This is a genomic window from Mesorhizobium sp. M0960, assembly GCF_040319055.1.
Lineage (GTDB): Bacteria > Pseudomonadota > Alphaproteobacteria > Rhizobiales > Rhizobiaceae > Mesorhizobium.
Window position 1 is genome coordinate 56,227 of sequence record NZ_JAMYNN010000017.1, and the last position, 55,587, is coordinate 111,813.

General features: G+C 63.0%; 57 protein-coding genes (1 of these 57 only partly in view). 24 read left to right on the forward strand and 33 right to left on the reverse strand.

Annotation, left to right across the window (positions count from 1 at the left end):
* The first annotated feature begins 72 nt into the window (after positions 1–72).
* Together NKH63_RS24690 and NKH63_RS24695 are read left to right on the forward strand one after the other, a co-directional pair.
* A complete protein-coding gene (locus NKH63_RS24690) occupies positions 73–1,173 on the forward strand; it encodes a hypothetical protein (RefSeq protein WP_352919002.1) in 1,101 nt (366 codons plus the stop codon).
* A gap of 24 nt (positions 1,174–1,197) precedes the next feature.
* A complete protein-coding gene (locus tag NKH63_RS24695; RefSeq protein WP_023719250.1) occupies positions 1,198–1,446 on the forward strand; it encodes an antitoxin in 249 nt (82 codons plus the stop codon).
* 217 nt (positions 1,447–1,663) lie between these two features.
* Here NKH63_RS24695 and NKH63_RS24700 read toward each other — a convergent pair whose 3' ends face one another.
* Both NKH63_RS24700 and NKH63_RS24705 read right to left on the reverse strand, forming a co-directional pair.
* A complete protein-coding gene (locus NKH63_RS24700) occupies positions 1,664–2,593 on the reverse strand; it encodes a cation diffusion facilitator family transporter (protein ID WP_023719249.1) in 930 nt (309 codons plus the stop codon).
* A 32-nt stretch (positions 2,594–2,625) separates the two neighbouring features.
* Positions 2,626–4,815, reverse strand: a complete 2,190-nt coding sequence (locus NKH63_RS24705) for an anthranilate synthase (RefSeq protein WP_352482052.1) — start codon at positions 4,813–4,815, stop codon at positions 2,626–2,628.
* Positions 4,816–5,135: 320 nt separating this feature from the next.
* Between NKH63_RS24705 and NKH63_RS24710 the strand changes: the two genes are divergently transcribed.
* Positions 5,136–5,906 (forward strand): isocitrate lyase/PEP mutase family protein, encoded by a 771-nt coding sequence (locus NKH63_RS24710; RefSeq protein WP_352482053.1) that lies wholly within the window; start codon positions 5,136–5,138, stop codon positions 5,904–5,906.
* Between the two features lie 14 nt (positions 5,907–5,920).
* Here NKH63_RS24710 and NKH63_RS24715 read toward each other — a convergent pair whose 3' ends face one another.
* The 3 genes from NKH63_RS24715 to NKH63_RS24725 form a co-directional block, all read right to left on the reverse strand.
* Positions 5,921–6,970, reverse strand: coding sequence for a M14 family metallopeptidase (locus NKH63_RS24715; RefSeq protein ID WP_352482054.1), 1,050 nt, complete (start codon positions 6,968–6,970; stop codon positions 5,921–5,923).
* 140 nt (positions 6,971–7,110) lie between these two features.
* A complete protein-coding gene (locus tag NKH63_RS24720) occupies positions 7,111–8,487 on the reverse strand; it encodes an FAD-containing oxidoreductase (protein ID WP_352482056.1) in 1,377 nt (458 codons plus the stop codon).
* Positions 8,484–8,945 (reverse strand): DUF4126 domain-containing protein, encoded by a 462-nt coding sequence (locus NKH63_RS24725; protein WP_352482058.1) that lies wholly within the window; start codon positions 8,943–8,945, stop codon positions 8,484–8,486. The genes NKH63_RS24720 and NKH63_RS24725 overlap by 4 nt, the downstream gene beginning before the upstream one ends.
* A 146-nt stretch (positions 8,946–9,091) precedes the next feature.
* On the opposite strand from NKH63_RS24725, the gene NKH63_RS24730 reads away from it, so the two are divergent.
* Complete coding sequence (locus tag NKH63_RS24730) at positions 9,092–9,649, forward strand: sugar O-acetyltransferase (RefSeq protein WP_352482059.1); 558 nt, start codon at positions 9,092–9,094, stop codon at positions 9,647–9,649.
* Positions 9,650–9,655: 6 nt separating this feature from the next.
* Here NKH63_RS24730 and NKH63_RS24735 read toward each other — a convergent pair whose 3' ends face one another.
* Positions 9,656–10,642, reverse strand: a complete 987-nt coding sequence (locus tag NKH63_RS24735; RefSeq protein ID WP_352482060.1) for a helix-turn-helix domain-containing protein — start codon at positions 10,640–10,642, stop codon at positions 9,656–9,658.
* 128 nt (positions 10,643–10,770) lie between these two features.
* Between NKH63_RS24735 and NKH63_RS24740 the strand changes: the two genes are divergently transcribed.
* Positions 10,771–11,418, forward strand: coding sequence for a cysteine hydrolase family protein (locus NKH63_RS24740; protein ID WP_352482061.1), 648 nt, complete (start codon positions 10,771–10,773; stop codon positions 11,416–11,418).
* A gap of 71 nt (positions 11,419–11,489) precedes the next feature.
* Here NKH63_RS24740 and NKH63_RS24745 read toward each other — a convergent pair whose 3' ends face one another.
* From NKH63_RS24745 to NKH63_RS24790, 10 genes are all read right to left on the reverse strand, one after another.
* Positions 11,490–13,169, reverse strand: coding sequence for a formate--tetrahydrofolate ligase (locus NKH63_RS24745; RefSeq protein ID WP_023719240.1), 1,680 nt, complete (start codon positions 13,167–13,169; stop codon positions 11,490–11,492).
* A gap of 303 nt (positions 13,170–13,472) precedes the next feature.
* Positions 13,473–14,597, reverse strand: coding sequence for a DUF2333 family protein (locus NKH63_RS24750; protein ID WP_023719239.1), 1,125 nt, complete (start codon positions 14,595–14,597; stop codon positions 13,473–13,475).
* A gap of 15 nt (positions 14,598–14,612) precedes the next feature.
* On the reverse strand, positions 14,613–15,917 hold the full coding sequence (locus NKH63_RS24755) for a DUF6638 family protein (RefSeq protein WP_023719238.1): 1,305 nt from the start codon (positions 15,915–15,917) through the stop codon (positions 14,613–14,615).
* Between the two features lie 109 nt (positions 15,918–16,026).
* On the reverse strand, positions 16,027–16,443 hold the full coding sequence (locus tag NKH63_RS24760) for an endonuclease domain-containing protein (RefSeq protein WP_084642682.1): 417 nt from the start codon (positions 16,441–16,443) through the stop codon (positions 16,027–16,029).
* A 137-nt stretch (positions 16,444–16,580) separates the two neighbouring features.
* The gene (locus tag NKH63_RS24765) at positions 16,581–18,491 is read right to left on the reverse strand and encodes an AAA family ATPase (RefSeq protein ID WP_352482062.1); all 1,911 of its coding nucleotides are present in this window, start codon (positions 18,489–18,491) and stop codon (positions 16,581–16,583) included.
* A 40-nt stretch (positions 18,492–18,531) separates the two neighbouring features.
* Positions 18,532–18,939, reverse strand: a complete 408-nt coding sequence (locus NKH63_RS24770) for a hypothetical protein (RefSeq protein WP_352482064.1) — start codon at positions 18,937–18,939, stop codon at positions 18,532–18,534.
* Positions 18,932–20,077 (reverse strand): hypothetical protein, encoded by a 1,146-nt coding sequence (locus NKH63_RS24775; RefSeq protein WP_023719235.1) that lies wholly within the window; start codon positions 20,075–20,077, stop codon positions 18,932–18,934. The genes NKH63_RS24770 and NKH63_RS24775 overlap by 8 nt, the downstream gene beginning before the upstream one ends.
* 35 nt (positions 20,078–20,112) lie before the next feature.
* Positions 20,113–21,201, reverse strand: a complete 1,089-nt coding sequence (locus NKH63_RS24780) for a hypothetical protein (protein ID WP_352482066.1) — start codon at positions 21,199–21,201, stop codon at positions 20,113–20,115.
* A gap of 213 nt (positions 21,202–21,414) precedes the next feature.
* Positions 21,415–21,804 (reverse strand): c-type cytochrome, encoded by a 390-nt coding sequence (locus tag NKH63_RS24785; protein ID WP_352482068.1) that lies wholly within the window; start codon positions 21,802–21,804, stop codon positions 21,415–21,417.
* 120 nt (positions 21,805–21,924) lie between these two features.
* Positions 21,925–22,536: a thymidine kinase gene (locus tag NKH63_RS24790; RefSeq protein ID WP_023719232.1), complete on the reverse strand. Its 612-nt coding sequence runs from the start codon at positions 22,534–22,536 to the stop codon at positions 21,925–21,927.
* A gap of 93 nt (positions 22,537–22,629) precedes the next feature.
* On the opposite strand from NKH63_RS24790, the gene NKH63_RS24795 reads away from it, so the two are divergent.
* The 4 genes from NKH63_RS24795 (at position 22,630) to choV (ending at position 25,860) form a co-directional block, all read left to right on the forward strand.
* A complete protein-coding gene (locus NKH63_RS24795; RefSeq protein WP_280940418.1) occupies positions 22,630–22,758 on the forward strand; it encodes a hypothetical protein in 129 nt (42 codons plus the stop codon).
* A gap of 15 nt (positions 22,759–22,773) precedes the next feature.
* The gene (gene choX, locus NKH63_RS24800; RefSeq protein WP_352591725.1) at positions 22,774–23,709 is read left to right on the forward strand and encodes a choline ABC transporter substrate-binding protein; all 936 of its coding nucleotides are present in this window, start codon (positions 22,774–22,776) and stop codon (positions 23,707–23,709) included.
* A 118-nt stretch (positions 23,710–23,827) separates the two neighbouring features.
* Positions 23,828–24,682: a choline ABC transporter permease subunit gene (gene choW / locus NKH63_RS24805; protein ID WP_023719230.1), complete on the forward strand. Its 855-nt coding sequence runs from the start codon at positions 23,828–23,830 to the stop codon at positions 24,680–24,682.
* The gene (choV, locus tag NKH63_RS24810) at positions 24,679–25,860 is read left to right on the forward strand and encodes a choline ABC transporter ATP-binding protein (RefSeq protein ID WP_352482071.1); all 1,182 of its coding nucleotides are present in this window, start codon (positions 24,679–24,681) and stop codon (positions 25,858–25,860) included. Before choW ends, choV begins: the two co-directional genes overlap by 4 nt.
* A gap of 236 nt (positions 25,861–26,096) precedes the next feature.
* Here the strand turns inward: choV and NKH63_RS24815 are convergent, their stop codons facing one another.
* Complete coding sequence (locus NKH63_RS24815) at positions 26,097–27,506, reverse strand: ATP-binding protein (protein ID WP_352482072.1); 1,410 nt, start codon at positions 27,504–27,506, stop codon at positions 26,097–26,099.
* Positions 27,503–28,219 carry a response regulator gene (locus NKH63_RS24820; protein WP_023719226.1) on the reverse strand — a complete coding sequence of 239 codons (717 nt, stop codon included), beginning with the start codon at positions 28,217–28,219 and terminating at the stop codon, positions 27,503–27,505. Before NKH63_RS24820 ends, NKH63_RS24815 begins: the two co-directional genes overlap by 4 nt.
* 237 nt (positions 28,220–28,456) lie before the next feature.
* Between NKH63_RS24820 and NKH63_RS24825 the strand changes: the two genes are divergently transcribed.
* The 3 genes from NKH63_RS24825 (at position 28,457) to clpS (ending at position 29,613) form a co-directional block, all read left to right on the forward strand.
* Positions 28,457–28,801, forward strand: coding sequence for a hypothetical protein (locus NKH63_RS24825; RefSeq protein WP_023719225.1), 345 nt, complete (start codon positions 28,457–28,459; stop codon positions 28,799–28,801).
* Positions 28,802–28,837: 36 nt separating this feature from the next.
* Complete coding sequence (locus NKH63_RS24830; RefSeq protein ID WP_023719224.1) at positions 28,838–29,053, forward strand: hypothetical protein; 216 nt, start codon at positions 28,838–28,840, stop codon at positions 29,051–29,053.
* 254 nt (positions 29,054–29,307) lie between these two features.
* Positions 29,308–29,613, forward strand: a complete 306-nt coding sequence (gene clpS / locus NKH63_RS24835) for an ATP-dependent Clp protease adapter ClpS (RefSeq protein ID WP_023719223.1) — start codon at positions 29,308–29,310, stop codon at positions 29,611–29,613.
* A gap of 40 nt (positions 29,614–29,653) precedes the next feature.
* Here clpS and NKH63_RS24840 read toward each other — a convergent pair whose 3' ends face one another.
* The 4 genes from NKH63_RS24840 to NKH63_RS24855 are packed head-to-tail and all read right to left on the reverse strand — an operon-like array spanning position 29,654 to position 36,482.
* A complete protein-coding gene (locus NKH63_RS24840; RefSeq protein ID WP_352482073.1) occupies positions 29,654–31,741 on the reverse strand; it encodes a hypothetical protein in 2,088 nt (695 codons plus the stop codon).
* A gap of 3 nt (positions 31,742–31,744) precedes the next feature.
* Positions 31,745–34,567 (reverse strand): DUF4159 domain-containing protein, encoded by a 2,823-nt coding sequence (locus tag NKH63_RS24845; RefSeq protein ID WP_352482075.1) that lies wholly within the window; start codon positions 34,565–34,567, stop codon positions 31,745–31,747.
* Entirely contained in the window at positions 34,564–35,478 is a 915-nt protein-coding gene (locus NKH63_RS24850) for a DUF58 domain-containing protein (RefSeq protein ID WP_352482076.1), read from the reverse strand. Before NKH63_RS24850 ends, NKH63_RS24845 begins: the two co-directional genes overlap by 4 nt.
* The gene (locus NKH63_RS24855; protein ID WP_023719219.1) at positions 35,478–36,482 is read right to left on the reverse strand and encodes an AAA family ATPase; all 1,005 of its coding nucleotides are present in this window, start codon (positions 36,480–36,482) and stop codon (positions 35,478–35,480) included. Before NKH63_RS24855 ends, NKH63_RS24850 begins: the two co-directional genes overlap by 1 nt.
* Positions 36,483–36,627: 145 nt before the next feature.
* On the opposite strand from NKH63_RS24855, the gene NKH63_RS24860 reads away from it, so the two are divergent.
* The 3 genes from NKH63_RS24860 to NKH63_RS24870 are packed head-to-tail and all read left to right on the forward strand — an operon-like array spanning position 36,628 to position 39,168.
* Positions 36,628–37,257 carry a DUF1285 domain-containing protein gene (locus NKH63_RS24860; RefSeq protein ID WP_023719218.1) on the forward strand — a complete coding sequence of 210 codons (630 nt, stop codon included), beginning with the start codon at positions 36,628–36,630 and terminating at the stop codon, positions 37,255–37,257.
* 13 nt (positions 37,258–37,270) lie between these two features.
* A complete protein-coding gene (locus NKH63_RS24865; RefSeq protein WP_023719217.1) occupies positions 37,271–37,903 on the forward strand; it encodes a CoA pyrophosphatase in 633 nt (210 codons plus the stop codon).
* The gene (locus NKH63_RS24870) at positions 37,900–39,168 is read left to right on the forward strand and encodes a CCA tRNA nucleotidyltransferase (RefSeq protein ID WP_352482077.1); all 1,269 of its coding nucleotides are present in this window, start codon (positions 37,900–37,902) and stop codon (positions 39,166–39,168) included. The genes NKH63_RS24865 and NKH63_RS24870 overlap by 4 nt, the downstream gene beginning before the upstream one ends.
* 3 nt (positions 39,169–39,171) lie before the next feature.
* Here the strand turns inward: NKH63_RS24870 and NKH63_RS24875 are convergent, their stop codons facing one another.
* The 3 genes from NKH63_RS24875 to hemF all read right to left on the reverse strand — a co-directional run bounded on the left by NKH63_RS24875 (position 39,172) and on the right by hemF (position 41,077).
* Positions 39,172–39,357 carry a DUF1059 domain-containing protein gene (locus NKH63_RS24875; RefSeq protein ID WP_023679490.1) on the reverse strand — a complete coding sequence of 62 codons (186 nt, stop codon included), beginning with the start codon at positions 39,355–39,357 and terminating at the stop codon, positions 39,172–39,174.
* Positions 39,358–39,643: 286 nt separating this feature from the next.
* Positions 39,644–39,904, reverse strand: a complete 261-nt coding sequence (locus NKH63_RS24880; protein ID WP_023679489.1) for a DUF1344 domain-containing protein — start codon at positions 39,902–39,904, stop codon at positions 39,644–39,646.
* A 258-nt stretch (positions 39,905–40,162) separates the two neighbouring features.
* Complete coding sequence (hemF, locus tag NKH63_RS24885) at positions 40,163–41,077, reverse strand: oxygen-dependent coproporphyrinogen oxidase (RefSeq protein WP_352919009.1); 915 nt, start codon at positions 41,075–41,077, stop codon at positions 40,163–40,165.
* Positions 41,078–41,182: 105 nt separating this feature from the next.
* On the opposite strand from hemF, the gene NKH63_RS24890 reads away from it, so the two are divergent.
* Entirely contained in the window at positions 41,183–41,440 is a 258-nt protein-coding gene (locus tag NKH63_RS24890; RefSeq protein WP_023679487.1) for a hypothetical protein, read from the forward strand.
* Here the strand turns inward: NKH63_RS24890 and soxR are convergent.
* Together soxR and NKH63_RS24900 are read right to left on the reverse strand one after the other, a co-directional pair.
* Positions 41,437–41,883 carry a redox-sensitive transcriptional activator SoxR gene (gene soxR, locus NKH63_RS24895; protein WP_023719213.1) on the reverse strand — a complete coding sequence of 149 codons (447 nt, stop codon included), beginning with the start codon at positions 41,881–41,883 and terminating at the stop codon, positions 41,437–41,439. The genes NKH63_RS24890 and soxR overlap by 4 nt on opposite strands.
* A gap of 170 nt (positions 41,884–42,053) precedes the next feature.
* Entirely contained in the window at positions 42,054–42,512 is a 459-nt protein-coding gene (locus NKH63_RS24900) for a tRNA (cytidine(34)-2'-O)-methyltransferase (RefSeq protein WP_023719212.1), read from the reverse strand.
* 283 nt (positions 42,513–42,795) lie between these two features.
* Between NKH63_RS24900 and NKH63_RS24905 the strand changes: the two genes are divergently transcribed.
* From NKH63_RS24905 to NKH63_RS24920, 4 genes are read left to right on the forward strand one after another with little or no spacing between them, the layout of a single operon-like run.
* On the forward strand, positions 42,796–43,338 hold the full coding sequence (locus NKH63_RS24905; RefSeq protein WP_352482080.1) for a hypothetical protein: 543 nt from the start codon (positions 42,796–42,798) through the stop codon (positions 43,336–43,338).
* Positions 43,339–43,364: 26 nt separating this feature from the next.
* Positions 43,365–45,254 (forward strand): ABC transporter ATP-binding protein, encoded by a 1,890-nt coding sequence (locus NKH63_RS24910; protein ID WP_352482081.1) that lies wholly within the window; start codon positions 43,365–43,367, stop codon positions 45,252–45,254.
* Positions 45,251–47,134, forward strand: a complete 1,884-nt coding sequence (locus NKH63_RS24915) for an ABC transporter ATP-binding protein (RefSeq protein ID WP_352482083.1) — start codon at positions 45,251–45,253, stop codon at positions 47,132–47,134. Before NKH63_RS24910 ends, NKH63_RS24915 begins: the two co-directional genes overlap by 4 nt.
* Before the next feature lie 23 nt (positions 47,135–47,157).
* Positions 47,158–47,472, forward strand: coding sequence for a DUF6665 family protein (locus NKH63_RS24920; RefSeq protein WP_023719208.1), 315 nt, complete (start codon positions 47,158–47,160; stop codon positions 47,470–47,472).
* A 27-nt stretch (positions 47,473–47,499) separates the two neighbouring features.
* Here the strand turns inward: NKH63_RS24920 and NKH63_RS24925 are convergent, their stop codons facing one another.
* Entirely contained in the window at positions 47,500–47,844 is a 345-nt protein-coding gene (locus tag NKH63_RS24925) for a cupin domain-containing protein (RefSeq protein ID WP_023719207.1), read from the reverse strand.
* A 280-nt stretch (positions 47,845–48,124) separates the two neighbouring features.
* Between NKH63_RS24925 and petA the strand changes: the two genes are divergently transcribed.
* The 4 genes from petA to NKH63_RS24945 all read left to right on the forward strand — a co-directional run bounded on the left by petA (position 48,125) and on the right by NKH63_RS24945 (position 51,724).
* Complete coding sequence (gene petA / locus NKH63_RS24930; protein WP_023719206.1) at positions 48,125–48,685, forward strand: ubiquinol-cytochrome c reductase iron-sulfur subunit; 561 nt, start codon at positions 48,125–48,127, stop codon at positions 48,683–48,685.
* A gap of 16 nt (positions 48,686–48,701) precedes the next feature.
* Positions 48,702–50,003: a cytochrome b gene (locus NKH63_RS24935; RefSeq protein WP_352482084.1), complete on the forward strand. Its 1,302-nt coding sequence runs from the start codon at positions 48,702–48,704 to the stop codon at positions 50,001–50,003.
* An 88-nt stretch (positions 50,004–50,091) separates the two neighbouring features.
* Entirely contained in the window at positions 50,092–50,964 is an 873-nt protein-coding gene (locus tag NKH63_RS24940; RefSeq protein WP_023719204.1) for a cytochrome c1, read from the forward strand.
* 214 nt (positions 50,965–51,178) lie between these two features.
* The gene (locus NKH63_RS24945) at positions 51,179–51,724 is read left to right on the forward strand and encodes an adenine phosphoribosyltransferase (protein WP_023719203.1); all 546 of its coding nucleotides are present in this window, start codon (positions 51,179–51,181) and stop codon (positions 51,722–51,724) included.
* 43 nt (positions 51,725–51,767) lie between these two features.
* On the opposite strand, the gene NKH63_RS24950 is transcribed toward NKH63_RS24945, so the two are convergent.
* From NKH63_RS24950 to NKH63_RS24970, 5 genes are all read right to left on the reverse strand, one after another.
* Positions 51,768–52,238, reverse strand: a complete 471-nt coding sequence (locus tag NKH63_RS24950; RefSeq protein WP_352482085.1) for a MaoC family dehydratase — start codon at positions 52,236–52,238, stop codon at positions 51,768–51,770.
* Entirely contained in the window at positions 52,235–52,696 is a 462-nt protein-coding gene (locus NKH63_RS24955; protein ID WP_352482086.1) for a MaoC family dehydratase, read from the reverse strand. Before NKH63_RS24955 ends, NKH63_RS24950 begins: the two co-directional genes overlap by 4 nt.
* Before the next feature lie 135 nt (positions 52,697–52,831).
* Positions 52,832–53,806 carry a magnesium/cobalt transporter CorA gene (gene corA, locus NKH63_RS24960; RefSeq protein ID WP_023719200.1) on the reverse strand — a complete coding sequence of 325 codons (975 nt, stop codon included), beginning with the start codon at positions 53,804–53,806 and terminating at the stop codon, positions 52,832–52,834.
* Positions 53,807–54,020: 214 nt separating this feature from the next.
* Positions 54,021–55,124: a redox-regulated ATPase YchF gene (ychF, locus tag NKH63_RS24965; protein WP_352919012.1), complete on the reverse strand. Its 1,104-nt coding sequence runs from the start codon at positions 55,122–55,124 to the stop codon at positions 54,021–54,023.
* A gap of 77 nt (positions 55,125–55,201) precedes the next feature.
* A protein-coding gene (locus tag NKH63_RS24970; protein ID WP_352482088.1) for a hypothetical protein crosses the window boundary here: on the reverse strand, positions 55,202–55,587 show its 3' portion. It continues 178 nt past the right edge of the window; 386 of the gene's 564 nt are visible here — the last part of the coding sequence; the start codon falls outside the window, past its right edge — the gene reads right to left on this strand; it ends in the stop codon at positions 55,202–55,204.

Here is a 55,587-nt window from a genome sequence, read left to right on the forward strand (position 1 = left end):
AAATTGCGTGGCCTCGGCCTCGATCCTAGCATAAATTGAAGCCACGTCTTGTCGGGGCAATGGAGGGGTAGCATGACGTCGAGGACCATAATGGGGACCATTGTGGGCGCCGGGCTTGGGGTTGCCTTGCTTGCCGCCGTCGCCGGCACTGCTTTCGCCGACGACACGCTCAAACTCACCGAGCTCAGCCCCGACGGCAAGGACGCCTGTTTCGGCCGCGTCTACGACGCCGCGCATCTCAAGTCGCATCCGCACCAGAAGGTGGCGCGCATCTTCTTCTATTACGGCCGCGATCCGGTCAGCCGGCCAAACGAGGAGCCAAGCACCGGCATCGATTCCTCCTACAATGGCTTCATGGCGACGACGGTACGCGGCGCCGAGGCGCCGGAATGGCTCGGCGGCTGGTGCAGTCATGAGTCGGAGGACGGCAAGACCGGCCCGATCCGCTGCGGCATGGACTGCGATCGCACCATGGCTTCGCTGAAGGTCGACGACAAGGGCCGGCTGATCGTCTCGGACGTGCAGCCCGACCTCTATCTCGACGCCGGATCGGAAGACGAGCTCGGCAAGGCGGAGTACGAACGGCAGGCGCTGGGCAAGGACGACAACGGCTTCAGGCTCGATCCGATGCCGGCCGCGACCTGCAAGGCGGAGTTCGCCCGCATCGACCCGATCGATCCGGCACTTGGCCCGCCATTGCGCGAGCGGCTGAAGCCGGACCAGGCCTTCTGCTACGGGCGTGACTATGATGCCGCGCATCTCGGCTCGCATCCCGATCAGCTGACCCAGACGATCCGGGTTTTCCGCGGACCGGTCGAGCTGGCATCCTTCGCCAAGGGCGGCGACCTCGCCAATTGGCCGAGCGGCGCAGACATCGCCGTTTCGGTTACCACGCGGCAGAAATCGGCCAAGGTCACGCAGGTCTATAACTGCCAGGGCGAGGGCGACCAGTGGCGCTGCGCGGCGAGCGCGAAGACGGGTGGTGTCTCCTGCGATATCGCGCAAAAGGAGATTTTCCTCCGCCGCGGCGCCAACGGCACGATGATGCTGGCCAACCCAAACAGCGGCCTGCCGATCGTCGATCTGTGCTCGAAGGCGGCGGAAGGCGACACCAGCTCCGACGACAAGGTCTACCGGCTGGAGCCGATGCCGCAGGCCGCCTGCGGGCCTTGATCATGTGACGAGGAGGTGGATGCCATGCGCAAGACAAGGGTGTTTTGGTCCGGCCGCTCGCAGGCGGTGCGCTTGCCGAAGGAGTACCGTTTCGACACCAAAGAGGTTTTCATCAGCCGCCACGGCCAGAGCGTCATTATCGAGCCTCTTGCGCAGGATTGGGCTTGGCTGGACAGAGTGATCGGTCCGCTTGATGACGATTTCGCGGAGGCGGCTCTGGAAAGTCCGTCGGATCAGATCCTCGAATCCATGGCGCGCAGCGGCTCGGAATGAGGGCTACAGCGATCCTTCGCGCCCCCCTCTGTCCTGCCGGACATCTCCCCCACTTGGGGGGAGATCGGCAGCTTCCTCGCGTCACTCACTCCTGCGACTATGGCTATTGGCAAAAGCCGCGGTGACGGCCAATCTCCCCACTTGTGGGGGAGATGTCCGGCAGGACAGAGGGGGGCGCGAAGGATCACGACTGAGCGATTTTTCTGCGCGAATTGCTTCACGCGAACGGCACGGCCGTCGTGCCCTTGGGCAGTTTCGCTTCGTCGTCGGGCTCGACATGGATGATGACGCGAACCGAAGGAATCTCTGCCCGCAGCGCGTCCTCGATGCGGTCGCAGATGACGTGGCTGGCGCCGACCGACATGTCGGCGTCGACGACCAGATGGAACTCGATGAAGGTGGCGCGGCCGGCGATGCGCGTCTTCAGGTCGTGGACCTCGAGCGCGCCCTTGCAATTGGCAGAGATGATGTCGCGGATACGGATATGTTCCTGGGTGTCGACGGCGCGGTCCATCAGCCCGTTCATCGACGAGCCGATGACGTGCCAGCCCTGCCACAGGATGTTCAGCGCCACGATCACCGCAAGAGCCGGATCGAGAACCTGCCAGCCGGTCAGCACGGCGCCGACCAGGCCAATGAACACACCGACCGAGGTCGCTACGTCGGTCATGATATGCCTGCCGTCGGCAACCAGCGCCGGTGATTTTTCACTCCGTCCGGTGCGGATCAGCGTCAAGGCCCAGACGGCGTTGATGACGGTTGCGACGCCGTTGACGGCAAGGCCGGTCCATGGCTGTTCGAGCGGGGCCGGATGCTGCCACGACCACCAGACCTCGTTGAGGATGAGCAGGGCGGCAAGCACGATCAGCACGCCTTCCAGGACGGCCGAGAAATACTCGGCCTTGTGGTGGCCGAACGGATGGTCCTGGTCGGCTGGCTTGTAGCTGACCTGGATCGCCCAATAGGCGGCGGCCGAGGCAATGACGTTGACGATCGATTCCAGCGCGTCCGAATAAAGCGCAACCGAACCGGTGACGTACCAGGCCACCAGCTTGAGGCCGAGCACGACGAAGGCGACGACGATCGACCAGAAAGCGAGGCTGGCGACCTTCTGCCTGGCGGCTGCTTTGATTTCTGCCGCGGTCACTGGGGAAGAAATCCCAACACTGAGCCCTCGAATTAAGCGGCCTTTTCCTTGGCCTTGCGCGGCAGGTGCGCGACGATGTTCTCGATGATGCGCATGCCGGCATTGTGGCCGAGCGTCATGATCGATTCCGGGTGGAACTGCACAGCGGCGATCGGCTCCTTGCGGTGCTCGAAGGCCATGATGATGCCGTCCTCGGTCTCGGCGGTAACGACAAAACCATCGGGCAGCCGCACCGGATCGGCGAAGATAGAATGATAGCGGCCGACCGTCACCTCCTTGGGCAGGCCGGAGAAGATGATGCCCGGCTTCGACACGCGGATGCGCGACGGCTTGCCATGCATCGGGATGTGCAATTGCCGCAGCTCGCCGCCATAGGCCTCGGCCAGCGCCTGCAGCCCGAGGCAGACGCCGAAGATCGGCAGGTCGCGCGCACGGGCTCGCTTGATGGTGGCGGCGCAGTCGAAGTCCTTCGGCGTGCCGGGGCCGGGCGACAGCACGACCAGGTTTGGCTTCAGCCGGTCGAAGACCTCGTCCGGCACCGGCGTGCGCACCGTCGAGACATTGGCGCCGGTCTGGCGGAAATAGTTGGCCAGCGTATGGACGAAGGAGTCCTCGTGGTCGACCAGCAGGATGTTGACGCCATCGCCGACGCGCGCGGTGCTGCGTTCGGTGCTGGCGGCATTGCCTGACTTGGCGTCGCGGATGGCGGAGATCATGGCGGATGCCTTCAGTTCGGTTTCGGCTTCTTCTTCCTCGGGTATGCTGTCGAAGAGCAGCGTGGCGCCGGCGCGCACCTCGGCAATGCCGTCCTTGATGCGGATGGTGCGAAGCGTCAGGCCGGTGTTCATGTCACCGTTGAAATTGACCATGCCGATCGCCCCGCCATACCAGGCGCGCGGGCTCTTCTCGTTCTGCTCGATGAAGCGCATGGCCCATAATTTCGGCGCGCCGGTGACGGTCACGGCCCAGGCATGCGACAGGAAGGCGTCGAAGGCGTCCATGCCTTCGCGCAGTCGTCCCTCAATGTGGTCGACGGTGTGGATCAGGCGCGAATACATCTCGATCTGGCGACGGCCGATGACGCGCACCGAGCCCGGCTCGCAGACCCTCGACTTGTCATTGCGGTCGACATCCGAGCACATGGTGAGTTCGGACTCGTCCTTCTTGGAATTGAGCAGCTTGAGGATCTGCTCGCTATCGGAAATGGCATCGTCGCCGCGCTTGATAGTGCCGGAGATCGGGCAGGTCTCGACGCGGCGGCCGTTGACGCGAACGAACATTTCCGGCGAGGCGCCGATCAGATATTCGCCCTCGCCGAGATTGATGAAGAAGGAATAGGGCGAGGGATTGATGCTCTTCAGCTTGCGGGAAATCTCGGAGGGCTGGGTTTCGCAGCGTTCGTAGAACATCTGCCCCGGCACCACTTCGAACAGGTCGCCGCGCTCAAAGCTCGTCATCGCCTTGCGCACCAGCTTGGCATATTCGCCGGGCTCGTGGTCACCGCGCGGCGGGATGCGGTCGGCGGTCCTGAACGGCTCGACGATTTCGTCGCGCGGCAGGCCTTCGGTCGAAAAGCCGTCGCCGGAATAGTCGTAGCGGTCGGTCCAGGCCTTGGTCGAATAATGGTCGACGACGAGGATCTCGTCGGGCAGGAACAGCACGAGATCGCGCTGGCTTGGCTTGCGCTCGAGCTTGTAGTCGACCGGATCGAACTGGAAGGCGAGGTCGTAGCCGAAGGCGCCATAGAGGCCGAGATTGGCGTCTTCCTCGGTTTTGAACAAAGCGGTGATGGCGCGCAGCACGGTGAACACGGAGGGAACGCGGCTGCGTTCCTCTTCGGTGAAGACACGGCCGGGCTTGGCGACCTCGAGGCGGATGAGTTTGTTCGACGTCTCGGCGATCGTGACGTCGTCAAGGCCGGCAAGCACCGTACCGATCACCGGCAAAAGCACCTCGCCACGGCGGTTCAGTGCCTCGATGCGCATGGCGCGGCCGCGTGCCGAGATCACCAGCGGCGGATCGATGATGGCGGTATCCCAGCGCGTATAGCGGCCGGGATATTCGTAATTCGAGGAGAACACGGCGCCGCGGCGCGAATTCAGGCCATCGACATAGCCGTCGATCGCGCCCTCGTAAGGCCGGTCATGGCGCTGGCGGGTAATCGCCACGCCACCCGCGGTGACGAAGCGCTCGGCGCCATTCTCCAGAATTTTCGTCGTCATTGCCGTCTCCATCAGCGTCTTTGGGGCAACGGACCCGGGAATGGCTTGAAAAAAACAAATGGCCGCCCGGACATTCCGCTGCGGCCACCTTCTATTGTCACGCGAACGCGTTCGAACAGGCCGCTGTCAGCGAGCCCACCACCAAATGGTCTTGATCGAACGCATATTCATGGCGAAATCCATAGCCGCGAAAAGCGGTATGCGCAACAGGTTTGAAAATCTGTGGGGTGGCTGCTGCTTTCGCAACCCATGGCACATGGCCAAGACCGGCAGTCCTGCCTAGACTCTGCATTAAACAGCAGGAAGACGGGAAAACATCGATGACCGAGCAGATCGACCGCGCACGGACGTTCCATTCCCTCCATGTCAAGGGAAACCCGATTGTCCTCTACAATGCCTGGGACCCGGGCTCCGCCAAGATCATCGAGCAAGCAGGGGCCAAGGCCATCGCCACCGGAAGCTGGCCGGTCGCGGCCGCTTTCGGATTCGCCGATGGCGAGAAAATCCCGTTGGAACTGGCGCTCGAAAACATCAAACGCATCGTTGCGGCGGTGGATCTGCCGGTAACCATGGACCTCGAGGGCGGTTACGGGGTCGCTCCGGAGGTTGTCGCCCGCAGCGTGGCGCTCGCCGTGCAGGCTGGAGCCGTCGGCTTTAATTTCGAGGATCAGATTGTCGGCGGCAGTGGGCTGCACGACATCGCCATACAGGTGAGGCGGATCGAAGCCGCCGCAGCGGCCGTGAAGACCTCGGGTATTCCGGCCTTCATCAACGCCCGAACCGACATTTTCCTGAAGGCGAAACCGGGTGCGCACGACAAGGCTCTCCTCGATCAGGCGATCGAGCGGGCGCACGCCTACGAAAGGGCCGGAGCGCATGGCTTCTTTGCGCCGGGGCTTGCCGATGAAGGCCTGATCGAGGCGCTCTGCCAGGCAACGGCATTGCCGGTCAACATCATTGCACTGGCGCATGTGCCGCCGCGCCAGAGGCTGGCCGAACTCGGCGTCGCCCGCGTGAGCCATGGTCCGGTGCCTTACCGGCAGATGGCCGAATGGCTGGAGACCAAGGCGCGACAGGCGATTTCGGGGTAGCCTGGCGGGTTGCATCAGTCCTCCAGCGTCCCCGACCTTGCATCGGCACTCTTCCTGTCGCCGACCAGCTTCAAGAGGTCTTCGCCGGCGCGGATGATGCGGCGGGAACGCCGTGTCAGGATGAGGCCGGCCTGAGGCGCCAACACTTCCGTGCGGCCGTCGGGCTCACCCGGCGCGTGGACGATGGTGGCAAGGCGCGCACCCTTGGTGACGCGGTCGCTCGGCTTCACGTGGTAGAGGATCGCGCCCGAACGGGGCGCCGGCATCATCTCGATATTTTCGATCGGCGCGACGAGTCCTCCGAAGCTGCCAGACGCGGGCAGCGCCTGATCCCGGATGACGCCGCGCGCCACCAGCAGCCGGTAAAGCCCTTCGGCGTCGGCGCTGGCGAGGGCGCCGTCGACGTCGAGTATGCCGCGATGTTCGACGGTGGTGGCGACGCGCCGATCGAGGCGCGCGACGTCGGCGGGAACGTTCTGATACGGCATGATCGAGGCGCCTTCGAAGGTGCCGTCGGGATCTTCGTGCCACAGCATCACCGCATCGACGCCCATAGCCGCCGCACAATCCGCCATGGCCGGCCACAGGCTGGTGTGGACGTAGAGGTAGGCGAGGCCTTCATCGTCGCAGTGCAGGTCGAGCACGATGTCGTGGCCGATGGAGAGCTGCAGCAGCCGCGTCTTCAGCCGCTGATCGACCGTGCCGTGCGCCGGCAGGAGCGTGAGGTCGGGCGCGGCGAGCCGCGGAAAGCCGCGATTGAAATTGGTGCGCGTCCCCAGATGGAAGCGGCCCTGATGGTCGCCATAGAGATATTGCGCGCGGCCGATCGGATTGGCCCAGGGCACGATGGTCATATTGCCGCTGATGCGGCCTTCGGCTTCCGCCCTGCTGAGCATCGGCATCAGCGCATCGATGGCAACGACGCCCGGCAATTCGCCGGCATGAAGTGCCGCCTGCAGATAGGCCGAAGGCGCTGTCTTGTCCGTTCCGGTGAAGCGGAAGACGGGGAATTCGTAGGAAACGCCCTCGCTGTCGCCGGCGATGCGTTCGATGGATTTCTGCATGGACTGTCTCCAGGAAACGAGACCGAACACATGCCCTTTCGCCAATACACTGTCGATTGGTCCAGCTTTTCGCGCTATGGGCGCACGGCTCTATCCGGGCCTGGCGCTCAAAGGATCGCGAGATAACGCCTGCGCCCGGCCTATGCCAGCGGCTTCAATTCCTGGGCGATGGTCGGCAGAAGCTCCGAGACGTTCGGGTGGATGTGCACCGCGCGCGCCAGCGTACTGACCGGCGCCTTGGCATACATCAGATCGAGCACGCAGTGCACTGCCTCGTCGCCACCCGGGCCGAGCACCGAACAGCCGAGGATTTCCTTGGTGTCGGCATCGACCAGGATCTTCATGAAGCCTTGCGTCTCACCTTTTTCGACGGCACGGCTGACGCGGGTCATTGGCCGCTGGCCGACAAGGGCGCGGCGGCCGGATTTCCTTACCGCGGCTTCGGTCATGCCGCAGCGGCCGAGTGGTGGGTCGATATAGAGCGCATAGGCCTCGATGCGGTCGCTGACCTTGCGCGGATCGTTGTCGAGCAGGTTGGCGGCGACAATCTCGTAGTCATTGTACGAGGTGTGGGTGAAGGCGCCCTTGCCGTTGCAGTCGCCCATCGCCCAGATGCCGGGCACGCTGGTGCGCAGCTGGTCGTCGACGACGATGAAGCCGCGTTTGTCGACCTCGACGCCGGCTTTGTCGAGGCCGAGATCGTCGGTGTTTGGCGTGCGGCCCAGGGCCAGCAGCACATGCGAGCCGACCGCAGCCGCCTTGCCTGGCGAGAAGGTCACGGCGATTTCGTTGCCTCGCCTGGCGAAGCGGATATCGTCGGCGCCGAGATGGACGGCAATGGCTTCGTTTTCGAGGATCGACAAAATGGCGTCCGAGACGTCATCGTCCTCGCGGCCGATCAGGCGCGGGCTCTTTTCGATGACCGTGACTTCGGAACCGAAGCGGCGGAACATCTGCGCGAATTCGAGCGAGACATAGCTGCCGCCGACGACGATGAGATGGCGCGGCAGCACGTCGAGATCCATCATCGACGAATTGGTCAGGTAAGAAATGCCGTCGATGCCGGGCAGGTCGGGCACCGAGGCGCGGCCGCCGGTGTTGAGGAAGATCTTTTCGGCGCTCAGCAGATCGTCGCCGACGCGCACCGTATTGGCGGTCACGAAGCGCGCATGGCCGCGATAGAGCGTGCATTTGTCCATGCCGGCAATCCAGTCTTCGAGATTGCCGCGGGCATCGTTCGAGACTTTGTCCTTGCGCGCCTTGATCGCCTTGTAGTTGACGCCGACGGGACCGGAGAGCGTCACACCGTAGTCCGCGGCGCAGCGGGCGAGATGCGCGGCATAGGCGCTTGCCACCATCGTTTTGGTCGGCGTGCAGCCGGTATTGACGCAAGTGCCGCCGACCAGCTTTCGCTCGATCAGCGCCACGCTCATGCCGGCCGCATTCAGCCGGCCGGCGAGCGGTGGGCCGGCCTGCCCGGCACCGACGATGATGGCGTCGAATGTCTTTGCCGTCATGCCACCGCCGCCACGATCAGAAGCCCGCCGACGATCGCCACCGCGTCCTCGATGAAGGCGGCGGGCGGGTCCTTGCCGAAGGCGGTGGCCAGGCGTTTACGCGCCTCGGCGCCGCCCAACGTGCCGATCACCGCGCCGACGGCGCCGGCGATCAGGCCGCCGATGGTGGCGCCGCCGGTGGCGCCGATCACCGCGCCGGTGAAAGCGCCCAAGACGATGCGCGTGCCGAATTGCTGCGGCACCTTGCGGCTCGGCGCCGATGGCAGCTGGTCGGTGACCAGTTCGGCGATGGCCAGGATGGTGAAGATGCCGACGGCGATCCAGTGACCCATGAAACTCGCCCAGGTGCCGGTGACCGGCAACCAGCCTAGCCAGGCGCCCCAGGCGACCGCGGCGGGCGCAGTCATGGCGCGAAGCCCGGCAACGATGCCAATCAGGAGTGCAAGAATGTACAGCATGATTGATCCCTCGATGGCCGGCTTGGGACAGGTCCGAGAGAGCAAGCTACCATAGGTCCGGTATTTGACCAGAGGTGGTGTCGCCGCCGGCGCTTCCGTATTTTCACCAGTTGTGCTTGGCAAAGATTGAGACTGGAGTTGCGGCCATGACGGGGAGCGAACGCACGAAAATGGCGGCGGGCGAGTGGTATTGCTGCCTCGACCCGGAACTGGAGGCGCTGCGGATCACGGCACGCGACGCGGTGTTCGAGCACAACAGCCTGCCACCACGACAGCGCGGCGATATCGGGCCTGCCTTGCGGGCGCTGCTCGGCGCTGCAGGCGAGGGCGCCCGGATCGAAGCGCCGTCCCACTGCGCTTATGGCTTCAACATCTTTCTCGGCGACCGCGTCTTCCTCAATGCCGGCTGCACTATTCTCGATACGGCGCCAGTGCGCATCGGCAAGGGAACGCTGCTCGGCCCGAATGTGCAGATCTATTGCGCCGAGCACCACAAGCAGGCTGCGGGGCGACGGGCAGGGCTGGAGATCGCCAGGCCGGTCGAGATCGGCGACAATGCCTGGATCGGCGGTGGTGCCATCATCCTCGGCGGGGTCAGGATCGGCGATGGCGCCATCGTCGGCGCCGGTGCCGTGGTGACGCGCGACGTGGCGGCGAACACCACGGTGGTCGGCAATCCGGCACGGGTAATCAGGAGCGGGTGAGCCGGATCAGCGTGAAGCGCCGCGTCTATCCAAATCGACACTCCTCGAGAATTCGCGCCGGTATTGCACGGGCGAGGTTCTGAGCCGCGCTGCGAAATGCTGGCGCAGCGAGGTGGCGCTGCCGAAGCCGGCCTCGAAGGCAACCGTATCCATCGATTTTTCCGTTGCTTCCAGCAGCCGCTGTGCGAGTTGCACACGCTGGTCGGTCAGCCAGTCGCCGAAACTGGTGCCGATCGTTTTCTGGAAACGGCGCGTGAACGTCCGGCGGGTGAGGCCGGCGAGACCGGCAACGCTGTCCAGACTGTGCGGATCACCCAGGGTTTTGCGCACCGTTTCGAGAGCCTGGGTGAAGCGGTCCGCATTGCCGGTTCTGGCGATGGGACGTTCGATGAATTGCGCCTGCCCGCCCTGCCGATGCGGAGAAAGCACAATCTGCCGGGCAAGGCGAAGCGCTGCCTCCGCGCCGTAACGAGCCCGTACGACGTGCAGGCAGCAGTCAAGCCCGGCGGCGACGCCGGCGGATGTCACGACATCGCCATCGTCGATGTAGAGCACTTCTGGTTCGACGAGAATGTCGGGATAGAGTTCCTGCAGCTGATCCGCGTAGGCCCAGTGCGTCGCGGCTCGCCGCCCCGAAAGCAATCCGGTCGCCGCGACAGCGAACGTTCCCAAGCACAGTCCGACAATCAGCGCGCCGCGCTCGTGCGCGCCAAGCAACGCCTCGATCAGTGTCGTCGGCGGTGAGATCCCGAGATTCTTCCAACTCGGCACGATGACGATGTCGGCATCATCGAGCGCTGAAAGCCCGTGCGGGACGCTGATGGTCAGCCCGGCATCAGTGCGGATCGGCCCGTTCTCAATCGCGCAGACCCGGAAGTCGAAGCGCGGCAGGCCGAGCGTCGTGCGATCCGCGCCGAACACGAGACACGGCACGGAGAGATGAAACGGGCTGATGCCATCGAAGGCGATGGCGGCAACGACAGGATCGGCCATGGGAGCTCCAGCAAAGGGTGACACCGATTGTCCCAATTCTTTCGAACAATGTCAATCGGGACACTTTTTGCGATCCGGCGCCGCGCTTATCGTCCACCCATCAATGCCAAACGGGAAAGGAAAACCCCATGTCGGACCCAGCCAAAGGCAAAGCTCCACGCCGCGCCCTCATCGTCATCGATGTTCAGAACGACTATGACGGCGGCAACCTCGCCATCCAGCATCCGCCGTTCCGCGAGAGCGTCGTCAATGTTGCGCGAGCGATGGACGCGGCCACCGAGGCAGGCGTCAAGGTGGTGGTCATCAAGCAGTTGGCACCGGAAACCTCATCGGTCTTCGCCAAGGGCAGCCATGGCGCCGAGTTGCACCCGGAAATCGCCAGGCGAAACCGCGACCACTACATCGAAAAGAACTTGCCCAGCGCCTTCACCGGCACGGATTTAGAGGAGTGGCTGCGCGCCAACTCTATCGATACGATCACGGTCATCGGCTACATGACGCATAATTGCGATCTGTCCACGGTCATCCATGCCGTGCATATGGGTTTTGAGGTCGAGTTCCTGTCGGACGCGACGGGGTCGTTGCCCTACGCCAACAGCGCCGGCTACGCTTCGGGCGAGGAAATCCATCGCGTCGTGACGATCGTATTGCAGTCGCGCTTCGCGGCCGTTCTCAAAACCGCCGAATGGATCGATTGCCTGAAGACCGGCGTGGTCCCCCAGCACGACACACCCTATGCCTCCAACCAGCGCGCGCTGGCGCGAAGCGCGGCGTAGGAGACTATTGCGAGCAGGCAGAAGGGCGCCGCAGCGTTGCGGCGCCCTTTGCCGTTCGAGCGTTGATATCCTTAGAACAGGCCCTCGATCTGGCCCATTTCGTTCAGGAAGATCTTTTCCGAGGATGGCGCTTTGGGCAGACCGGGCATGGTCATCACCTCGCCGCAGATGATGACGACGAAGCCGGCGCCGGCAGACAGCCTGACCTCGCGCACCGGCACGGTGTGGCCGGTCGGCGCGCCGCGCAGATTCGGATCGGTGGAGAAGGAATATTGCGTCTTGGCCATGCAGACCGGCAAATGACCGTAGCCGGCGTGCTCCCAGGCGTGGAGCTGGTCGCGCACCGATTTGTCGGCGATCGCTTCGGAACCGCGATAGATGCGCTGGACGATGGTGTTGATCTTCTCGAACAGCGGCATGGCGTCGGGATAGAGCGGGGCAAATTGCGACGCGCCGGATTCGGCCAACGCCACGACTCTTTTGGCCAGTTCCTCGATGCCGGCCGATCCCTGAGCCCAGTGCTTGCACAGGATCGCCTCTTCGCCCATCGAGGCGACATAATCCTTCATCGCCTGGATCTCTGCCTCGGTGTCGGAGTAGAAATGGTTGATGGCGACCACGGCCGGCACACCGAACTGGCGGATGTTCTCGATGTGGCGGCCGAGATTCGCACATCCCTTCTTGACCGCCTCGACGTTCTCCTTGCCGAGTTCCTCCTTCTTGACGCCGCCATTCATCTTCATGGCGCGAACCGTGGCGACGATGACCGCCGCTGCCGGCCTCAGGCCGGCCTTGCGGCATTTGATGTCGAAGAACTTTTCGGCACCGAGATCGGCGCCGAAACCGGCTTCGGTGACGACGTAATCGGCAAGCTTCAGCGCCGTCGTGGTGGCAACGACGGAGTTGCAGCCATGCGCGATGTTGGCGAAGGGGCCGCCATGGACGAAAGCCGGGTTGTTCTCCAGCGTCTGCACGAGATTGGGCTGCATGGCGTCCTTCAAGAGTACGGCCATCGCGCCGTCGGCCTTGAGGTCGCGTGCATAGACGGCCGACTTGTCGCGGCGATAGGCAACGATGATGTCGCCGAGGCGCTTTTCGAGGTCCTTCAGGTCGGTCGACAGGCACAGGATGGCCATGACTTCCGAGGCGACTGTGATGTCGAAACCGCCCTCGCGCGGGAAACCGTTGGCGACGCCGCCGAGCGAACAGATGATCTCGCGCAGCGACCGGTCGTTCATGTCCATGACGCGGCGCCAGACGACACGGCGGGTGTCGATGCCGAGCTCGTTGCCCCAATAGATATGGTTGTCGATCAGCGCCGACAGCAGATTATGGGCGGTGGTGATGGCATGGAAATCGCCCGTGAAGTGGAGGTTCATGTCCTCCATAGGCACGACCTGCGCGTAGCCGCCACCGGCGGCACCGCCCTTGACGCCGAAATTCGGTCCGAGCGAAGCCTCGCGGATGCAGACGATGGCCTTCTTGCCGATGCGGTTGAGGCCATCGCCCAAGCCCACCGTCGTCGTCGTCTTGCCTTCGCCGGCCGGTGTCGGGTTGATGGCGGTGACGAGGATCAGCTTGCCGTCCTTGTTGCCCTTCACCGACTTGATGAACTCGGCCGAGATCTTCGCCTTGTCGTGGCCGTAGGGCAGAAGATGTTCGCTCGGAATGCCGATCTTCTGGCCGATCTCCTGGATCTGCTTCTTCCTGGCGCCGCGCGCGATCTCGATGTCGGACTTCACTTCGGCCATGACGGCTTCCCTCTGAATTGAACGGATTCGATTACTGTGGTCGCAAGCCCGGCACTGCAGGCGCGGGCATGTTCTACCCCTGTCGCTGCCGCGGCGTCAACTTTCATGCAACTATGTTTCCTACGAAGAAAGTGCCTCTGCGGTCGGCTGCCCTGCTACAGGTTCTTTTTTCGCGCCGGTCGCCGCGCCGTATAGAAGCCAGAGCAGGCGCGGTTCCGCCGTCTCAAAACAGCCGCGTAATACGCGAAAAGCGACAGAAGCAACGGCGCAAATTCACCAGCGCCGGCTGCGCGGAACAATCCGCTACTGCGTCAGCACGTTGCTGATCTCGACCATGTTCGAGCGGACCCTGAGTATGTAAAACCCCATCGTCGTCAGATGTGTCGGCAACAGCCAGCCGTCCTCGCGGCCATTGGCGATGATGAAGGGCTGGATGCGCAGCGCCGAGACGAATTGCGCGTCCATCGTATCCCACAGGTTCTGCAGGTGCTTTTCCTTGATGACGTCCTCGAAGTCGGCCTGCGCGCCCTTCATCAGCCCGTAATAGGCATAAAGCTGGCCATAGGCGAACCAGAAGCGGTCGTCGGCACGGGTGTCGAACCAGCCATTGTTGTGGTTTTCGGCACGCTCCTTGAGGATCGCCGAGGTCGAGCCGATGTCGGACGAGATGCGGTCGATATACTGCTTGAGATTGTCGGCGCGGGCATCGAACGTGGCCTGGCAGGCTGCCAGACGGGCGTTGAAGGAACGCAGCTTGCGCACCGCGTCGCGATAATAGCTCGGCGTCGGCGTCTTGGGACCAAACGGGTTCAAGCCGAAGTACCAGGTTTCCTCATCGAACTGCAGATTGCCGCGGGCGTCCTGCAGGTCGGCGTCGATCTGCGAGGTGGTGCGGACGCGGCCGAGATTGTCGGCAAGCTCGGTCGCCGTGCGCCGCACCGCCTGGTTGATGCCGCGCTGGAACGAAGCCTTGTTGTCCATGAACGGCGTGTGGTCCCAGTCGATGCCGAACAGGCCGAGCTTGTAGAGGATCATCGACGACACCCAGGCATTCTGGTTGACGTTGAAGTCGGTCAGGTCGGCCGCAACCTGGGCAATGGCTGAATTTCCGCAGGTCTTGGCCGTGTCGGTGCCGGCGCCTGCAGAGACCTGTTCACCGGCGGAGCTGTTGCGCTTTTCGAACGTGTATTTGTCGACGTAATTCGGGTCGAAATTGTTCCACCACTGGGTGGCGTAGAAGAAATTAATGTAGAGGCCGATCAGCACGACGACAGCCAGGCCGAGCACCGCCTTCAGGATCCAGCCGCGTTGCGTGTACCAGCGCCCCGCCCACAGGAACGGCCACAGGATCGCGCCGATGAGCAAGCCGATGCCGCGGCCAATCCACTGGAAAATCCGGGTGAAGAAATTCACGATCGGATCAAGCATGGCGATGTCACCCCCTCAGTCAGTCAAGCCGTAGAGGCGTGTGCGAAACGCCACCTTGTCCTTCAAATATGTGGTTTTCAGAACGTCCACAACATGCGATCGCCAAGCGTCGCTGAAGCCGTCATAATCCCTGTAGAAGCCCGGCTTGTTGAAGACGTAACGCGAGACGAAGTCCTGCGGCACGAAGTCCGAGATCAGCTGGTTGGTCAGCCAGGCGTCTTGATGGTCCGGCTTGGCGCGGATCACCAGGAAGCGCTGCTGCGGGAACACATCCTCTATCTTGAGATGGCCAAGTTGGGCGATCTCGCGCTTGGCGGCGTTGAGGAAGGGAAAATTGCCGTCCCTGGTGATCAGATCGGCGTGGCCGTGGATCCAGGTCTGCAGCCAGACCTTATCGACGTCGGTCAGATTGCGGTCGGGCTCGGCGTCGCGGATCAGGGCGCGCACCACCATTTCGGCGCGATGCTCGAGATAGCCGGAGGTTTCGATCCATGAGGCGCGAGGCAGCTCGATGCGGCCGGTCGAAGCGAGGAACTTGAACACCTTGTCGGCGTCATGGATCGAGAGATAGCTCACCTGCCACGGCCGCGAGCGGCGGAAGCCGGGCGCTGCCGGGTCGCTGATCACCGTCGTCACGTCGGGATCGACGAACACATAGAGCCCGCCGAAATGGCTGGTCCAATAGGCGTTGTGGCGGAAGATCACCTGGTCCGGCACCAGCGCATTCTCGCGGATGTCGCCGCAGACCTTCGCCAGCTCGACCATGTGTGCAAGCATGGCATTGTCGCGCCAGGCATCCGGTTCCTGCTTCAGCCGGTCGACCAGCTTGCCGAGCTCGGCGGCCTTGCCCAGCACGTCCTCGGCCGACAGCACCTTGAACTCGACCTGATTGATCGACAGCAGATCCTCGATGTCGTCGACCTTGGGGACTGAATCCTCGATCTCGCCGTAGATGACGTCCTTGATTGTCAGCGCATCGATGGCGCGCTGGTTCTTCGACATGAACTCGTACATCAGCAGCGAGGTGTTGGAGAAAGCCGTGTGCACCACCGGCAGGTCGATCTGCGACGGCGTCAGGATGATGAAGCGGCGGTTGACCTCGTTCGGATCGAGGTAGCTGTAGTCGCCGCATTCCTCGGCGACCTGCGGCGAAAAGCCGGTACGGTCGATCTCGAAGCTTTTCAGCTTGGTCGGCTTCAGCCCGAAGGCGACCATCGCCTTGTTGTAGCGCTGGATCAGATGCGGCTCGTCGACCGTCAGCAGCCGGCCGTAGATCAGCTCGTTGTCGCGTAGCAGGTCGGGTTTCTTGGCAGGACTCATGCGCGTAGTCCCAACGGATCTTGCGCTGGATGACCGAGCTCCAACGCTGACGCCCCCCTCTCCCCGTTCTTCACGGGGAGAGGGTAAGGGTGAGGGGCAGCACAAACGGTCAAGGACATGTCTCTCCATAGCCTTTGGCGGCGACAAATCGAAGATCCCGCGTTTCGATATGGCGTTCGAGGCGCCCTTCGATCGCAGCCACCACTGTTTCAAGGACTGCTTCCCGCTCCTTCAATACGTCTACGTTCCAAAAGCGAAGGATAGACCAGCCATCGGAGACGATGAAGCGATCTCGGATTCGATCATATTGGCTGCCGACATGCTGACTGCCATCGACTTCGACGACGAGCTGGCAGTCTCTGCAGGCGAAATCGACGAAGTAAGAGCCTATCGGCAACTGCCGTACGAATTTATGGCCGTTCAGTCTGCGGTCGCGCAATTCCAGCCAGAGCGCGGTTTCTGCATCGTTGTCGGATTGACGCAGGCGCCTTGCGCGCTTGGTTGTGTCTATTTCTGGCCCACGCATGCGCTGCCCCTCACCCTTACCCTCTCCCCGTGAAGAACGGGGAGAGGGGGGCGTCAGCGTTTGAGCCACGTCTTTCAGCGTTGCTGTGGGAGCTTATGCATCGCACCGGAAACAGTGCTATCCGGTGAGAAGGAAGATCACGCATTCCACATTCCCTTCTTCTTCAACTCCTCGATCTCGCGGACGGCACGCTCCCGCAGACGGGTGTCGCGGATCATCTTGGTCACCGCCGCATCGTCCGACTTGTCGGAATAGCGGAATTCGGAATCCGCGTAGCGGTTGATCTCCTGCATGACCATGTCCATCGAGAACGGCCCGCGCAGTTCCTCGATCATCGCCTTCTTGTCGTCGTAGCTTTTGTGCATGAAGGCTTCCGGCTTTTCGAACCACTCGTCGGGCAATTCGATGTCCATGGCGCGCATCTTGATCGCGTCGGTGACGTTCTTGATGGCGCGGCCGGTGAAACGCGGCTCGGCATCCTTGATCAAGTGCAGATAGGTGCCGATATCGGCCATCGACTTCGGCGCGCCGTTCTCCTTCATGTAGCGCTCATAGACCTCCATCAGCCCGTCTTCCTGCGGCTTCTCATGCTCCTCGTAAGCCTCCATCACCGCGCGCTGGATTTCCTGAGCGGCATAGAGCTTGTGGTCGCCGAGCGGGATCTTGTGGTTCTTGCCGGCGAGCAGGACGAAGATGTCGATGTAGTCGTCGCGGCTCTGCGGGCCGTCGACCAGCCAGCGGGCGCCGGCGCGCTGGCGCAACGCGTCGTCGACGTTTTCGGGGTAGTTGGAAAACATGCCGAACGAGCAATTGCCGCGCACCACGGTTGCCGCACCGGCAAATGCGTCCATCAGCACACCGGTGATTTCCTGCTGGCCGGCCGAGGCGCGGTCGTCTGAGCGGCGTGCGGCGACCTGGTCGATATCGTCGATGGTGCCGAAGCCGATGACGCGCGGGTTCAGCACATTGTTGATGAACTGGCGGCAGTTCTGGCCGGACTTGCCCTGGTAGGAGGAGATCTGGTCGACGCCGAAATTTTCGTAGGCGAAGGGATAGCCGGCGACCTGGCAGTAACCGTTGACGAGGCCGGCGATCATCTGGATCAGCGTCGTCTTGCCGGTGCCGGGCGCGCCGTCGCCGATAAACGTGAACAGGAAGCCGCCAAGCTCGACGAACGGGTTCAGCTCGCGCTCGAAGTCGTACGCCATCAGCATCTTGGCGAGCTTTACCGACTGGTACTTGGCGATGTGGTTGCCGACGACCTCTTCCGGTTTCTTGAAGGTCATCACCAGCGGTTTTGCCCGCTTGCCAGGGGCGACGTCGAAACCATCGAGGGTAAAATCGTCGACGTCGATGCGGATATGGGCGTTCTCGAACGGGCCGATGCCGTCGAAGCGGCCCTTTCGCGCCAACAGCCCGTCGATGGCTACGCGGGCAAAGGCGCGGGCGCGGGTCATCAGGTCGGCGTCGTCCTTCGAACCTGCTATCGCCCTGTCGAGCCCGGCCACGATCGACTTCACCGCATCCTGCGGGGTGTCGAACAGAAAGTCCGGCTCGGGCGTGTCGTTCGGCGCCTCGCCGTCGCTGTCGATCAGCTGGAACAAATAGGAGGCGAGGCTGAAGGCGGAGATGTAGGCAGAGGCCGACAGCAGCTTCTTGAAGGTGGCAGCTTCGTCGCCTTCGAGCGGCGCGCGGGCGTTTTTCGCCTGCAGGCTTTCGAGGTCGGAGCCTTCGGCAAAGACGTCCGATATGGCCAACGCGATTGCCGCGCCGCGCCGGGTGCGAAACAGCAGCATGTGCTGCGCAATGCTCAGCAACTGGTCGTCGGGATGGACGGCGGCGACGGTCTTGGAAAGCTCGACCTCGCGCGTGCGCCTGACCGAGCCGACCGAGACGGTCGAGACGAAGCGGCGGTTGGTGCCGGCAAGAGCGGTACCGGATTCGCGCGAAGGGTCCTCCAGTACGACGATGCGGGTGAGGAAGCTCTGCGCCGTGGCGCGGTGCTTTTCAATTGCCGCTTCCGAAATCGTTGTCAGGCCGGTGTCCATGGGTACCTCATGTCAATCGCACTCCGCCTCGTGCCTTCTGCTATTTCCGTCCGAACAGGCTGGCCGCATACTCGATCGCGAAGATCAACAAAAACATCAATGCATAGAAGGAAGTAAAAGCAACGATAGCATCGAAAGCAGTCCCTATTCCGCCAACAGCTACACCAATTCGAAACCCTGTGAAGGGCACATACAAGGACAATATGAGGATCGTAGAGGCAACTCCGGCGAAGCCGGTGAGACTGGCATTTTTGAGGGAATTCGTTGATGCCAACGCGCCGCCAATTGCTCCGGATAAGACAGCTGCGCCAGCGATGGCGGTAGAGACTCGTTCTGGAACTAGATATTGCAACAAAGCGGCGATGAGCCACGCCGCCAAATTTACGATGACCACGGCAGTGCCGCGGTGTGATGTGGGTGCTGGTGCTGCCGTCTCGTTGTCAGACATCTGAGATGACCTGCCCTTTGGACAGGATGTGGACCTTGTAGCCCGAAAAGATCTTCTGCGCCTCGCCGGCGGCATAGAGCGCCTGATAGGCCTCGTGCGGGATCAGCGCATGGTTCTCATAGCTCGACACGCCCTGGCGCGCGGCCTCGAGATCGTCGGTATTGATGAAGAATTCCTGCGTCGTCTTTTCGCTCGAGAACAGCCCCTTGCGGCCTGGCTTCTCGGCCTTGGAAAAGACCTCCTGGATGGTCCAGGTCAGCAGCCAGGCGTTTTCCGGCTTGCGCACCTTGGCCAGCACTTCGCTTACCGTCGAATTGTTGTCGGTAATCCCTGCAGAATAGAACGGGCCGAGCACGACGCGACGCAGCTGCTTGGGATGCAGCGGTTCGAAATCCTTGTCGAGGTTGACCGCGATGGTCGCCGGCGACAGCGTGTAGGCGGAATTCTTCTCGGTGAAATCGTCGAAACGGTGGGCGAGCTCGGGATTGAGCAGGCCGTCGACCGGCAGCGGAATGTCGACCCTCTCATTAAGCTTGCCGCCGGAGTCGACCAGTTGCCGGATCATGTCATCCGAGGAATCCTCGACCGTCACCATATAGACCAGCGGCAGGTTGGCGCTGCCATCGAAGCAGGCCCAGTGGACCAGATAATAGGGCCGCAACGTCTTCGGATTGACCGAAACCTTGGCCGTCTGGGCCAGCGTGAACGGGCCAAAGGTGGTCTCGCTCTTGACGTCTTCGAGGTAGAGCCGCTCGGCCATCGATTTCTGCAGCGCTTCGGGAAATTCCTTGTGGCGCAGGATGAAGTCCGCCATTTCCTCGCGCAGCTCGCCGGCCAGCGGGAGGTTGGCGAGGCGCGCATCGGCCTGGAGGCGGTCGTTTTCCAGCTCGAGCAGGTTCTGAAAGACCGGAAAACCGCTTTCGGCGCGCGAGATGCGGAACGTCTCGGTGAAGCCCAGCCGGTTGCGCCAGCATGAGAACGACTTGTCGAGCCGCGCAATATATTCGGCGACGATCTTGGCGACGATGCCGTGCCGGTAGAGCGGCGAGCGATCGTCGCGCATGAACACTTCGAGGCCGCCAAGTGCCGCCGCGATCGCCGAGAAATAGCGCGCCGCCGCTTCGTTTTCGGGGGTCATGCTGCCAGCCCTTGGGAGCAGTGCACGTGCAGCAATTACGACTGCACGTAATTTGCCGAATTGTGCTTCTTCATCACGTCGTCGAAGCGGCGGGCGAAGGCATCGTCGGCGAGCTTCTTGCGGCGCTGGATGTCGGCGGTGGCGACCATGTTCTTCTCGTGCATTTCAAGCAGATCGCCAATGTGCTTCTGCGAGGCAGCACCAATGCCGGCCATGGTCTCTTCGGCGGTGTTGTCGACCTGGCTGCCCAGCGTGTTGATCTTGTGGGCGACATCCTGTTGGGCGGCGGTCTTCAGCGAATCTTCCAGCGCCTTGTACAGCACGATGCGCTGCTCGGTATCGATGGTCAGCTTGTTGATCAGCGTCGATTGCGCCGCGATCTGGTTGTTGAGCGAATCGACGAAGGTCTGGAACATCGAGGTGTAGCGCTCCAGCGTCTGGCTTTCGGCCAGCAATTCCTGCTCCTTGGCCTGCTTCTCGTTGTATTCCGTGGCCAGTTTCGAACGCTCGCCTTCAAGCTGCGTGCGCTCCTTCTGGCTGGTCGAGGCGGCGATCTTGTTCTCGATGTCGAGCAGCATCGGGTTGAGCTCCTCGATGCGCTTCTGCACGGTCTCGAGATTGGATATCGTGGTCTTGCGGCGCTCGATCACCTGCGACAGGCTGGCCTCGGAGGTTTTGTAGCGCGTGTCGAGAACCTGCTTCTGCGCCTTGAGGATGCCGACGATGGTGTCGGACTTCGCCAGCAGCTCCTGCAAATTGCCGGCCAGCGACATGTTGCGGACGCGGTCGGTGCGCATGCGCTGCTTGCGCTGGCTGGAGAAGACGCCGACGAAACTTTCCCAGCCGGTGTAGTTCTTCATGCTCTCGAATTCGGCGCCGAAGACGTTGGTGGCGTCCTCGAGGCCGATGATCAGGTCGGCGATATTGCCTTCCATCACCTTCTGCTGCTTCAGCACATCCTCGATGCGGGCATTCTCGATGTCGAAATTGGCGTCGCCGATCTTCTTGTCGGCGGTGGCGAGCGTGTCGAGCACGGCACCGGACTGCTCAATCTTGGTGCGCATGTCCTGCACGACCTGCTTGGTCTTGGCAATCTCGGCATCGAAATTCTGCAATGTCGCCATTGGGGCCTCCCGCTTCGGCATCGGTTTCGTTTCGCAAACCGCCGCGAATATATGTGCCGGGTTTGGCGAATGAAAGACGGAAGACATGGGATTACAGGAAAACAAAGAATTTCAGGAGGCGACTGCAGGATAATCAAGCCATGATTACGCTGTAACTGCCGGCCGGTCAGGCACCGCTTCGACCTCGGCTGGACTTTTGCTCGGGAGCGACGCTCAGGGCTTGGGATCGGCTTTGAGGTAGGCGATGACGTTGGCGATGTCATCGTCGCTGGTCAGGCCGGAGAAGGCCATTTTGTTACCGGGGACCTTCTGCCGGGGCGCGCGCAGGTATTCGGCAAGGTTTGTTTCGTCCCAGACCAAACCGGCGGCGCCGGCATCCTTCATCGCCTGCGAGTAACGGCTGAGATAACTGTCCGCGGTGCCGGCGGTGCGGCCGACGACACCAAGCAGATGCGGGCCGACCTTGTCGCGGTCGCTCGTTGCCTCGTGACAGACCATGCATCTGTTGAAGACCTTCTTGCCGAGAGCAGCATCGCCGTCGGCATGCGCGGCAACGATGCCGGCAATGAGGAAAGCAGTTGCAGACGAAATTACTCGAAGCATGGGAACTCCCGACGGCTCTGGCAGTGGATCAAAATAGGCAGCACGCTCAACAAAGGCCGCAATGGCGCGATTGCGGAACGAATGTCAGCCGGGAGGTCGGATGAAAGCAATAGCGCTGGTTTAGGCTTTGGTGAAGCCGATGAAATCGTCTGGGGCGGCGCGGCCCATTTCCTCTTCCCAATGGCGGCGGCAGAGCGAGACATAGACGTCCTTGCCGATCGCCACCTGTTCGCCCTGTTTGGCCACCTTGCCGTCGGCGCCGAGGCGCACCACCATCGTCGCCTTGCGGCCGCAGCGGCAGATGGTGCGCACCTCGCGCAGGTCGTCGGCGATCGCCAGCAGGGCGCGCGAGCCGGAAAACAGCTTGCCTTGGAAATCGGTGCGCAGGCCGTAGCACATGACCGGGATGTTCAGCCGGTCGGCGATGCGGGCGAGTTGCCAGACCTGCTCCTCTTCGAGGAACTGCGCCTCATCGATAAAGACACAATGGACCGTGGCGTGGTCATGATGCTCGGCGACCCGGGCGAATAGGTCGTCGCCGTCGCGGAACATCTCGGCTTCCGTCTCCAGGCCGATACGCGACGAGATCAGCCCGGTATCGCCCTTGCGATAGTGGCCGGCGATGAACAGCATCGTCGTCATGCCGCGCTCGCGGTAATTATACGAGGCCTGCAACAACATCGTCGTCTTGCCGGCATTCATCGTCGCATAGTGGAAGTACAGCTTGGCCATGCCGTCCTTTTAAGCCGAGTTGCAACAAAGCGGGGAGGGGGAGCGCCTACATTCCACCGGGAAAAGACGACTTCCATCCGGAAAGCGGCGGGCGTGTCGTTGATCGACCAGCCTGCGCCGTTGATCGTGGTTGCCTTAGTGCTTGAAACCGCAGCAGAATGGTGTTTGGCTGACGGAACAAAGGTGGAGATAAAACCGCCACTTCGCTTCACCGAGAACTGAAATGGGAGAATTTCTATGTCGCGCATGAATTCATTCGTCGCCGGTCTCGGCCTGGCGGCTTTTCTATCCACGACTGCGGCCTTCGCCGGCGATCCGGAAAGCTGCAAGGCGGTTCGTCTGTCGGATGTCGGCTGGACCGACATCCAGGCGACAACCGGTATAGCCTCGGTGCTGCTCACCGCGCTCGGCTACGAGCCGCAGGTAATCCAGCTTTCGGTGCCGGTGACGATGGCGTCGCTGAAGAACAAGGACCTCGATGTCTTCCTCGGCAACTGGATGCCGTCGATGACCAACGACATCAAGGACTACACCGCAGAAGGCTCCATCGAGACCGTGAGCGAGAATTTGAGCGGTGCCGGCTACGGCATCGTCGTGCCGACCTATGTCGCCGACGCCGGCGTCAAGACGCTGACCGATCTCGGCAAGTTCAAGGACAAGTTCGACGGCAAGATCTACGGCATCGAGGCCGGCAATGACGGCAATCGTATCATCCTCGACATGATCAAGAACCCGGCCGACAATCTCGAAGGCTTCGAGCTGGTCGAATCGTCCGAAGCCGGCATGCTCACCCAGGCCGAGCAGTCGATCAAAAACAATGAATGGATCGCCTTCCTCGGCTGGACGCCGCATCCGGTGATGGGCGCCATGAAGATCACCTATCTCGACGGCATGGGCGACACTGGCTTCGGCGCCGCCACCGTGCATACGATCGTGCGCAAGGGCTATACGACCGAGTGCCCGAACGCCGGCAAGTTCATCACCAACCTGAAGTTCAACCTGGACATGGAAGGCGAGATGATGGACGCGATCCTGAAGGGCGGCGACGCCAATACGGTCGCGACCGACTGGCTGAAGAAGCACCCGGACGCGGTTGCTCCCTGGATCGCCGGCGTCACCACCTTCGACGGCGGCGACGCGGCGGCAGCGGTGAAAACAGCGCTCGGAAGCTGACCCGACCATCTGGCATGACGAGACAAGGGGCAGCCACGGTAGAAATGGCTGCCCTTTTTCATATCCTGTGACAAGATGACCGTCCGGCAAAGGACGGCGCCGGCAGAAGAGGGGCTAGATGGATCCGATCTCCAAATTCCTGGTCAGCTACAAGATCCCCATAGGCGCGTGGGGGAAGGCGTTTTTCGGCTTTCTCACCGACAATTTCGACACCGTCTTCAGGGCTTTCTCCAACAGCCTCAACTTCCTGCTCGATGGCATCGTCGACGGGTTGCTGTTGCTGCCGCCGGTTCTGCTGATCGCCCTGATCGCTTTGCTCGCCTATTTCCTGCAGCGTTCGAAAGGCCTTGCTTTGGCGGTGTTCATCGGGTTGCTGTTCATCCTCAACCAGAACCTGTGGAAGCAGACAGTGGAGACGCTGGTGCTGGTCGTTGCCGCCGCCGCCGTCTCGATGGCCATTGGCGTGCCGCTCGGCATCTGGGCCGCGCACAAGCCGAAGATCTATCGCGTCATGCTGCCGGTGCTCGACCTGATGCAGACGCTGCCGACCTTCGTCTACCTGATCCCGGTGCTGACCCTGTTCGGCCTCGGCAACGCGCCCGGCCTGATCGTCACCATCATCTTCGTCATCCCGACCTCGGTTCGGCTCACCCATCTCGGCGTCACCTCGGTGCCGAAATCGATCGTCGAGGCGGGCGAAGCGTTCGGCGCCACCAAGCGCCAGCTGCTGTGGAAGGTCGAGCTGCCTTCGGCACTGCCGACCATCATGGCTGGGCTGACCCAATCGATCATGTTGTCGCTGTCGATGGTGGTGTTCGCCGCCCTGATCGGCGCCGGCGGCCTCGGCACAGAGATCAACCGGGCGCTCGGGTCGCGCCGGATCGACCTCGGGCTTGAGGCAGGTCTGGCCATCGTCGTGCTCGCCATCGTGCTTGATCGAATGACGCGCATCGGCGTGGGAGGCAAGAAATGACCGTCGCCGTCGATTTCAGGAATGTCGACATCGTCTTTGGCGCCGACCAGGCCGGTTCGCTGGCGCTGATCGACAGCGGCGCCACCCGTGCCGAGATCCTCGAACAGACCGGTAACGTGCTGGGCTGTGCCGGTGCCAGCCTCACCGTGCACGAGGGTGAGATTTCGGTGCTGATGGGCCTGTCCGGCTCCGGCAAGTCGACGCTGCTCAGGGCCGTCAACCGGCTGAACGTCGTCTCGCGCGGCCAGGTGCTGGTCAAGGACGGCGATGGTACGGTCGACGTCGTCACCTGCGACGAGGCGACGCTTCGGCGGTTGCGGCAAAAGCAGGTGGCAATGGTGTTCCAGCAGTTCGGCCTGCTGCCTTGGCGCACAGTGGAGGAAAATGTCGGCCTTGGCCTTGAGCTCGCCGGCGTACCGGAAGCCGAGCGCAAGGAGCGGGTGAGCAAACAGCTGAAGCTGGTTCATCTCGACCAGTGGTCGAAGAAATACGCGCATGAGCTTTCCGGCGGCATGCAGCAGCGCGTCGGCCTGGCGCGCGCCTTTGCCACCGAGGCGCCGATCCTACTGATGGACGAGCCGTTCTCGGCACTCGACCCGCTGATCCGGACCAAGCTGCAGGACGAGCTGTTGCAGCTTCAGGCCGAGCTGAAGAAGACCATCATCTTCGTCAGCCACGACCTCGAGGAGGCGCTGAAGATCGGCACCCACATCACCATCATGGAGGGCGGGCGCATCGTGCAGACCGGTGCGCCGGAAGACATCGTGCTGCGGCCCGCCAACGACTATGTCCGCGACTTCATCGCCAATGTGAACCCGCTCTCGGTGCTGACCGCCTGGAACGTCATGCGCGACCGCCGCGACCTCGAGCACGGCGAGAACGGCTGGGTGTGGCTCGACCGGCGCAAGACGACGCGCTTCAAGATCGACGAGCATGGGCTGGTGGCGGCGGCCGAGCGCGACGGCAAGCCGGCGGTATGGGTGTCCTGCGCCGATGTCGAAGCCCAGGCGGAAGAGACGGCGCAGGTGTTCTGGGCCAATCCCGGCACCTCGCTGAAGACCGTGATGCTGGCCATGCATCGCTCGCAGACTGCACCGGTGGCGCTGTTCGACGATCAGTCGCGCTTCGTCGGTGCCATCGGCGTCAGGGATGTGCTGAGCGCGGTGCTTCGAAGGTAGTTTTTCTCCTTGGGGAGAGAACCAAGACCAACGCCGAGTTCTGTCGCGCCCCCCTCTGTCCTGCCGGACATCTCCCCCACTTGGGGGAGATCGGCGGTTTCGCAGACGGCTCTCACACTCCAACGTTTGTAGTTGGCGAAATCGGCGACGACAGCCAATTTCCTCACCTGTGGAGGAGATGTCCGGCAGGACAGAGGGGGGCGCGAAGGAACGCCAGCTTAGCCCGATACCGCAAGCTAAACCGCCAGCGGCAGGCGCAGCTCCGTCAACAGGCCGCCATCGGGATGGTTGGACAGGCTGACTTCGCCGCCGGCGCCGCGGGCGATATTGCGGGCTATGGTCAGGCCGAGGCCGAGGCCGCCGGTCTGGCGGTTGCGCGACTGTTCCAGGCGCACGAACGAGCCGAACACGGCGTCGAGCTCGGCCTGCGGTATGCCCGGCCCCTCGTCGCGGATCGCCAGCGTGATGGTCCTGTCCGATTGGCGCAGGCTGAGATGCGCCTTCTTGCCGTACGTCACCGCATTCTGGACGAGGTTGGTGACGCAGCGCCGCAGCGCGACCGGCCGCGCTATGCAGATCAGGCCGCGCGAGCGCGCATCGTCATTGTCGAACGAAACCTCTTTGTAGCCGTCGGCGACCGATTCGACGAGCGACCAGAAATCGATCCTCTCGCTCTTCTCCTCGGTCACCTCGAAAGTGGCGAAGTCGATGACCGAGCTGGCAATGCCTTCGATGTCGGCGAGGTCGTGCCCCAGTGCGGCGCGAATGGTCGAATTCCTGAGCAGTTCGAGGCGCAGCCGCATCCTGGTCAGTGGCGTGCGCAGGTCGTGCGCGAGCGCCGCAGCGAGGTGCTCGCGGTCCTCGACATAGGCGCGCAGCCTTGCCTGCATGGCATTGACCGCCTTCGCCGCGGTACGCACCTCGCGGCTGCCGCTCTCGGCGATCGGCGGGCTCTTCAGGTCCTCGCCGATCCGCTTCACCGCGGTCTCCATCATCCGGTAGGGCGCCGTCAGCCGGCGCAGCGACCAGATCGAGGAAGCCACCACCAGCCCGGCGATCAAGGCATAGAGCGGCAGGCTATCGAAGCTCAGTATCGGCCCGGCCGGCGTGTTCGGTTCGGTGAAGTTCAGCCATTGGCCGTCGGCAAAGCGAAGCGAAGCGGTCAGCTTGTCGCTCTGGGCGAAATCGGCGGCCAGCACCAGCAGGTCGCGCTCGACCTGGCCAACATCGGGACCGGCGACCGTCCCACCGGGAGCGTCGGCTTCGTGCGTTGCCGGGTCGCGGCGGACCCGCGCGTCGGTGATGCCGAACTTCGATAGCCGACCGACCAATATGTCCTCCAATTCGGCCAGCTCGTCGTCGCCGGCTATCGACGAAGTGACGGCGGGCGTGCCGGAGACGGTGAGCGCGTAAGTGGCGTTGAACAGGCCGGAGGCCGTCGCCTTGCGCTGTTCCGGCGTAGCATCATGCATCAGCTGTACCAGCGAGAAGGCGCGGTCGTTGAGCCGGTAGAGATCGACGACTTCATTGGCGGCGGCACGGTCGCGCGAAACGATGTAGAGGGTCGCGATCTGGCTGATCAGCAGGCCGGCGATGACGATGAGCAGCACCCAGGCCGGCAGCGTTTGCGGCAGAATGCGTCTCATTCGGAGGTCGTCTCAGGCAGGAACTGATAGCCGCCGCTGCGCACCGTCAGGATCAGCTTCGGCGTTTTCGGGTCGTCCTCCATCTTGCGCCGCAGCCGGCTGACCAGAATGTCGACGCTGCGGTCGAAGCTGTAGCCGCTGTCGCCGCCGGACAGCTCGATGAGCTGCTCGCGGCTCAGTACGCGTTGCGCGCTCTTGACGAAGGTCTGCAGGAGATTGAATTCGGCCATCGTTAGCTCGATCCTGACGTCGCCGGGCGCCATCAACCGGCGGCGCGAACAGTCCATCGTCCAGCCGGCGAAATGGTAGATCTGCCGCGAAGCGGCACGTCGCGGTTCGGCGGTGCCATTACGCCTCAAGACGGCACGAATGCGTGCGAGCAGCTCGCGCGGATCGAAGGGTTTCGGCACGTAGTCGTCGGCGCCCATCTCCAGGCCGACGACGCGGTCGGTGGTCTCGGTGACCGCGGTCAGCATGATGATCGGTGTCGAATAATTGGCGCGCAACTCGCGGCAGAGCTCCAGGCCGCTCTTGCCGGGCAGCATGACGTCCAGAACGATCAGGTCGACCTGGGCGCGGCGCAGCACGGTCTCCATCTCGGTGCCGTCGGCGGCGACCGATGTATGCAGCCCTCGCTTCTGGAAAAATTCCTGAAGCAGGTCGCGAATGCCCTTGTCGTCGTCGACGATCAGTATGTGGGGGTCGGATTTCACAGGAAACCTGTCATTTGTGGATCGCCCAAGCGGTGCTTCGGCCGTCAGCCAGACGATAGAATTCAGGCCATAAGTTGGCCAGTGGAGATCGGCAGCTCGATCCGGGCCGCCCAGAAACAATCCAGAAACAAAATTCTACAATCCGGAAAAACTGCCGAAAAAAAACAAAGGCATAAGTGGTGCCGTGGCGGTCAGGTCATCGGCTGCGACACGCGTTACGGGATTACGGACAGACCAATGCAAAGGTTCTCGATCAGTCTGATGGGTGCGTTGCTTTCCATTTCGCTCGTCACGGCTGCGGTCGAACATGCCGATGCAAAGCTGGCCGATGCAAAGGCGGCCAATTCAAAGGCGGCCGATGCAAAGGTGGCGACCACCCGCAGCGAGCGTTGCATCGATCTGAACCGCCAGTTTGACGAAGCCCTCGAAACCCATGCCGCGGCAACGCAGGTCACCGCGGCGAAAGCACTTCAAAGAAAGGGAAACCGGTTCTGCGCCAACAAGAAACAGGCACAGGGAATCCGGATGCTCGCGAACGCTTTGAAGCTGCTTGGAGTGACACCGATCGATCCCGTTCAGTGACACTCAATCCGATCTGCACAAAAAGGAAGTGAAGCCATGAAAAAGTCCCTCCTCTCCGCCCTCGGTCTCGCCATCGCGCTGGCCCTCTCGATGCCGGTTCTCGGCGCCAGCAGCGCCAATGCCGCGACCACCACCCCGGCTGCGACGACAACGACGACCGCTGCGCCGGCCAAGGCCGTGAAGAAGGTCGCTGCCAAGAAGACCGTCAAGAAGCACAAGAAGCACGCGGTCAAGGCAGCTCCGAAGGCCTGATCAAGCGACATCTTCTGCCGTATGAGAAGACCGCTCCAGTTGCGATTTGCCTGGAGCGGTCATCTTTTGTTGCGTGCAGACAGTACGGCCGGTCCCGGCCCACACCGCCGGTTGAACGCCAAACGGCAGTTCCCACATAGGCATGGATTTGTGAACTGCGCTCGCCGGGAAGCCGATCGCGCGCGGTTGAATGGACGACCGCTTTTGCCCATGTCAAAATGACCGCAAAGCTGTCGTACGCAATTGCCGGTCCAATGCCTGAAATCACGACAAAACCCCGTACCAGCACGAAGCCGAAGGTCGAACGGCCGAAGCTCTACAAGGTCATCCTGGTCAATGACGACTTCACGCCGCGCGAATTCGTCGTGACGGTGCTCAAGGCCGAGTTCAAGCTCAGTGAAGACCAGGCACATAGGGTTATGATCACCGCTCACCGGCGCGGCGTCTGTGTCGTCGCCGTCTTCACCAGGGATGTCGCCGAGACCAAGGCGGCGCGGGCAACCGATGCCGGCAAGGCTAAGGGCTACCCGCTGATGTTCACGACGGAGCCGGAGGAATAGAGCTCCTCCCTCGCCCCGTTTGCAGGGAGAGAGAAGGGAACTACCGTCCTTCGCGGTACCACATCGAGCCCATCGCCAGAAGCAGCAGGCCGAGGCCGAGGAAGCCGCCGAACAGCGGCACGCGCGAGACGGCCTTGAGCACGCTGTCGTCGGTGGTGCGCAGGCCGATCCAGTCGTTGCCGGAGGCAGCGCCCGAGGCACGAACCGGGACGATGGAGGGCAGCGTGACAGTGCTGGTGAGATTGCCAATCGCCGAGGCCGGCGCCAGCCGGCGAACGCTGCCGCCGGTTGCCTCAGCCGGCGGTTTCAGCCGGTTCTCGGTGGAGACGACGTCGGTGAATTCCGGCGCGTTGACAGGCCCGACATGGGCCAATGCCGTCAGGTCGCCATTGCCGACCTGATAGAGACCGATTTCGCTGGTCTCGACGCTGCCGAGGAAGACGCCTGGCTCGGATTTCTCGAGCCTGACGATCAGTGCCTTGCCGGACGGCGTGATGACCTGCGCCGGGCCGGGGTCGTCGCTCATCGTCTGGCGGCGAATTTCAAGCACCATGCCGCGGCCGTCGGCGGTCAGCCGCTCCTCCTCGAGTTCGGGCTCCTTCATCAGCCAGTGGGCGATGCGTCGGTAGAGCTGGACATGCGGGCCGCCGCCCTCGAAGCCGCGCGCCCATAGCCAGCCCTGATCGGACAAAAGCATGCCGACGCGGCCTTCGCCCTTGCGGTCGAGCAGCAGCAGCGGCCGGTTGTCGGCGCCCTTCATCACCACCTCGCCCTCGGGGTTCTCGACGCCGATGGTGCGGAACCAGCGGCTCCAGTGCGGCGGCTCGGTTGCGGAGCCGTCGAGCCCGCGCGTGACCGGATGGCGCTGGCCGGTATCGGTGAGACGTGGGTAGAAGGCCTTGTCGATGACCTCGCCGGTCGGCATTGCCGGCAGCGCCGACATCAGCGGCGTGCGGGCGATCGAGCTTTCGCCGGCATATTCGGGGCCTGCCGCGATTAGCAGCGCGCCGCCTTTTTCGACATATTCGGAAATGTAGTCGTAATAGAGGATCGGCAGCACGTCGCGGTGCTGATAGCGGTCGAAGATGATCAGGTCGAAATCCTTGATCTTCTCGACGAACAGCTCGCGTGTCGGGAAGGCGATCAGCGACAACTCGTTGATCGGCGTGCCGTCCTGCTTTTCCGGTGGGCGCAGGATGGTGAAGTGCACGAGGTCGACCGAAGCGTCGGATTTCAGCAAATTGCGCCAGGTGCGCTCGCCGGCATGTGGTTCGCCGGACACGAGCAGCACGCGCAGATTTTCGCGGATGCCGTCGATCAGCGCGATGGCGCGGTTGTTGGTATCGGTGAGTTCGCCCGGTTCGTGGTCGATGGCGAGTTCGACGATGTTGCGCCCGGCGCTGGGAATGGTCACCTGCAGCGGCATCGCCTGGCCGATGTTGGCGTGCTCGACCGATACCTGCTCGCCGTTGACCGATACGCGGACATCGACCGGGCCGGTTTCGTTGTTGGTGGCGATGACGCGATAGGTCATGTCGAGCGGCTTGCCGACGAGGCCGAAGCGCGGCGCATTCTCGAAGCGGATGCGACGGTCCTTTTCATGGTCGTTGCCGGTAATCAGCGCATGCAGAGGGGCATTGAAGTCGGGTGCGCCAAGCGGCGCGTCATGCACCTCGCCGTCGGTGATCATGATGGCGCCGCCAATGCGCGACGGCGGCACGTCTCGGAAAGCATTTTCGAGCGAGGAAAACAACCGCGTCTCGGTGCGCTCGTCGGCGGCTTCGGACTTGCCGGCTTCGACGACACGGACGTCGAACTGCTTGAAGCGGCCGAGACGCTGCTGAAGCCCGGCCAAGGCCGCGTCGGTCTGCTTGGTGCGGTTGCCTATATCCTGGCTCTGGCTGCGATCGACGACGACGGCGACGATACTTTTCAGCGGCTCGCGCTCTTCGTCGAGGAATACCGGATTGAGCAACGCCGCAGCCAGCGCAATCAGGGCTGCCAGGCGGAAGATCGCGCCGCGCTGGCGAAACCAAAGGCCGACCAGCGCCAGCAGCAGCAGCGGCAACAGAACCACGGCGAGCAGCGGCCAAGTGATGAGCGGTTCGAAGGCGAGCGACCAATTCATGGTCTATTGCCCCAGCCGTTCGAGCAGCACCGGGACGTGCACCTGGTCGGATTTGTAGTTGCCGGTCAGCATGTACATCATGATGTTGACGCCGGCGCGCAGCGCATAGATGCGCTGCATCGGATCCGACGGCACGGTCGGCAATAGCGGGTCGCCATTCTCGTCGACCGCCCAGGCGCCGGCGAAATCATTGGCGGTGATCATGATCGGGGAAACGCCGTCGCCGGTGCGCACCGGGCGGTGCTCGGTGTTGCTGGCTTCGAGCGATGCCTCGACCCAAAGCGGGCTGCCGGCAAAGCGGCCGGGAAACTCTGGAAGGATGTAGAAGGATTTGGTCAGCACGTGGTCCGAAGGCACCGGTTCCAGCGGTGGCACGTTGAGGTTGCCGAGGATGTCGCGCAGCCGCTCCGTTGCGGGGCTGGTCGAATCCGCACCAATGCCGTTGGCGAACTGGTCGCGGGTGTCGAACAAGACCGTTCCGCCCTGCTGCATATAGGCGTCGATACGGGCGATGGCGGCCTCGCTCGGCATCGGGGCGGCGGGATCGATCGGCCAGTAGATCAGCGGGTAGAAGGACAGTTCGTCCTTCGAGATGTCGACGCCGGCCGGTGCTCCGGGTTCGAGCGCGGTTTTTTCGATGAGAAAGCGGGTCAGGCCTTCGAGCCCGGCGCGGCTGATCGAGTCGACACCCGGCTCGCCGGTCAGCACATAGGCGATCCGGGTCTTTGAAATGTCCCCGATCGCCTCCGTATCTCCCGGTTTGGCGTCGTCGGCACGCGCGACGTCCGCGTGGCCAATCAAGGCGCCGAGCGCAATCAGCAGGACGGCTGCCGTCGCCGCAGCACCGGGACGGCGCGGGCGGCGCGACAACAGGCCGCCCATCCAGAATACGGCAAGCGTGTCGAGCACCATCAGCACCAGGGTGGCCGTGACAAGCGGACCTTTGAGGTTGCGCTGCTCGTCGAAGGCATACTGGACGGTGGTGACCGGCACGGTGATCTCAGGCCGGGCCAGCGGCGTGAATGCGCTGTCGCCACCGAGCAGATTGTGAGCGAATACCCCCGTCTCGGAGCCGTAGAGGCCGGGCGGGTTTTCCAGCGTCACCGGCAGCGGGCCGGCGCCGGGCACCAGCGGCCTGGCGTCCGGCGTCGGCGGCACCAGCGTGCCGTCGGCGGCGATCATGCGATAAGGTGCCAGCGACGTGGCGGCGGCTTCGGCATTGGCGACCGCCGCTCCCTGGTTGCGCGACAGTTGCACGATGCGCCGCAGCATCTCGACGAAGCTGCCGGAGATCGGCAGGTTGGACCATGTCGCCTCGGGGGTGACGTGGAACAGCACGAGCGTACCCTTGTCCTTCTTCATCCCGGTCACCAGCGGCGTACCGTCGGCAAGGGTGGCCCAGGTGCGCTCGACGATATCGGGCGTCGGTTCGGCCAGCACCTGCCTGGTGACGGTGACCTCGGTGGGCGGCGCGAGGTCGGCGAAGGGGCCGGTTTTCGGGAATTCGGTGACCGGCTGCGGCGCCGTCCATGACAGCGCGCCGCCCAGCGAGCGCTCGCCTGTGCGGAGCCGGACCGGCAGCAGGTCGTCGTCATTGCCGGCAGCGGCGAGCCGCGAACCGGCAAAACGCACCAGCGTGCCGCCCTTGTCGACCCAGTCGACCAGCCTTTCCCGGGCCTGTTCCGGAATGGTGCCGACATCGGCCATGACGATCATCGCCGGTTTCTGATCGAGCAGTTGCGGGATGGCATCGGCGAGATCGACGCTGGACGGCTCGACGAGATCGGCGAAGGGCTGCAGGGCGCGGCGGATGTAGTAGAGCGGCGACAGCAGCGGTTGCGCCTGGTCGGCCTCGGCCTGCGACAGCAGCCCGACGCGGCGGCGTTTCGAGCTCTCATCGAGCACGCGGACGGCACCGGCCTGGCGTTCGCCATCGAGCGCGATGTAGGCGAAGTCGTTGCGGAGTTCGAACGGCACCGCCATCGTGGCGGTGGCGGTGGTTATGCCCGGGGCAAAGGTCAGCGTCGCGTCGGCGATGCGGAGGCCCTTGTCGTCGAAGGCGCCGGCCGTCACCTGTGCAGGTGCCGGATCGCCCGGTGCGCGGATGGCGGTCAGGGCGAAGCCGTCGACCTGGTTATCGGCGCCGGTCAGGCCGGTCAGCGACAGTCGGTCGGAGACGGCCCAGACGACGCGTGCTGCGTTCTTCGACAACAGCGTGTTGAAGGCGGCTTCGTCGCCTTGCGCCGCCAGGCCATCGGCGAGCACGGCAACGCTGGTGCCCGGCAGCGACTCCAGGGCTGATGCGACGCGGGCATAGACGGCGGGGCGGTCGGTCGGGATCGGGCGCGGCTTTGCCGCGCGCAGCCGGTTGAGCGCGGCAGCGGCATCGAAGGGACCGATCTCGGCATTCGGCTTCTCGGCGGTGAAAGCGATGAGCACCGGCACACCGTTCGAATTGGCATCGGCGATCAGCCGCTCGGCGGTGGCGACGCGCTTACCCCAGTCGGCGGCACTTGCCCAGTCATTGTCGATCACCAGCGCCAGGGCAGCGCCCTCGGCCGGCAGCTTTTCGCGCGGGTTGAAGACGGGCTCGGCAAGTGCTGCCACGATAAGCGCGGCCATCAGCAGCCTGAGCAACGTCAGCCACCACGGGCTCTGCTGCGGCGTTTCTTCGCGCCTCAGCACGCGGGCGAGAATCCTGAGCGGCGGAAACACCTCGGTTTGCGGCCTGGGCGGGGTCAGCCGCAGAAGCCACCAGATCACCGGCAGCGCCAGCAGGCCCCACAGCACCATCGGCGCCCCGAAGGAGAGCGGCAGCCAACTCATGCGCGAGCCCTCCCGGCAAAGGCGCCCTCGGCGGTCATCGCCATGTGGATGCGCACCAGCGCCTCGGAGGCAAGGCGGTCGGTATGATTGACGGTAAAGCTCCAGCCAAGCCGTTTGCACCACGCGGCCAGTTCCTGGCGGCGGGCGGCATAAAGCAGGCGATATTCTTCGCCCAGCATTTCGGCGCGGCCGGCGGTCAGCTTGTCGCCGGTCTCAGGATCGGTGAATTCGGTGCGCCCCGCATAGGGGAAGCTTTCCTCGGCCGGATCGGCGACCTCGATCAGATGGGCGCGCACGCCGTGGCGGGCGAGCACGTCCAGCCAGACTATGGTGTCCTCAACCGGGTCGAGGAAATCGCTGACGATGACGATGTCGCAGAAGCGGCGGATGCCGGACAGGTCGGGCTTTGCCGGCAGGTCGGCGGCGTGCATCAGTTGCGCCGCGATGCGCTCGGCGCCATTGCGGGCGGTGAACGGGTCGGTCAGGCCCGGCCAGGCAATGCGCTCGCCGCTGCGCGACAAAAGCTCGGCCATGGCCAGCGCCAGCACCAGAGCGCGCGACTCCTTGGAAACGCTGGCTCCGGTCGATTTGTAGAGCATGGAAGGCGAGGGGTCGGCCCACAGCCACACCGTATGGGCGGCCTCCCATTCGCGGTCGCGGACATAGGTGTGGTCGTCGCGCGCCGAGCGGCGCCAGTCGATGCGCGAGGAATCGCCTTCGACATAGGGCCGGAACTGCCAAAAATTCTCGCCGATGCCGCGCTTGCGACGGCCATGCCAGCCGGCAATCACCGTGTTGACGATGCGGCGCGCCTCGACCAGCAGGTCCGGCACCAGGGAAGCCCGCAACCGGCCTCTGGCGAGCGCATCGCGCGTCGCTGTCGGTGCCTGCGCTTCACCGATGCGCGCCATCAAATCCCTTTCGCGAGCTTCGCCACGACGTCGCGTACCGTGGTGCCCTCGGCGCGGGCGGCGAAGGTCAGCGCCATGCGGTGCTGCAGCACCGGCTCGGCCAGTGCGCGGACATCGTCGACCGACGGCGCCAGCCGGCCGTCATAGAGGGCGCGGGCGCGGGCGCACAGCGTCAGCGCCTGACTGGCGCGCGGGCCCGGGCCCCAGGCGACGTGCTTGTCGGTATCGGCGTTGCCCTGGCCGGGACGCGCCGAGCGCACCAGCTTGAGGATCGCCTCGACGACGCTTTCAGGCACCGGCATGCGGCGGATGAGCGTCTGGATGTCCTTCAGCCGCGTCGGCTGCAGCACGTTTTCGGCCTTGGCATCCTCGATGCCGGTGGTTTCCAGCAGGATGCGGCGCTCCGCCTCGATCTCGGGGTAAAGGATGTCGACCTGCATCAGGAAGCGGTCGAGCTGAGCCTCGGGCAGCGGATAGGTGCCCTCCTGCTCCAGCGGGTTCTGCGTCGCCAGAACATGGAACGGCGCCGGCAGGTCATGGCGCACGCCGGCAATGGTGACGTGGTATTCCTGCATCGACTGCAGCAGCGCCGACTGGGTGCGCGGCGAGGCGCGGTTGATCTCGTCGGCCATCAGCAGTTGCGCGAAGATCGGTCCGGAAATGAAGCGGAACGAACGCTTGCCGAATTCATCCTGCTCCATCACCTCTGAGCCGAGAATGTCGGATGGCATCAGGTCGGGCGTGAACTGGATGCGGCGCGAATCGAGGCCGAGCACGATGCCCAGCGTTTCGACCAGCTTGGTCTTGGCAAGGCCGGGCACCCCGACCAGCAGTGCATGGCCGCCTGCCAGCAATGCGACGAGCGTGCGCTCGACGACGCTTTCCTGGCCGAAGATGACCCGGCCGACGCCGTCGCGGACCCTCGAAATGTCAGCCAGCGCCTTCTCGGCCTGCGCCACCATGTCCTTTTCGCTGATCGGGCTTTCCTTGATCATAACGCTCATGCAGCATCGATCCTTCTGGTTGGAAATACCGCTTGGCACCTTGGGGGCCGCAGAATGCCGCGATTCGGCCTCGCATGGCGCCTGCAAAGAACTTAAATCACAGACTTAGGCTGACAAGCGGAACAACAGTGACTATTTCGTGACCATGACAGAAGCCGCCGAGCATCGTGAAGAGAGCCTGACGGCCGCGACCGAGGCGCGTGGGCTAGAGGCGCTGGTCTCGCGCGCGACGCGCGCCGGCAAGGGGCCGGCGCCGGTGGAACGCTGGAATCCGGCATTTTGCGGCGATCTCGACATGGAGATCAAGCAGGACGGCACCTGGTTCTATCTGGGAACGCCGATCGGCCGGATGCCGCTGGTGCAGCTTTTCTCCTCGGTGCTGCGCAAGGACGACGACGGCAAGACCTATCTGGTGACGCCGGTGGAAAAGGTCGGCATCCGCGTCGCCGACGCGCCCTTCATCGCCGTCGAGATGGATGTGTCGGGCGCCGGCGACGGGCAAATCATCACCTTTCGTACCAATGTCGGCGATGTGGTCGAGGCTGGGGCGGAGCATCCGCTGCGATTCGTCGACGAGGACGAGACAGGTGGCCTGAAGCCCTATGTGCTGGTGCGCGGGCGGCTGGAAGCGCTGGTGGCGCGGCCAGTGATGTACGAGCTGGTCGAGCACGGCGAAGAGATCGACATCGGCGGCAAGACGATGTTTGCCGTCCGTTCCAAAGGCGAGGTCTATCCGATCATGCCGGCTGAGAAACTGAAACGGCTGAGCGCATGATGGACCGCCTATGATGGATCAGGTGACGCCGGTGCCATTTTCCGCCGCCGAGTTTCGCCAGCGCGTCGTGGCGCAGCCGCAGGCGCATGCCGGTGACGATTTTGGCGACCACCGCTTCAATCCGGGTCATCCCAGGCTGAAACTGGCCAAGGCGCTGCGCGATGCCGCCGTGCTGATCCCGGTGGTCGACCATGGCCACGAGGCCACGGTCCTTTTGACCCGGCGGGCGGAAAAGCTGCGCAACCATTCGGGGCAGGTGGCTTTCCCCGGCGGAACCATCGATCCAACCGATGTGAGCCCGGAAGCGGCGGCATTGCGCGAGACGTTCGAGGAGATCGGTCTCGATGGGGATCATATCGAGATCCTCGGCCGCATGCCGGACTACGTCTCCGGCAGCGGCTATCGCATCGCCCCGGTGCTCGGGATTGTGCGGCCCGGTTTCAGCCTGACGCTGAATTCCGACGAAGTCGATGCCGTCTTCGAGGTGCCGCTGGGCTTTCTGATGGACCCCGCCAACCACACCAGGGACAGCCGCATGTGGAACGACCTCGAATGGTTCTTTTACGAGATGCCCTATGGCGGCCAGCGCATCTGGGGCGTTACTGCGGGCATCATCCGAACGCTTTATGAAAGGCTCTATTCGTGAGCGATCCGGTGTCGATCGCGGGCAAGGCCGGCTGGCTCGACGAAAGCCACTTGCAGCGCCTCCTCGCCGCGCTGACCGACGGTGGCGAGGAGGCGCGTGTCGCCGGCGGTGCCGTGCGCAATGCGCTTATCGGACAGCCGGTTGCCGACATCGACATCGCCACCACCACAGTGCCCGAGGAAACCATCCGGCGCGCCGAGGCGGCAGGCTTCAAGACGGTGCCGACCGGCATCGAGCATGGCACCGTCACCGCGGTCGCCCACGGCAAGGCCTATGAAATCACCACGCTTCGTGCCGATATCGAAACCGACGGCCGCCGCGCCAAAGTGTCGTTCGGCCGCGACTGGAAAGCCGACGCGGAGCGGCGCGATTTCACCATCAATGCACTCTACGCCGAAGCTGACGGAACTGTCGTCGATCTGGTCGGCGGTATCGCCGATATCGAAGCGCGGCGGCTGCGCTTCATCGGCGATCCGGAAGCGCGCATCCGCGAGGATTATCTGCGCATCCTGCGTTTCTTCCGCTTTTTCGCCTGGTATGGGGACGGCAGGCCGGATGCCGAAGGGTTGAAGGCTTGCGCCCGGCTGAAGCAGGGGCTCGACCAGCTCTCGGTCGAGCGCGTCTGGTGGGAGTTGAAGAAATTGCTGTCAGCGCCAGATCCGTCGCGGGCGCTGCTGTGGATGCGCCAGGCCGGCGTTCTGACCGGCGTTTTGCCGGAAAGCGAGAAATGGGGCATTGATGCCATCCACGGGCTGACCAAGACCGAGAAGGATCTGGCCTGGGCGCCGGACCCGCTGCTCAGGCTGGAAGCCATCGTGCCGCCGGATGCCGCGCGCATGAAAACGCTTGCCGAGAGATTGAGGCTTTCCGTGAGCGAGGCAAGCCGCCTGCGGTACTGGGCGATGACAGCTGCCATCGATCCGAAAACAACCGAAGGAGAGTTGGCGAAAAAGCTCTATTCTGGCGACCGCCAAGGCTTTGTCGATCGGTTGCGGCTGTCGCTCGCTTCCGCTCGAGCCCGCGCGGTCGAAGACAATGACGCACTGCTCGAAGCCGGCGGCTTCTCGCGCCTGCTTGCCTTCGCCGCAAAATGGCAAAGCCCTGTTTTTCCGATCAAGGGCGCCGATCTGACGACACTTGGCGCCTCACCGGGGCCGAAGCTTGGTGCAACGTTGAAGAATCTTGAAAAGGAATGGGTCGAGTCCGGTTTTGCGCTTGATCGCGGCGCGCTGCTCAAGCGCGCCGCAGAGGCACTCCAATCCTAACCATCACGCTGCGTCGCGGACCTTTTCGATGCGCGAGCGGATCGCCTCGATCATCGTCTCGCGGATCACCGTCTCGCCATGCGTCTCGCGCAGATGCTCGACGGCACGACGCATGACCTCTGCCTCCTCCTCGGCGCGTGTGTGCCACTCGCAGCCGGGTACGAGCGACCCGCAATGGAATTCCTTCATCGGCTTCTCCTCATTTCCTCCTTGGAGCGCCGCGCAGCGCACTGACACGGAAGCTCCAGACCTTTGATCTCGCGCATGATCTCGAAACCGGGTTCCGGCATTCGGGTTATACGCTGGCCAGCTAAGCATAACACGATCGAACGGTTTTGGTTGCCTTAGAGCGCCGCGCGTCCAAGCCGACAAGCGGCGTTCTAGTGTACGGGTTTGCGAAAAGGCGGAGCATCGCTGCTCCGCCCTCTACGCTACCTCCGAGGCAAGACGTTGTCTTGCTCCAGCGGGCAGGCCATCACTTCACGATCTTGACTGCCTCGGCAATTTTGTCCTTGCCGCTCATATCCCACGTGACGCGGACCTTTTCGCCGACCTTCAGGCCAGGATCCTTGAAGGTCTGGGGCAACGTAAAGGTGGCTCCGTTATCCAGAACTAGGCTCATCGCCGTTCCATCAAAGCTTTTGATCGTGCCGGTGGTGTGCTTGACCGCGGCGAATGCGGCGGTACCAGAGGCGAGAACGGCAGCAGCGGCTGCGGTCATAATAAGCTTGCGCATGGCATGCTCTCCTGGAAAATGCGGGCACCTGCTTGGGAGAGGTACCCCACTTAATCATGGGCCGTCCGGTCACGTCGGGTCGCAGCTCTCGGGGGGTAAGAACCGCCGGCGTTTCCCGGCCCGACGCGACAAATAGCCCAATCTTTTCAATAGAATATTAGACGAAAAAGATATTTTCTGGTGCGCGTTGCGCCACATTCGCCGTCAAATTCTGGGGATTTGGACCCGATTGCGGCTCACGTTGCGCTCACCGAGATTTTACGGCCATTTCACCTCAGGCGGCAGGCTGGACAGGATCGACGCGACATTGCCGCCGGTCTTCAGCCCGAAGATGGTGCCGCGATCGTGAAGCAAGTTGAATTCGACATAGCGGCCGCGACGGATGAGCTGCTCGTCACGGTCGCCATCGGTCCAGTTATCATTGAAGTTGGCGCGCACCAGATGTCTGTAGACGACGAGAAAAGATCGCCCAACGTCCTGGACGAAGTTGAAATCGGCGTCCCAGCCGCCTTTGTCCTCGCCCGAATGCAGCCAGTCGAAGAAGATACCGCCGGTGCCGCGTGGCTCGTCGCGGTGCGGCAGGTAGAAGTACTCGTCGCACCAGGCCTTGAATTTCGCGTAGTCGGCGATCGCCGCGTTCTTCTCGCAGGCAAATTGCATCGCCCTGTGGAAGGCGATCGTGTCGGGGTCGTCCTGGCTGCGGCGGCGGTCGAGCACCGGTGTCAGGTCGGCGCCGCCGCCGAACCACTGGCGCGAGGTGACGACCATGCGCGTGTTCATATGCACGGCCGGCACGTTGGGGTTCCACGGATGGGCGATCAGCGAAATGCCGCTCGCCCAGAAGGACGGGTCCTCTTCGGCGCCCGGCATCTGCTTCCTGAATTTGGGCGAGAACTCGCCATGGACGGTCGAGGTGTGGACGCCGACCTTCTCGAAGACGCGGCCGTGCATCATCGACATGATGCCGCCGCCGCCCTTGCCGGCATCGCGTTGCCACGGCGTCTTTTCGAAGCGACCGGGCGACCAGCTGGCCTGCGGCCCCTGCAGGTCCTGCTCGATCTGCTCGAAGCTGGCGCAGATGCGCTCGCGCAACGTCTCGAACCACAGCCGTGCCTTCATCTTCTTCTGTTCGATGTCGGCTGGCAGCCCCGCCGGTATCTCGGGTCGTTGCAAATCCTGTCTCCGGTTGCGGGGCGTACCCCGACAAATGACTCGTCTTTTCCGGCCGCGATCCCTAATCTCTTAGGTGCAAGGGTCAAGTGTTAATGGAGTTCTTTCGTGCGCACCCCGGCAAGACCGCCGCTGGATGGCCTGAAGAAGAGGCTCGACCGTTCACGCGCCGAGAACGCGCGCATGCCGCGCGACGGCTTCCTGCGCGAGACCTTCGTGCTGCCGCGCTCCGACGCGCGCCTCAAGGCGAAAGAGTGGTTCGAGCGTTTTCCCAAGCAGGCCTATTGGACAGAGATCGAAAGCTGGTTCGAGCGGCCGGGCGACGTCATCGAATTCACCATCAGGCGGCTGCCGGCGGCGGATTAACGCTCGATCAACAGCCGTCTCGCTCCCGGCCCCCGGGTGCTCAGCCGATCGCCCTTGTTCCGCAGCGGGCATTTGTCAATCGACATGCAGCCGCAGCCGATGCAGTCCGTCAGCCCGTCGCGCAGCTTCTTGAGCTGGGCAATCTTCTGGTCGAGTTCGTCGCGCCAAGCCGTCGACAGCAGATTCCAGTCCTCGCGCGTCGGCGTTCGGCCTTCAGGCAGTGATCGAAGTGCTGTGCCGATCTCGGCCAACGAAATGCCGACCTCCTGCGCCACCTTTATGATCGCCACACGCCTCAGCACGTCGCGGCCGTAGCGCCGCTGATTACCGGCGGTACGGTGGCTGCGGATCAGCCCGCGCGCTTCGTAGAAATGCAGCGCCGACACCGCGACGCCGCTGCGCATCGCCACCTGGCCGACTGTTAATTCCGTTGCCGCAGCCATCTCCGATTTTCCGCTTGACCTCAAGTTAAGTTGAGCTTGTAACGAAGAAATTCTGGATAGGCAAACCGCAGGAGAAGGCGATGTGCGCCTGGGTTAGAATGACAAGCGAGGGCGCAGTCGTCGACCAGAAAGCGGCCGTACTCGCCGCGCGCGCCGACGGTCTGCAAATCCTATCCAAGCTGCCGCATCGCCTCGCCGGCCACCATGGCGACGGAAAGCGCGACGTTGATGCTGCGCGCGGTGCCCTGCATCGGGATGGTAAGTCGCGCATCCGCCGCCTCGTGGACATGATCCGGAACGCCTGCGGATTCGCGGCCGAACAGAAGAACGTCGGCGCCGGTGAAGACGAAATCCGTATAGGCGCTCGCGGCTTTGGTCGACAGCAGCACCAGCCGCCGCGCTTCGCCTTTGCGCCAGTCCTCGAAGGCGTGCCAGTCGACATGCCGGGTCAGCGCCGCCATTTCGAGATAGTCCATGCCGGCCCGTTTCAGCGCCCGGTCGGAGAGCGGGAAGCCGGTCGGTTCGATGATGTCGACCCCAAGGCCGAGGCAAGCGGCGAAGCGCAGGATAGTCCCGGTATTGCCGGCGATATCCGGCTGGTAGAGCGCAATGCGGAGACGGTCGTTCATTTCCGCGTCTTTCTAATAAGTGGCAGATCAGCCACAGAGCTCTCGCGGTTTTGGAAATTCCTGGACTGGCGGGTGGTCATTTTCTGCGAAGTCGGTTATACGGCCAGCATTGTCAACCCGAACCGATGAAGGGGTAATTCATGATGGCCATGCACATCCACCACCCCTCTCGTGGGCTTACCAGCCCGACGGCGGTTTCGGTACGACGATTCTCCTGAACTTCTAGACTTCAATCGCACCGATTCCCGCCGAAACCTTTTTCGGCCTTCGAAGGAATCCGGCGATGTTTTTCAAGCTGTCGAAGGGGCTGAACGCCCCACCTGAACGTGCTTCGACCGATATCACCCTTGCCGCGCGGCGCGTGCCCACGGTCCGGGTTGGTTCACCCTTCTATCTGCATCTTCAACTGGAGGACGGACCGATGTTCGATCCCTGTAGAATACCCGGCTCAAGAAGCCTGCACGAGCGCAAAACCGCGACTTGGGCGCTTTTAATCGGCGAGACCTACTCGTCGGCGGTTCACGCCGAGACCCGCCAGCGTCCGCATCGCGGCATGCTGCCGGACGTCGATTTCTCGCATGCCGTTCCGGACTATAGCCGGCCGTCGCTGGTGCGCCGGATCATCAGGCTCATCCGGCCTGGTGCAAAAACCGGCGCGAAAATCCGGATCGTCAAAACGTCGTCAGCATCGTCAAACGAAACTGTCGGCGAAAGGCCCGCGACAACCTATATAGCCCGAAGCAGGACCGGCGAGGCGGACGATTCCGTATCGCCGGTCCTTGACGCCATGCGGTCTGGGCACGTCGTCCGTTCCCGTGCCGCGTGAGCGGAAACAATATTGTGAGCATCACTATGTTTAGCTGGTTTGAAAAAAGACTCGATCCGTTTCCGGCTGCGGAACCGGTCGAGCCGCCGAGGACGCTGATCGCCTTCTGCGTGCATTATACGCGCGGCGCGTGGCCCTACATCGCTCTCGATGCGGTGCTGGTGACGGCCATCGCGCTGGCTGAGGTGTGGATGTTCGGCTTCATGGGCCGGATTGTCGACTGGCTGTCGGCGCAGAATCGCGAGACGTTCCTGCAGACCGAAGGCTTGAAGCTGGCCGGCATGGCCTTCATCGTGGTTTTCGCGCTGCCGGCGACGGTCTGGTTCCATTCGCTCCTCAACCAGCAGACGCTGATGGGCAACTATCCGATGCGTATCCGCTGGCAGGTGCATCGCTATCTGCTCAAGCAGTCGATGAGCTTCTATCAGGACGAGTTCGCCGGACGCATCGCGACCAAGCTGATGCAGACTGCGCTCGCGGTGCGCGAATGCGTCATCAAGCTCATCGACGTGCTCAATTATATCGTCGTCTATTTTCTCGGCATGCTGTTCATCGTCGGCTCGGCAGACTGGCGGCTGGCGGCGCCGCTTGCCGTCTGGCTTGCCGGCTATGTCCTGCTCTTGCGCTATTTTATCCCGCGGCTGGGCAAGGTCGGTGAGGAGCAGGCCAATGCGCGCTCGACCATGACCGGCCGTGTCGTCGACAGCTACTCCAACATCCAGACGGTCAAGCTGTTCTCGCATGCGCGGCGCGAAGCGTCCTTCGCCCGGGAAGGCATGGCCGGCTTTCTCGATACCGTCTATCGGTCGATGCGGCTGGTGACGCAGCTCTACGGCCTGCTCTACATCCTGAATTCGCTGCTGTTGTTTTCGGTCACGGCGATCTCGCTGTGGCTGTGGCTCGGCCAGGCCGTGACGATCGGCGCCGTCGCCCTAGTCATCGGCCTCGTGCTTCGGCTGTGGGGCATGTCGCAATGGATCATGTGGGAGATGTCCACGCTGTTCGAGAATATCGGCACGGTGCAAGACGGCATCAGCTCGATCTCGCTGCCCCGCCTCGTCGAAGACAGGCCTGGGGCCAAGGATATTGCCGTGACCAAGGGCGAGATCCGTTTTGAGGACATCCGCTTCCACTACGGCAAGCAGAAGGGCGTGATCGAAAGCCTGTCGCTGACGGTGAAGCCGGGCGAGAAGGTCGGCATCGTCGGCCGTTCGGGTGCCGGCAAGTCGACGCTGGTCAATCTTCTGTTGCGCTTCTACGACCTTGAAAGCGGCAAGATCCTGATCGACGGCCAGGACATCGCGGCGGTGACGCAGGACTCGCTGCGCGCCCAGATCGGCATGGTCACGCAGGACACCTCGCTGCTGCATCGTTCGGTGCGCGAGAACATCCTCTATGGCCGGCCGGACGCCAGTGACGAGATGCTGGTCGAGGCGGCACGCCGCGCCGAAGCGCTTGATTTCATATCAGGGCTTTCGGACGCCGGTGGCCGCAAGAATTTCGACGCGCATGTCGGCGATCGCGGCGTCAAATTGTCCGGCGGCCAGCGGCAACGCATTGCCATTGCCCGCGTTATGCTGAAGGACGCGCCGATCCTCATTCTCGACGAGGCGACGTCCGCGCTCGATTCCGAGGCCGAGGCGGCCATCCAGGAGAACCTCTACAAACTGATGCAAGGCAAGACCGTCATCGCCATCGCGCACCGGCTGTCGACGATCGCCGCCATGGACCGGCTCGTCGTCATGGACAAGGGCCGCGTCATCGAAGAAGGTTCGCATGAGGAACTCGTTGCCAGCGGCGGGCTCTACGCCCAGCTCTGGCAGCGCCAGTCGGGCGGCTTCCTGCTCGACGACGGCCCCTCTGCCAACGATGCAGCCGCCAACGATGCACTCGCCAAGGGTGAAGCCGCCGAATGATGACTGCCATCTACCGCTGGTTCGAGAACTGGGTCTATCCGTTCCGGGAGCCCGCGGACCTTCGGCCACCTGCCGGCGTCAGGGGTTTCCTCTGGCACTATGTCGGGCAGGCGAAGATCGCTTTCTTCGCCATGCTGGTGATCGGCGGCATCGCGCCGTTGGTCGAGGCCGGACTGTTCTACTTCGTCGGGCGGCTGGTCGACATCCTCGACCAGCTTCCTGGCGAACGTAGCTGGCATGCCTTGTGGACTGCCGCCGGCCCCGAACTTGTCTTCATGATCGCCGTGGTGCTGGTCATCCGCACCATCGTCGTCGGCCTGTCGGCGCTGGTCGACGAGCAGACGATCACGCCGGGTTTCTATAATCTGGTGCGCTGGCAGGCGCATCGCCATGTGTCGCGCCAGTCCTACGCCTTCTTCCAGAACGATTTTGCCGGACGTATCGCGACCAAGGTCTGGCAGGCGGGGCAGGCGACCGGCGATCTGATGGAAAGCTTCATCGAGGTCGTCTGGTTCATGGTCGTCTATACGGTGACGACGCTGGCGCTGGTCGCCGGGCTCGATCTCAGGCTGGCGGTGCTGGTGGTGATCTGGATCTCAGCCTTCGGCCTGCTGGCCAGACGCTATTTGCCGGCGATCCGCAAGCATGCCGAGGCCACCGCCGAAGCCGGCTCGATGATCACCGGCCGCATCGTCGATTCCTATTCGAACGTGCAGACGCTGAAGCTGTTCTCGCCCGATGGCGACGACCGCTATATCAGGAACGGCTTCGACATCTATCTCGACGCGCTGCGCCCGTTCACCCGCCGGCTGACCGGCGTGCGCATGGCGCTAACCATGCTGTCGGGGATCATGATCACGGCGATCGCCTGCTTTGCCGTCTATCTCTGGGTCGAAGGCTCGATCACCGTCGGCGCCGTCGCCTTCACGCTGTCCTTGGTGCTGCGGCTGAACATGCTGCTCGGCCGGCTGATGATGCAGCTCAACAGTATTTTGCGGAACCTCGGCGTGCTGGAAAACTCGAAGGCGCTGATCTCGAAGCCGCTCGGCCTGACCGATGCGCCCGACGCGAAAGAGCTTCTCGTTGGCGGTGGGCGCATCGACGTCAGAAACGTCGAGTTCCATTACGGCAAGGGGTCCGGCGTGCTCAACGGCATCGACCTCGTGGTGCGGCCGGGTGAAAAGGTCGGACTGGTCGGGCCGTCCGGCGCAGGCAAGACGACGCTGGTCAACCTGATCCTGCGCCTCTACGACCTCGAGAGCGGCAAGATCACCATTGACGGGCAGGACGTCTCCAGGGTCACGCAGAATTCGCTGCGCGCTAATATCGGCGTCGTCAGCCAGGATACGGCACTTTTCCACCGTTCCTTGCGCGACAACATCAAGCTCGGCATGTCGGAAGCAACCGACGCCGAGGTGATCGCGGCAGCGGAGAAGGCCGAGGCGCAGGAGTTCATCCTCGGCCTGCGCGACAGTCGCGATCGTACTGGCTATGAAGCCTTTGTCGGCGAGCGCGGCGTCAAGCTCTCGGGCGGCCAGCGCCAGCGCGTGGCGATCGCCCGCGTCTTCCTCAAGGACGCACCGATCCTGGTGCTCGATGAGGCGACCTCGGCGCTCGATTCCGACATCGAGGCGGCAATCCAGGAGAATCTGGCAAGGCTGATGGAAGGCAAGACAGTCATCGCCATCGCGCACCGGCTGTCGACCATCGCGGCACTCGACCGGCTGGTGGTGCTCGACGAGGGCCGCATCGTCGAACAAGGCACGCATGACGAACTGGTTGCGCTCGACGGGCTCTATGCACGGCTGTGGAAACGGCAGTCCGGCGGCTTCCTGTTCAACGAAGAGAGCGCGTTGGCCGAGACCCGGCCGGCGGAGTAGTTTTCCATAAACCGGAGTGAGCCATGGCGGTGAGAATGCCATCGAATTTCGGACGGTCCGGCGCGCAGGAGAGCGCGTTGGATCTGCTTGGCCACGAAATCCTCGGCGAAAAGGCGGCAGCGCTCGGCCGCGCCGGCCGGCGCGTCGAGGAAACACTGACGAGGCTGCGCGAGAATGGCGACAGCGACGATCGAGCCCAGCTGCTCAAGGACGCAGCCGAAGCGGTGCACGGCTATTTCATCCAGCGCGAACTCTGCGGCCTGCGCAAGCACGACGCGGTGATCCGGGAATACAATATTCCCAAGGCCGTGCTGGCCAGGCTCGGCGCCAGCGTATGATCCGAACCGGAATCGGTTTGGGAGGCGTTATTCCAGCCACTCGGTGATGAAGCTGCCGTTCTCGTGTATGTCGGTGGTTTCCAGCGGGCCTGGCCCGAGATTGGTGAATTTGTGTGGCGTGTCCGGCGGTACGATCAGGATCTGGCCGGATGTGGCCTCGATCTGCCGGTCGCCGACGGTGAACAGGCCGGTCCCGGTCCGGATGATAAAAATCTCGCAATAGGGATGGCTGTGCAGCCTGGGGCCGCCGCCGATCTCAGGCAGGTAGTTGAAGATCAGGCAGCTGTTGGAGCCGTAGGCGCCGCACTGCAACTCGCCCTGCCAGTGGTCGGGCGCTTCGGCCCATTTGTCGCGGTCTATAACATGCGCCATAGGGCGAGGATAAACCGCGCCAGCGCCCGCTATCGAGGCGAACGCAGTCGTTTGGTTTTCCTGCGATTTTCCAATCATTCCATCGGGCAAATTACGTCCCCGCGACAATCTGCCCTTGTGCCTTCACCCGTCTGGACAAAAACAGGCTTCACGCATAAACCCAAGTCCCAAATGCCGGAGGAATTCGCTAGCCTGTTCGCCATGCGCTGTCGGGCCGGCGCGATTGAGCGGGAACAAGGCTCGGCCGCCGGCATGGAAGAGGCGAAAGGATCAGGCACCCGTGAGCGCAACCGACACCCAGGATCCCAACCGTCGTGATTTTCTCTACGTCGCCACCGGCATGGCCGCGGTGGTCGGCGCGGGCGCCGTCGCTTGGCCGTTCATCGATCAGATGCGTCCGGATGCCTCGACGCTGGCCCTTGCCTCGGTTGAGGTCGACGTCTCTTCGCTGACGCCAGGAATGTCGCTCGTTGTGAAGTGGCGGGGCAAGCCGGTGGTCGTGCGCAACCGCACTGAGCAAGAGATGAAGGACGGCGAGGCGGTCAATCTCGCCGAGCTCAAGGATCCAATTGCCCGCAACGCCAATTTGCCGGCCGACGCGCCGGCGACCGACGCCAACCGCACCACGCCGGGCAAGGAAGCGTGGATGGTGATGGTCCAGGTCTGCACCCATCTCGGCTGCATCCCGCTCGGCCAGGAAGGCGATTTCGGCGGCTGGTTCTGCCCGTGCCACGGTTCCGTATACGACACCGCTGGCCGCATCCGGAAGGGGCCGGCACCCGAGAACATGGCGGTACCGGTGTTCCAGTTTATTTCCGACACCAAGATCCGTATCGGCTGAGGCAAGGGATATTTCGATGAGCGAGGGACACTCGACCTATACGCCCAAGACCGGCATCGGACGCTGGTTCGATTCGCGCATGCCCCTGCCGCGGCTGGTCTATGACAGCTTCATCGCCTATCCGGTGCCGCGCAATTTGAATTATGCCTGGACCTTCGGCGGCATCCTCGCGCTCATGCTGGCGGCGCAGATCCTGACGGGTATCGTGCTGGCCATGCACTACGCGGCCGACAGCACTCTCGCCTTCGATTCGGTCGAGAAGATCATGCGCGACGTGAATTCGGGCTGGCTGCTGCGCTACCTGCATTCGAACGGCGCGTCGTTCTTCTTCGTCGCCGTCTACATCCATATTTTCCGTGGCCTCTACTACGGCTCCTACAAGGCGCCGCGCGAGCTGCTGTGGATCCTCGGCTGCATCATCTACCTGCTGATGATGGCGACCGGGTTCATGGGCTATGTGCTGCCCTGGGGCCAGATGAGCTTCTGGGGCGCCACCGTCATCACCGGCTTCTTCACCGCCATACCGCTGGTTGGCGACTGGATCCAGCAGCTTCTCCTTGGCGGCTTCGCGGTCGACAATCCGACGCTGAACCGCTTCTTTGCGCTGCATTACCTGCTGCCGTTCATGATCGCCGGCGTCGTCGTGCTGCATATCTGGGCGCTTCATGTCGTTGGCCAGAACAATCCGACCGGCATCGAGGTCAAATCGAAGACCGACACGCTCGCCTTCACGCCTTACGCGACCATCAAGGACGGGTTCGGCATGATCGTGTTCCTGTTCTTCTTCGCCTATTTCGTCTTCTACCTGCCGAACTATCTCGGCCATCCGGACAATTACACCGTGGCCAACCCGCTGAAGACGCCGGCCCACATCGTGCCGGAATGGTACTTCCTGCCGTTCTACGCGATCCTGCGCGCCATCACCTTCAATATCGGGCCCATCAACTCCAAACTCGGCGGCGTGCTCTGCATGTTCGGCGCGATTGTAATGCTGTTCCTGGTGCCGTGGCTCGACACCTCGAAGGTGCGCTCGGCTGTCTACCGGCCCTGGTACAAGCTGTTCTTCTGGCTGTTCATGGCCGACGCCATCCTGCTCGGCTGGCTGGGCTCGCAGCCGGCCGAGGGCAGCTATGTGTTCATGGCGCAGATGGCGACGCTGTTCTACTTCGCCTTCTTCCTGGTAGCGCTGCCGGTGCTTGGACTGATCGAGACGCCGCGGCGGCTGCCGAATTCGATCACCGAGGCGGTGCTCGAGAAGAACAAGGGTGGCGGTGGACATCCTGCCGGCGCCACGGCCGCGCCGGAAACCAAAGGCTGACATGATCCCGAAAAGTGGAAACCGGTTTTCGGACAAGATCATGCTCGGGACGATGACCGCGCGTCAGAGAATCTCAAGGGGATATGGCATGAAGAAGATTCTCGCCTCGTTGGCGCTGCTTGGCCTTGTGGCCGCGGGCATTGGGGCCACAGGCACTGGAGCGAGCGCCCAGGAAGAGGCGCACAATGAGGCGGCGCCGACGCATTTCCCGATTGACGAACCGAAGGAAATGGACTGGAGCTTCGCCGGGCCATTCGGCACCTACGACAAGGCCCAGCTGCAGCGCGGGCTCAAGGTCTACAAGGAAGTCTGCTCGGCCTGCCATTCGATGAATTTGGTGGCGTTCCGTACGCTGGAAGGCCTTGGCTATTCGGATGCGCAGATCAAGACGCTGGCGGCCGAATATACGATCCATGACGGCCCGAACGATGCCGGCGACATGTTCGATCGTCCCGGCAAGCCGTCCGACCATTTTCCGCCGCCGTTCCCCAACGAGGAAGCGGCGGCGGCGGCCAATGGCGGTGCAGCACCGCCCGACATGTCGCTGCTGGCCAAGGCGCGCGGCGTCGAGCGCGGCTTCCCGCGCTTCGTGTTCGACATCTTTACGCAATATGCCCAGGGCGGCCCCGACTACATCCACTCGCTGCTGACCGGGTACGACCAACAGCCGCCGGCGGGCATGGTCATACCAGAAGGCACGCACTACAATCCGTACTTCCTGTCCGGCGTGTCGCTGAAGATGCCGAAGCCGCTCTCCGACGGCCAGGTTACCTATGATGACGGGGCGCCGCAGACGGTCGACCAGTATTCTCGCGACGTGTCGGCCTTCCTGATGTGGGCGGCAGAACCGCACCTCGAGGACCGCAAGAAGACCGGCTTTCGCGTACTGGTCTTCCTGCTGCTGTTCGGCGCACTGGTCTACCTGACCAAGCGCAAGGTGTGGGCCGGCGTGGCGCACTGAGCCCTACGATATAAGAGAATGCGAGGGCGTCGAAAGGCGCCCTTTTCATTGCAGGCATGTCGATTCATCGCAGCCGGCGCTGAACAAGGCCCTTTGCCGGACAATTTTCCGTCAGGCGTCACATGGCGGTAGCCGGACTTGGCTGCACCGGGTTACGATTGGCCAATTCCTTTCACGTCTTTAGCCGAATCTGAATGGCCCGGAGAGCCGCTTGATGAAGTCCTCGCTCGAAGAGACGCTGCTTGCCGCGATCCGCACCATTCCGGATTATCCCAAGCCGGGCATCCTGTTTCGCGACATCACCACGCTGCTCGGCAATGCGCGGGCCTTCCGCCGCGCGATCGACGAACTGGTGCACCCCTATGCCGGCCTGAAGATCGACAAGATCGCCGGCATCGAGGCGCGCGGCTTCATCCTCGGCGGCGCCATCGCCCACCAGCTCTCAGCCGGCTTCGTGCCGATCCGCAAGAAGGGCAAGTTGCCTTACGAGACGGTGCGCGTCGCCTACAGCCTGGAATACGGGCTGGACGAGATGGAGATGCACAAGGACGGTGTTTCTCCGGGCGAGAAGGTAATCCTCGTCGACGATTTGATCGCCACCGGCGGCACGGCGGAGGCGGCCGTCAAGCTATTGCGGCAGATCGGCGCCGACATTCTCGCCGCCTGCTTCGTCATCGACCTGCCGGACCTTGGCGGCCGCGAGAGGTTAGAGGGGCTCGGCGTGCCGGTGAGGACGCTGATCGGGTTTGAGGGGCATTGAGCGTTTCTTCCTTCTCCCCCGTGGCAGAAGGGAAGAATTCCGCTCACCCCACCTTCACCAGCACGGCACTTTCGAATTCGATGACTTTGTCGCCCGTCGAATCGAAGGCCTCTGAGCGGAGCGTCAGCAGCCGCCAGCCCGGTCGCGAGGAAATGGGGCGGTGGGCCAGCGCCGTGCGGGTGAAAGTCACGGTTTCCCCGGCATAGACAGGTTTGGGCCATTTGAGGTTCTTGAAGCCGGGCGAGGGGCCGAATTCCGGCACCGGCCCGGGGCCGGGCCAGCGGGCGACCTCTGCCTCTATGCCAGCCTGGAGGTTCAATTTCATCCAGGTGGCGGCGGTGTGCCAGCCCGAGGCACAGAGCCCGCCGAATATGCTGTTCCTCGCCGCCTCTTCATCGATGTGGAAAACTTGCGGATCGTATTTGCGGGCGAACGCCTTGATCGCCTCCGGTTCGAATCGATGCGAACCGAGCGTGACGGTGATACCGATGCAGAAGAATTCGTCGAGGCTCACGCACTGCCCTCGCGGGTGAGGAACATGACGGTGTTTTCGAGCTCGAAAACACCTTCGCCGCGCTGGTTGAACAACTCGCTGCGCATGGTCACCAGGCCAAGCCGGGGCTTCGATCTAGACAGGCGCTTGGCAAGGACGGTGGTGCTGCCGCTCAACAGGTCGCCGGCCAGGACCGGCCGTTTCCATTTGACCTGGTCGACGCCTGGCGCGCCCTGGGAGGTCGAGTCGAGCAGGAAGGCATCGCACAGCATGCGCATGAACATGGCGCAGGTGTGCCAACCCGAAGCCGCCAGCCCGCCGAGGATGCTGGCCTTACCCGCAGCCTCGTCGAGATGCATCGCCTGGGCATCGAACTCGCCGGCGAATTCTATGATTTCGGCGGCGCTTACCAGCTTGGTGCCGAGGTCGAGCGAAGCGCCCTCGACAAAATCCTCATAAGCCCAGGTCTTTGCGGTCATGGTCTGGAAATCCTGTTCAGGATTGTACGATCGCTGCGGGTCGGGGTCCCGGATGCAGGCAGCGCGGCATTTGGTCAAGCAATTTCTAGTGCGCCAGCCTGCGGCGCCCAAGCCGCAGCGGAGGTATTGATGACCCTACAGCCAGCCGCGGCGGCGGAAATACCAGAAGGGCAGGATTGCCGAAAGCACCATCATGCCGATGGCGAAGGGATAACCAAAGTGCCATTTGAGCTCGGGGATGATGTCGAAATTCATGCCGTAGATTGAAGCGACAAGCGTCGGCGGCAGGAAGATGACAGCGGCGACGGAGAAGATCTTGATGATGGCGTTCTGCTCGATCGAGATCATGCCGAGCGTCGCGTCGAGCAGGAAGCTGATCTTCTGCGACAGGAACGTGGCGTGGTCGGCGAGCGACAGCACATCGCGCGACAAGGTCTTGATGCGGGCGCGGGTATCCTTGCTCATCCTGGTCTGCGTGGAGGCATGGGCGAGGAAGCCGGCAAGGCGCTGCAGCGAGATCAGGCTGTCGCGGACCGAGGAGGCGAGATCCTCCTTGCGGCCAATGCCTTTCAACAGCTCCTGGAAGTCGCGGTTGCGCTTGGAAACCTTGGTCGAGCGTGCCTCGAAGATGTCGCGCGAGATCGCCTCGACGTCGCGGCCGGCGCGCTCCAGAATGTCGGCGAGGCGGTCGACGATCGCCTCCAGTAGTCCGATCAGGATGGTGTCGCCGCTGGTGCAACCGGTCGCCACCTTCTCGGCGCGCTGCGGAAAGGTCTTAAACGCCTTCGGTTCGTGGTACCGCACGGTGATCAGCCTGCTGCCGGCGAGCACGAAGGTAACCGGCGACATCAACGGATCGTCCACCTCGGTCTGCGCAGGCAGAATGGCGGTCATGAAGTAGGCGCCGTCCTCGACGTAGAGACGGCTCGAGATCTCGATCTCTTCCATCTCTTCGCGGGTCGGAACGGCGATGCCGAGCCAGGTCTCAATTGTCGTCTCTTCTTCCTTTGTCGGGTTGAAGAGGTCGACCCAGACCACAGTGTCGCTGTTCTGCAGGAGATCGTCGACCAGGCGCAGGCGATCATTGTCGACGACGAAGGCCTTGATCATCGCCGGGTCTCCCTTGCTGTTGCCAAAGAGCGTTCGTTGGAGGGGCGCGTCAGTCAGATCGCACGGACACGGGCAGGTGAGGCGCGAGGCCGGTGCAAAGGCCCCTTAGACCCCGCACGACGGCCCGTCAAGCAGCGCAAGAGGCACTGCGACCCCTGCTTTGAAGTTTGGCATCGAGCGGCGGCAATGGTGGCCGCTGGGCTCCCTCGCCTGGTCAGGTGTTGAACTTGAACAGCATGATGTCGCCGTCCTGGACGACATACTCCTTGCCTTCGTCGCGCGCCTTGCCAGCATCCTTAGCCGCCACTTCGCCGCCCAGCCTGACGAAGTCGTCATAGGCGATGGTCTGGGCGCGGATGAAGCCGCGCTCGAAATCGGTGTGGATAACGCCTGCCGCCTGCGGCGCCCTGGCGCCCTTGTTCACGGTCCAGGCGCGTGTCTCCTTCGGCCCGACGGTAAAGTAGGTGATGAGCTGCAGCAGCTCGTAGCCGGCGCGGATGACCTTGTTCAAGCCGGGTTCGTCCAGGCCGAGCGTTGCCAGGAATTCCATTTCCTCTTCGTCCGAGAGCTGGGCGACCTCGGCCTCGATCGCCGCCGAAATCACAACGGTGCGGGCACCTTGCGCGGCCGCCATCTGCTCGACCGCCCTGGTATGGGCGTTGCCGATGGCGGCATCGGCTTCGGCGACGTTGCACACGTAAAGCACCGGGTGCGACGTCAAAAGGTTCAGTCCCTGCAGGATGCGCAGATCCTCAGCCGAGATGCCGTTGAGCAGGATGCGGGCGGGCTTGCCGGCCTGCAGTAGTTCAAGCGCCGCTTCCATCATGGGAAGTACGGTCGCTGCCTCCTTGTCCTTGCCGGCGGCACGCTTGCGGATCTGCACGATGCGGCGCTCGAGGCTGTCGAGGTCGGCAAGCATCAATTCGGTTTCGACGGTCTCGGCATCGGCGACAGGATCGATGCGGCCCTCGACATGGGTGATGTCGTCATCCTCGAAACAGCGCAGCACATGGACGATGGCGTCGACCTCGCGGATGTTGGCGAGGAACTGGTTGCCCAGCCCTTCACCCTTCGAGGCGCCGCGCACCAGGCCGGCAATGTCGACGAACGAGATGCGCGTCGGGATGATCTCCTTCGACTTGCCGATCGCGGCGATCTTCTGCAGGCGCGGGTCGGGCACCGCCACCTCGCCGGTGTTCGGCTCGATGGTGCAGAACGGATAATTGGCGGCCTGTGCCGCCGCCGTCCTGGTCAACGCATTGAAGAGCGTCGACTTGCCGACATTGGGCAAGCCAACGATGCCGCATTTGAAACCCATTTTTGTCTGGTCCTATCGGGAAATCGAAATTTGATCAGGGCTATGGGCGAAAGCGCCGACGATCGTCAAGGCGCAATTCAATTCAGACGCTGCGCGATGTCATCGGTGCCTATCGCCAACGCGTGAACGCCGGACCTGCTCAGTATTTGCAGAAGATGCCAGAACGCGTCGACATCCGCGGTTCCGAAATCGATCGTCAGTTGCCCCTCGAGCAATTGCGCACTGTGAATGATGCTTCCTACGGTCTCCGATGTTTCACGCTCGCCATCGATATCGAACCAGCCGCGAAACCATTCGTCGAAGAGATCGCCGTCAAGCTCATTTACGGGGAATTTGAAATGAACCTCGTCCCACTTGAACGGTGAGATGAGGACATCCATTCCACCGATCCCGGCATGAATATCCGGAGAGAATTTCACATAGGTATCGCTATTGATGAACTGCGGATTTGGCTGTCCGTCAT

Bases quoted from the DNA above. Each gene is read 5' to 3' on its own strand.
- NKH63_RS24690 (WP_352919002.1), top strand. From the start codon at position 73: ATGACGTCGAGGACCATAATGGGGACCATTGTGGGCGCCGGGCTTGGG.
- NKH63_RS24695 (WP_023719250.1), top strand. From the start codon at position 1,198: ATGCGCAAGACAAGGGTGTTTTGGTCCGGCCGCTCGCAGGCGGTGCGC.
- NKH63_RS24705 (WP_352482052.1), bottom strand. From the start codon at position 4,815: ATGACGACGAAAATTCTGGAGAATGGCGCCGAGCGCTTCGTCACCGCG.
- NKH63_RS24710 (WP_352482053.1), top strand. From the start codon at position 5,136: ATGACCGAGCAGATCGACCGCGCACGGACGTTCCATTCCCTCCATGTC.
- NKH63_RS24715 (WP_352482054.1), bottom strand. From the start codon at position 6,970: ATGCAGAAATCCATCGAACGCATCGCCGGCGACAGCGAGGGCGTTTCC.
- NKH63_RS24720 (WP_352482056.1), bottom strand. From the start codon at position 8,487: ATGACGGCAAAGACATTCGACGCCATCATCGTCGGTGCCGGGCAGGCC.
- NKH63_RS24725 (WP_352482058.1), bottom strand. From the start codon at position 8,945: ATGCTGTACATTCTTGCACTCCTGATTGGCATCGTTGCCGGGCTTCGC.
- NKH63_RS24730 (WP_352482059.1), top strand. From the start codon at position 9,092: ATGACGGGGAGCGAACGCACGAAAATGGCGGCGGGCGAGTGGTATTGC.
- NKH63_RS24735 (WP_352482060.1), bottom strand. From the start codon at position 10,642: ATGGCCGATCCTGTCGTTGCCGCCATCGCCTTCGATGGCATCAGCCCG.
- NKH63_RS24740 (WP_352482061.1), top strand. From the start codon at position 10,771: ATGTCGGACCCAGCCAAAGGCAAAGCTCCACGCCGCGCCCTCATCGTC.
- NKH63_RS24745 (WP_023719240.1), bottom strand. From the start codon at position 13,169: ATGGCCGAAGTGAAGTCCGACATCGAGATCGCGCGCGGCGCCAGGAAG.
- NKH63_RS24750 (WP_023719239.1), bottom strand. From the start codon at position 14,597: ATGCTTGATCCGATCGTGAATTTCTTCACCCGGATTTTCCAGTGGATT.
- NKH63_RS24755 (WP_023719238.1), bottom strand. From the start codon at position 15,917: ATGAGTCCTGCCAAGAAACCCGACCTGCTACGCGACAACGAGCTGATC.
- NKH63_RS24760 (WP_084642682.1), bottom strand. From the start codon at position 16,443: ATGCGTGGGCCAGAAATAGACACAACCAAGCGCGCAAGGCGCCTGCGT.
- NKH63_RS24765 (WP_352482062.1), bottom strand. From the start codon at position 18,491: ATGGACACCGGCCTGACAACGATTTCGGAAGCGGCAATTGAAAAGCAC.
- NKH63_RS24770 (WP_352482064.1), bottom strand. From the start codon at position 18,939: ATGTCTGACAACGAGACGGCAGCACCAGCACCCACATCACACCGCGGC.
- NKH63_RS24775 (WP_023719235.1), bottom strand. From the start codon at position 20,077: ATGACCCCCGAAAACGAAGCGGCGGCGCGCTATTTCTCGGCGATCGCG.
- NKH63_RS24780 (WP_352482066.1), bottom strand. From the start codon at position 21,201: ATGGCGACATTGCAGAATTTCGATGCCGAGATTGCCAAGACCAAGCAG.
- NKH63_RS24785 (WP_352482068.1), bottom strand. From the start codon at position 21,804: ATGCTTCGAGTAATTTCGTCTGCAACTGCTTTCCTCATTGCCGGCATC.
- NKH63_RS24790 (WP_023719232.1), bottom strand. From the start codon at position 22,536: ATGGCCAAGCTGTACTTCCACTATGCGACGATGAATGCCGGCAAGACG.
- choX (WP_352591725.1), top strand. From the start codon at position 22,774: ATGTCGCGCATGAATTCATTCGTCGCCGGTCTCGGCCTGGCGGCTTTT.
- choW (WP_023719230.1), top strand. From the start codon at position 23,828: ATGGATCCGATCTCCAAATTCCTGGTCAGCTACAAGATCCCCATAGGC.
- choV (WP_352482071.1), top strand. From the start codon at position 24,679: ATGACCGTCGCCGTCGATTTCAGGAATGTCGACATCGTCTTTGGCGCC.
- NKH63_RS24815 (WP_352482072.1), bottom strand. From the start codon at position 27,506: ATGAGACGCATTCTGCCGCAAACGCTGCCGGCCTGGGTGCTGCTCATC.
- NKH63_RS24825 (WP_023719225.1), top strand. From the start codon at position 28,457: ATGCAAAGGTTCTCGATCAGTCTGATGGGTGCGTTGCTTTCCATTTCG.
- NKH63_RS24830 (WP_023719224.1), top strand. From the start codon at position 28,838: ATGAAAAAGTCCCTCCTCTCCGCCCTCGGTCTCGCCATCGCGCTGGCC.
- clpS (WP_023719223.1), top strand. From the start codon at position 29,308: ATGCCTGAAATCACGACAAAACCCCGTACCAGCACGAAGCCGAAGGTC.
- NKH63_RS24840 (WP_352482073.1), bottom strand. From the start codon at position 31,741: ATGAATTGGTCGCTCGCCTTCGAACCGCTCATCACTTGGCCGCTGCTC.
- NKH63_RS24845 (WP_352482075.1), bottom strand. From the start codon at position 34,567: ATGAGTTGGCTGCCGCTCTCCTTCGGGGCGCCGATGGTGCTGTGGGGC.
- NKH63_RS24850 (WP_352482076.1), bottom strand. From the start codon at position 35,478: ATGGCGCGCATCGGTGAAGCGCAGGCACCGACAGCGACGCGCGATGCG.
- NKH63_RS24855 (WP_023719219.1), bottom strand. From the start codon at position 36,482: ATGAGCGTTATGATCAAGGAAAGCCCGATCAGCGAAAAGGACATGGTG.
- NKH63_RS24860 (WP_023719218.1), top strand. From the start codon at position 36,628: ATGACAGAAGCCGCCGAGCATCGTGAAGAGAGCCTGACGGCCGCGACC.
- NKH63_RS24865 (WP_023719217.1), top strand. From the start codon at position 37,271: ATGGATCAGGTGACGCCGGTGCCATTTTCCGCCGCCGAGTTTCGCCAG.
- NKH63_RS24875 (WP_023679490.1), bottom strand. From the start codon at position 39,357: ATGAAGGAATTCCATTGCGGGTCGCTCGTACCCGGCTGCGAGTGGCAC.
- NKH63_RS24880 (WP_023679489.1), bottom strand. From the start codon at position 39,904: ATGCGCAAGCTTATTATGACCGCAGCCGCTGCTGCCGTTCTCGCCTCT.
- soxR (WP_023719213.1), bottom strand. From the start codon at position 41,883: ATGGCTGCGGCAACGGAATTAACAGTCGGCCAGGTGGCGATGCGCAGC.
- NKH63_RS24900 (WP_023719212.1), bottom strand. From the start codon at position 42,512: ATGAACGACCGTCTCCGCATTGCGCTCTACCAGCCGGATATCGCCGGC.
- NKH63_RS24905 (WP_352482080.1), top strand. From the start codon at position 42,796: ATGTTTTTCAAGCTGTCGAAGGGGCTGAACGCCCCACCTGAACGTGCT.
- NKH63_RS24910 (WP_352482081.1), top strand. From the start codon at position 43,365: ATGTTTAGCTGGTTTGAAAAAAGACTCGATCCGTTTCCGGCTGCGGAA.
- NKH63_RS24915 (WP_352482083.1), top strand. From the start codon at position 45,251: ATGATGACTGCCATCTACCGCTGGTTCGAGAACTGGGTCTATCCGTTC.
- NKH63_RS24920 (WP_023719208.1), top strand. From the start codon at position 47,158: ATGGCGGTGAGAATGCCATCGAATTTCGGACGGTCCGGCGCGCAGGAG.
- NKH63_RS24925 (WP_023719207.1), bottom strand. From the start codon at position 47,844: ATGGCGCATGTTATAGACCGCGACAAATGGGCCGAAGCGCCCGACCAC.
- NKH63_RS24935 (WP_352482084.1), top strand. From the start codon at position 48,702: ATGAGCGAGGGACACTCGACCTATACGCCCAAGACCGGCATCGGACGC.
- NKH63_RS24940 (WP_023719204.1), top strand. From the start codon at position 50,092: ATGAAGAAGATTCTCGCCTCGTTGGCGCTGCTTGGCCTTGTGGCCGCG.
- NKH63_RS24945 (WP_023719203.1), top strand. From the start codon at position 51,179: ATGAAGTCCTCGCTCGAAGAGACGCTGCTTGCCGCGATCCGCACCATT.
- NKH63_RS24955 (WP_352482086.1), bottom strand. From the start codon at position 52,696: ATGACCGCAAAGACCTGGGCTTATGAGGATTTTGTCGAGGGCGCTTCG.
- corA (WP_023719200.1), bottom strand. From the start codon at position 53,806: ATGATCAAGGCCTTCGTCGTCGACAATGATCGCCTGCGCCTGGTCGAC.
- ychF (WP_352919012.1), bottom strand. From the start codon at position 55,124: ATGGGTTTCAAATGCGGCATCGTTGGCTTGCCCAATGTCGGCAAGTCG.